The following is a 42359-nucleotide window of genomic DNA, read 5'->3' as shown; positions in this document are numbered from 1 at the left end:
AATATAGAGATTAGTTTTTGATAATCTGCCTTTTACGGGAAAATTTATTCATTCAATAAATCAGGCCTTCTTGCCTGGGTTCTTTCTAGGGCTTTTTGAGCCCTCCAATCTTCAATTTTTTGTTGATGGCCGCTAAGTAATACCTCGGGAACCTTCATACCCTTATACTCTGCCGGCCTGGTATATACAGGTGGAGCCAGTAGATTATCCTGAAACGAATCCGTTAAAGCGGAGGTCTCATCTGACAACACCCCCGGTATTAGGCGAATAATGGCATCAGACAATACTGCAGCAGCCAACTCACCACCAGACAACACGTAGTCTCCAATGCTAACTTCTCGCGTAATAAAAGCCTCTCTAACCCGCTCGTCTACCCCCTTATAATGCCCACAAAGTATAATAAGGTTCTTTTTTAGTGAAAGCTGGTTGGCCATGCCTTGATTTAATCTGGCACCATCCGGGGTCATATAAATAATCTCATCGTAGGCCCTTTCGCTCTTCAGTTGAGAGATACAGCGGTCAATGGGCTCTATCATCATCACCATGCCCGCACCTCCACCATAGGCGTAGTCATCGAGCTGCTTTTGCTTATTGGTAGCCCATTGGCGTAAGTCATGAACCACCACTTCTACCAAGCCCTTTTCCTGAGCACGCTGTAAGATAGAGTGCGAAAAAGGACTGTCTAACAGTCTTGGCAAGCAAGTGATAATATCAATTCTCATCAGTTGGGTTGGTGTATACCTCTACCAGTCCTTCCGGTACGGTCAGGTGAATTTCCTTGTTCTCCCGATCTATACGGATTAGTAATTGCTTTTGATAGGGCAGTAGTATTTCTACTCCTTGCTCATTTTCTATCACAAAAATCAGCTGAGGCCCACTTTCCACAATGTTATTTATTGCGCCAAGGGGCTGTCCTTCCTGGTTAACTACTATAAAGCCTTCAATTTCGTGCAGGTAAAACTCATTGGCTCCTGCAGCAGGTAAAAAACTAAGAGGAAGATACAACTCCAGCCCTCTAAGCTCCTCTGCTTGCTCTAATGAAACGATGTCTTCAAACGCTACTATGGCTTTGGTAGGCCCCACCTGAAGGCTTTCAATAAAAAAAGGAACCAGCTGTTGTCCTTTGCGAACAAAAACTGATTCCAAATTTCGGTAGTCTGAAGGAGAATCCACATCTAAAAACAACTGCAGCTCTCCTTTTAAACCATGCGGTTTGATGATATAACCCAACTGAAAGCAATCATCAAGCGTCATGGCCGGACTTATTCCTTAGACTCGCCTTCTTCAGCAGCAGGCTCCTCGGCCGATGCTTCTACTTCTGCCTCAGCTTCTTCGGTAGCCTCTTCTTCTGCCTTGGCAGCAGCTTCTGCTTCTGCTTTCTTAGCCGCCAACGCTTCTGCTCTTGCAGCATTTACTTTGGCTTCAGCTTCCAGCTTAGCTTTTCTGGCTGCTTCTTTCTCCTGAGCAAGCTTGTCTGATTTGCCTTGGATTTTAGCGTCCTTCTCAGCCAACCAAGCTTCAAATTTCTTATCAGCTTCTTCCTGAGTAAGCGCTCCTTTAATAACACCTATTTGAAGGTGCTTTTTCAACATCAACCCTCTGTATGAAAGCATAGCCTTCACAGTATCGGTTGGTTGAGCTCCGTTCATCAACCACTGGAACGCCTTGTCGTTATCCAAGTTGATTGATGCCGGGTTAGTATTCGGATCATACGTTCCGATTTTCTCAATAAAGCGACCATCTCGTGGTGCTCTAGCATCGGCAATGACTACATCGTACATTGCTCTTTTCTTACGGCCTCTTCTGGCCAATCTGATTTTTACTGCCATTTTACATTTATGGTTTACGAGGATCACGTCCTCACTTCTTCATTGGGAACACGTCCCGAAAAAGGACTGCAAAGATAAGGGCTTTTTAAATAAAAACACACCGCTCTTGAAAATTATGAACAAAGCTCACTCAAAACGTAAGTTAACAACTCAATATCAATCGAATTCGTAAAACCGTTTATACGGTTTTTAATAGCTAAACGAATAGAGTACCTTTGTCGCATTCAGAGGTAATTTCCTGCACATGGATAAATTTTCATACATCAGTAATGCCGACCCCAAGGCAATAGAATCGTTGTATCAGCAGTATGCACAAGACCCTTCGAGTGTCGATGAGGGCTGGAAGAAGTTTTTCGAAGGTTTCGAGTTTGCTCAAGAGGCATTTCCTATGCTCCCGGGCAGCGAAAAAGCCGCTAAAAGCTCAACACCGTCTGGCATTGTGTCAGACAAGGAGGTAAATGTTCGCAACCTGATACACGCCTACAGAACCCGTGCTCACCTACGCTCAAAGACCAACCCGGTAAGGGAGCGAAAAGATAGGAAGCCTATTCTCGACCTTCAAGACTTTGGCCTATCCGATGCTGATCTGGATACAGAGTTCAATTGTGGTGAAGAAATTGGTATTGGCCGAGCTCCCCTTCGAAAGATTATCGAATCGTTAAAGTACATCTACGAAGGAACCGTTGGGTTTGAATACATGTATGTTCGCGACCCCGAAAAGCTGAAGTGGCTTCGTGAAAAAATTGAAAAAGACGCATTAAACTTTAAGCCATCGAAAGAACAGCGAAAGCGAATTCTGAAAAAGCTAAATGAAGCGGTGGTATTCGAAAACTTCCTTCACACAAAATATCTCGGCCAAAAAAGATTTTCGTTGGAAGGTGGCGAAACTACCATAGCCGCCTTAGATGCCATTATTAACAAAGGAGCCGAACTGGGTGTGCAGGAAGTGATGATTGGAATGGCTCACCGCGGGCGGCTAAACGTTTTGGCCAATATTATGGGCAAAACCTACGAACAAATCTTCAATGAGTTTGAAGGGAATGCCACACCAGACCTAACCATGGGCGATGGTGACGTAAAATATCACATGGGATTCTCCAGCCAGGTAAATACCCCAAGCGGAAACACCATAGAGATAAAACTAGCCCCCAACCCTTCGCACCTGGAAGCTGTAAACCCGGTTGTGGAAGGTTTTGTGCGCGCTAAAGGCGATGCTGAATACAGCCGCGATCGTTCCAAAGTATTGCCTGTATTAATTCATGGCGATGCGGCTGTTGCCGGCCAGGGCATTGTGTACGAAGTAGTGCAGATGAGCCAGTTAGATGGCTACAAAACCGGTGGTACCATTCACTTTGTAATTAACAACCAGGTTGGGTTTACAACCGACTTTGACGATGCCCGCTCAAGCATTTACTGTACAGATGTAGCTAAAATTATAGATGCCCCGGTTCTCCATGTAAATGGTGACGATCCTGAAGCAGTGGTTTTCTGCGTACAGTTTGCCACGGAATACCGACAAAAGTTTGGCGATGACATTTTTGTGGATATGGTTTGCTACCGCAGACATGGACACAATGAAAGTGACGAGCCCAAATTCACCCAGCCTTCGCTATACAATGTGATAAGCAAACACCCCAACCCGCGAGAGGTCTACAATAAGAAACTTATAGAAATGGGTGAGGTAGAAGCAGAACTAGCAAAAACCATGGATGCGGAGTTTAGGGAACTGCTTCAAGACAGACTTAATATGGTAAAGCAAAAACCTTTACCCTATGTATACCAACCGCTGGAGGAAGAATGGAGAAACCTTAGGAGATCCAAACCGGAAGATTTCGATCTTTCACCGGAAACCGGAGCTTCAGAGGCTAAGATCAATAAGGTTGCCGAAGCACTCACCAAGTTGCCAAAAGGCTTTAAGCCCATTAAGCAAATTGAAAAACAGCTGAAGCAACGTAAAGACATGTTCTTCAAAGATAAACAGGTAAACTGGGCCGGAGGAGAACTATTGGCTTACGGTACTTTAATGCTCGATGGCAAGCCTGTAAGGCTTACGGGACAAGATGTTCAGCGTGGCACCTTCTCTCACAGACATGCCGTTTTGCACGATGCCAACACCAATGAAGCCTACAACAGCCTTAATCATCTGGAAGGATCCGAGCAGCAGTTTGAAATATATAATTCACTACTCTCAGAGTTTGGTGTTATGGGCTTTGAGTTTGGTTATGCCATGGCCAACCCAAATGCGTTAACCATTTGGGAAGCCCAATTTGGCGATTTTGCTAATGGGGCTCAGGTAATGATCGATCAGTTCATTTCTTGCTCAGAGTCTAAATGGCAACGCATGAACGGACTGGTGCTTCTGTTGCCGCATGGCTATGAAGGTCAGGGACCTGAACACTCTAATGCTCGCCCCGAGCGCTATTTGCAGCTTTGTGCAGAGTATAACATGATAGTGGCCAACATTACCACTCCTTCCAATTTCTTCCACGCTTTAAGACGACAACTTACCTGGGACTTTAGAAAACCATTGGTGGTTATGTCTCCCAAGTCTTTGTTGAGACATCCTAAAGCTATCTCCCCATTAGAAGAGTTTAGCACAGGAAGGTTCAAAGAAGTAATTGGCGACCCTGAAGTAAAAGCTGCATCTGCCCGAAAAGTTGTGCTTTGTAGCGGAAAAGTCTATTACGATCTGCTGGAAAGAAGGGAAAAAGATAAAACCAAAGATGTAGCGCTTATTCGAATAGAACAACTGCATCCATTCCCAAAAACTCAGGTAGAAGAACTGTTGAACCAGTACAACAAAGCCAAGGAGTTTGTGTGGTTGCAAGAAGAGCCCGAGAACATGGGCTATTGGAACTACATTCAACGCATTTACCCGGAAAGAAGCTTTAAGCTTATTTCTCGCAAGGCCAGTGCTTCACCAGCAACCGGCTTTGCCAAAGTACACGCACAAGAACAAGAACAAATTTTAGACAAAGCTTTCGCATAAAATATTAGCATCATGAGTTTGGAAATAAAAATTCCTGCCGTTGGCGAATCGATCACAGAAGTAACCATTGCACAATGGTTTAAAAAGGATGGAGACTTTGTAGAAATGGACGAAGTCATCTGCGAACTGGAATCAGACAAAGCTACTTTCGAACTGAATGCGGAAGCAGCGGGTAAACTAACCATCAAAGCCGAAGAAGGAGCTACCCTTGAAATCGGAGAGGTGGTTTGCCTGATTGACACAGAAGCCCAGGGAAATAGCAGCAGCTCTTCTAAAGAAGAGACCTCTGGTTCATCTTCTCAGGCTCAGGATTCTTCCGCAGGACCAAAATCTACCGGAGAAATAAAGGAAATGACGGTACCAACCGTTGGAGAATCCATTACAGAAGTAACCATCTCCAGTTGGCTTAAGAGTGATGGAGACTATGTGGAGCTTGATGAAGTAATTGCTGAAGTTGATTCAGACAAAGCCACTTTTGAGCTTCCGGCCGAAGCCAATGGTATTTTAAGAATAGTTGCAGAGGAAGGCTCTACACTGGAAATTGGCGCACTCATTTGCAAAATAGAAGTAACTGAAGGGGGAGCTCCGGCTAGTTCTTCCGGAAATAAAGACAGCCAGGAAAACAGTTCAGCAAATCAATCTGGAGCACCTTCTAAAGAAAGTTATGCCACTGGTCATGCTTCTCCGGCAGCTGCCAAGATTATTGCCGAAAGAGGCCTCGATGCCTCTCAAATTAAAGGCACCGGTAAAGACGGCCGTATTACCAAAGAAGACGCAGAAAACGCCAAAGCTCCTTCCAAAGAAGCTCCGAAGCAACCAAGCACAGCCGGTACTTCTACCAGCATTGCCCATAGCACTGAAGGAAGAGGAGAAAGAAGGGAAAAAATGTCTTCGCTAAGAAAGACGGTTTCCAGAAGGCTGGTTTCTGTGAAAAACGAAACCGCTATGCTCACCACCTTCAACGAGGTGAACATGAAGCCCATTATGGATTTGAGAAAGCAATACAAGGAGAAGTTCAAGGAAAAGTATGAGGTAAACCTTGGCTTTATGTCTTTCTTCACCAAAGCCGTTACGATGGCCCTGAAAGAATGGCCTGCCGTAAACGCTCAAATTAATGGCGATGAAATAGTTTACCACGACTACGTAGACGTTTCCATTGCCGTATCGGCTCCAAAAGGATTGATGGTTCCTGTTATAAGAAATGCAGAAACCTTAAGCTTTGACCAGATAGAAAAAGAAGTGGTAAGATTAGCTACCAAAGCCCGTGACAATAAGCTTACTATCGATGAAATGACCGGAGGAACCTTTACCATTACCAATGGAGGAATCTTTGGCTCTATGCTATCTACTCCAATCATTAATGCTCCTCAGTCGGCCATACTTGGTATGCACAACATTGTGGAGCGGCCCATGGCGGTTAATGGCGAGGTAAAAATCCTACCTATTATGTATGTAGCTCTTTCTTATGATCACAGAATCATTGATGGTCGTGAGTCAGTGAGCTTCCTTGTAAGAGTGAAGGAATTGTTGGAAGACCCAACCAGACTGTTGCTCGGTGTTTAGCCTGGATTATCTGATACCCGGGCCGGCCGGCAGATAGAAATCCATGAACACATACACAAAAACATGGAGTGGCTGTTTAGAAAAAGTAACAACCCTAACGGTTGAAGTTTATACCCTGAACGGGCACATTCGTGAAAATGAAAGGATTAGGCTAACGAGTCAAATCAAAAGAGCTGCCTTGTCAGTTTCGTTGAAGATTGCAAAAGGTGCTGGTGATAGTTCAGGTGAAGAACTCGACCAGCTTAATGGATTAGCCCAGAATTCTACTTTAGAGTAGAAACAGAACTAATCATAGCCGAGAGGCTCAGGTTTCTAACGGGAGACGCAACGTAAGTTCTCCAAAGAACTAATGAGCTTGTTCGAACGACAAAAGTCTCAAAAACAAACCCATCTAAGTACCATGTACTTAGAACTAAATACGACAATATGAAATACGATGTAACAGTTATTGGTTCAGGCCCTGGTGGATATGTAGCAGCAATCCGATGCGCTCAGCTAGGCATGAAAACTGCCATCATAGAAAAATACGATACGCTTGGTGGAACCTGCCTGAATGTAGGCTGTATACCCTCCAAAGCTCTACTCGATTCTTCCGAGCATTACCACAACGCTGCCCACACCTTTAAGACACACGGTATTGAGTTAGACAATCTAAAGGTAAATCTCGATCAAATGATTGAGCGCAAAAGAGGGGTGGTAAAGGACAATGTGAATGGCATTTCTTTTTTAATGAAGAAAAACAAAATAGACGTGCACCACGGCCTGGGTTCGTTCATAGACAAAACGCATATTAAAGTTACCGATAAGGAAGGCAAAGAAACCACTGTGGAAACTGATAAGGTAATTATTGCCACCGGTTCTAAACCCGCCTCTCTTCCCTTTATAGAAATTGACAAGAAAAGAATCATTACCTCTACCGAAGCCCTTGAACTCAAAGAAGTGCCAAAACACATGATTGTGATTGGTGGTGGAGTAATTGGTATGGAGCTGGGCTCAGTTTATGGCAGACTAGGAGCTGAAGTTTCTGTGGTTGAGTTTATGGATGAGATCATTCCTTCTATGGACAGCACTATGGGAAAAGAACTAAAGAAGTCGCTGAAGAAGCTAGGCTTCAACTTCTATTTGGGTCATAAAGTAACTGAGGTAAAGAGCACCGCCAAAACGGTAACGGTAAAGGCCGAGAACAAAAAGGGTGAAACTGTAGAAATTAAAGGCGACTATTGCCTGGTTTCTATAGGCCGAAAGCCTTACACTGAAGGTTTAGGACTGGAAAATGTGGGGATCAAAACAGACGACAGAGGCAGAATAGAAGTAGACGAGCACCTCAAAACTTCTGCCGATAACATTTATGCTATTGGCGATGTAATTAAAGGGGCTATGCTCGCTCACAAGGCTGAAGAAGAAGGTTCGTTTGTAGCAGAAGTAATGGCCGGGCAAAAGCCACACATTAACTACAACCTGATTCCAGGGGTGGTATATACCTGGCCTGAAGTAGCCGCTGTAGGCTACACCGAAGAGCAGCTCAAAGAGAAAGGCATTGCGTACAAAACAGGATCATTCCCTTTCAAGGCATCGGGCAGAGCCAGGGCCTCTATGGATACTGATGGACTTGTGAAAGTGCTGGCCGACAAAAACACCGATGAGATTCTTGGTGTTCATATGATTGGCCCAAGAACAGCCGATATGATTGCAGAAGCCGTAGTGGCCATGGAATACAGAGCCAGTGCAGAAGACATTGGCCGCATGTCTCATGCGCATCCAACTTACACCGAAGCGTTTAAAGAGGCCTGTTTGGCAGCCACCGACAACAGAGCGCTGCATATTTAAGGCCACATAAAACCAACTTACTTCATAGAGGAGGCTGTAGTAACGGTCTCCTCTTTTGTTTTGCGCAATACAAGAGGGTATTGAGAGCCTATTCCCAGGTCTAATCCTTCAGTATTCATGAGCACCAAAGTAGTGCGTTGGTAAGAAGTGAACTGCGCCATAACCTTACGGCTCACATTACCATCAGTCAAATGAATAGCCAGGCCCAATGCTCCAACGGGTTGAATATTCTGAACCATTTTAGTTCCCGATGGCGTCTGCAAGGCCATGCCTTCTTCTACCTGTTTAAACCCAACCATAAACTGGTCGTTAGGAGCCTTCTCAGGAGCCCAACGACCCAAAAGTGCCTGGCTGTGCTGTGCCAGTGCCTCTTCTTGCTTTTTATCGGCAAAGAGATATGTCTCGTTAGCGCATGAAAATGCGGCAACAAGTAAGGTTAAAAGAGCGATAATTTTTTTCATAGTTCTGGTCTTTCCAAAACTTATTACAAAGGCCCTTCCACATTTTGCCCAATGAGTTCTTCTGCACAATCTTGGTAATCACCTTAAGCTCAAGAAAACCCAGTCGACTGATTATTAGATAGTTAACGCCAGATATTTCAAAACAAAAAAAAGAGTATGCCTATCAGACATACTCTTTTTTCAGCTTCCTAAAAACCCAATATGGACTAAATTCCCAATATGAGATTACAGGTTAAATAAATGTTGATTCAAGACTTTAAGTGCATGTTCTTTATTAGTACTATCAGTCAGTAATGAAATATTGTGTCTGCTGCCCCCATAAGAAATCATTCGGATAGGGGTATCCTTTAGGGCATCGAATATATTGCTCACTATACCCTTCTGTTCGGCCACAAAATTACCCACAATGCAAATTATAGTTTGGCCTTTGTCAACTTCCACCTGTCCAAACTGACTTAGCTCTGCCACAATCTTGTCTAAAAACTCATCGTGATCTATAGTTACCGAAACGGCCACCTCAGAGGTGGTGATCATATCTATAGGTGTTTTGTATTTCTCGAATATCTCGAAAATTCTACGCAGAAAACCATAGGCCAGAAGCATTCGGGTAGACTTCACTTTTATAGCAGTAATACCATCCTTAGCCGCCACAGCTTTGACATCGGCCGAAATGGTGGAGGTGCTGATCACTGTTCCTTTGGCCTCGGGCTGCATGGTGTTGAGCAGCTTGACCGGGATTCCATATTTTTGAGCAGGCCAGATCGATGCCGGATGCAATATTTTGGCTCCAAAGTAAGCCAGCTCAGCCGCTTCATCGAACGACAGTTCCGCTATGGGATAGGTCTTATCTACCACGCGAGGGTCGTTATTATGCATGCCATCAATATCCGTCCAAATCTGCACCTCATCGGCACGAATAGCCGCCCCTACTAACGAGGCTGTATAGTCACTTCCTCCACGCTGAAGGTTATCTATTTCTCCCTTGTGGTTTTTGCATATATAGCCCTGAGTAATGAACAGGCCACAGTTGGCAAACTGGTCGATCTTTGCCTGCAGGTGCTTGGAGATATACTCCAAATCAGGCTCATGGTCCTCATTGGTTCGCATAAACTCCAAGGCCGGTAAAAGCTGCACCTCAATATTTCGCTCTTGTAACAATAGGGTGAAAAGCTTGGTAGACATTAGCTCACCCTGGGCAAGAATATCTCTGCTCAGGGCTTCATTGAACGATATTTTGAGCGTTATTTTTAGAAATTCAAAGTGTTCGTGAATTACCTCCTCTGCCTCTGCCCGTTTCTCTGCGGTACTAAGAAGTTGCTGAATAAACTGGTTGTAGTGTAGCCTTAGTGAATTGATCTTCTCCAAAGCCTCCTCTCGCCTATCGGCCGCCAAAGACTCGCCTATACTCACCAGACTATTGGTAGTGCCTGAAAGTGCCGATAGCACCACTACCTTACGCTCTGAGTCTCTCGTTATAAGATCGGCCACTGCATGCATGCGCTCCGGCCTGCCCACAGAAGTTCCTCCAAATTTGTATACCTGCATGGTTTTTCGAAAACAATTAGAAGCCCAACATTTTAATTGCGGTTATGGCCGCTTCATCGCCCTTGTTGCCATATTTACCTCCTGCTCTGTCGAGCGCTTGTTTCTTAGTGTTGGGGGTGAGTACACCAAAAATTACCGGCTTATTATACTTGAGCGACACATTGGTAATGCCATGGGCCACGGCATCGCATATAAAATCGAAATGTTTCGTTTCTCCCTGAATGACACAGCCAATACAGATTACTGCATCAACTGAGTTATCTTGAGCCATCCATTGTGCGCCCAGTGTCAGCTCAAAGCTTCCGGGAACATTTTTTCTGATAATGTTCTGTTTAGAGGCTCCGTGCTGTATCAACGTACTGTAAGCTCCATGGTAGAGCGCTTCTGTAATTTCTTCGTTCCACTCAGACACCACAATGGCAAACTTACGTTCGCCAATGGGCTTTATGTTTGTGCTGCTGTATTCGCTAAGGTTTTTTTCGTTAGATGCCATTTTCTTATGAATAAAAAAAGGTAAGACATGTGCCTTACCTTTCTCGTTAATTTTTTGTTTTTATTAACGCCCGGCAAGGACTTCCAAACGTGATTTCTGCTTTCGTGCTTCCATTACTTCGGGAGCATTTTTATACTCCTTTACAATCTTATCTAAGGCGGCTATAGCGGCCTTAAGATCAGAGGCCTTTTCATGGGCCAGTGAAGCCTTTAATAAGTATGCCGGAGAAAAATACGAATCGTCTACTGTGTTAGCGGCTTTCTCGTAGCTATCGGCAGCTTTTGTAAAATTGCCTAACTCCATGTAGGCATCGCCAATAAGGCTGTATGCCCTGCCCTGAACCAAAATTTCAGAAGTAGAGAATCCTTTTAAGTATTCGAGAGCTTTTTCAAAATCTCTTTGCTTCAGGTAGCTGGCACCGGCATAGAAGTGAGCCAAGTTAGCTACCTCTGTTCCGCTGTAAATATCCATAATGTCTAAAAAGCCCAGGTTTCTACCATCGCCAAGAAGTGCTAGCTCCAGGCTATCGCTCTCGTAGTAATACTGTGCCTGAAAAATTTCGTTTTGAGCATCGATATTGCGCTGCTGTGTGCGGTAATTCCAAAGGAAGATACCACTAGCCAATACAATAACTGCCAAACCAACGATTGCCCCCACAAAACCCACCGGGCCTACTTCTTTCTTGAACTTTTCAATAGTGCCTTCGGGCTTGTTAGTGCTTTTTCCTTCTGATGAAGTTTTCTCCGCCATCTCTCTCAAAAATTAGGTCGCAAATATAAAGAAATTGTTGTAAAACAAAGGGTTAAAACCTATTCAGTGATGAACGGGTAATCTTCCTGAACGTAAACATCTTTGTAAGCTTCTGAAGGATCTGGATAAGGAGACTCCTCTCCAAACTTCACACACTCTTCTACCTGAGCCTTTATTTTAGTGTCTATTTCTTTGAGCTCCTTTTCGGTGGCCCACTTGTTTTCAAGAATCTTAGACTTCACATATTCTATGGGGTCACGATCCTTGTATTCGTTCAGCTCCTCTTTGGTTCTGTACTTAGCCGGATCCGACATTGAATGCCCTTTGTATCGGTAGGTTCTAAACTCCAACAAAGTTGGTCCATCACCTCTTCTGGCTCTATCGGCAGCCTCTTCCACGGCCACGTGAACATTTTCCGGATTCATGGCATCTACCGGAGCAGATGGCATGTCGTAGGCCTCACCCAGGGTGTAGAGTTCTGTTACGTTCGATGTGCGTTGCACAGAAGTACCCATAGCATATCCGTTGTTTTCAATAACAAAAATCACGGGCAACTTCCAGGTCATGGCCATATTGAGTGCTTCATGAAAAGCTCCCTGACGCACGGCACCGTCACCCATCATACAGATACACAGGTTATCGGTTTTGTTATACTTCTCGGCAAAAGCAATACCAGCTCCAAGCGGCACCTGGCCACCTACTATTCCGTGTCCACCAAAGAATCCTTTCTCTCTGTCGAACATGTGCATAGATCCGCCCTTACCTTTGGAAATTCCGGTGGCTTTGGCCATAAGTTCGGCCATAACCTTCTTTGGGTCAGAACCCAGAGCCAAAGGCTGGCCATGGTCTCTGTACGCGGTAATCCACTTATCGCCTTCCTTTAGAGCAGTAACTGCTCCGCTCGAACAAGCTTCCTGCCCAATATATAAATGACAAAAACCTCTAATTTTCTGCTGGCCGTAAAGCATTCCCGCTTTCTCCTCGAACCTTCTCTGCAAAAGCATGTTTTCGTACCAAAACATGTAAGTCTCTTTCGAAAACTTAGACTCTTTTTTTGCTTTAGCTTTAGTGCTACCTTTTGCTGCTGCCATGTATTGTTTTTTAAAAGGTTGAAACCTTTAATTCTCAATCGTTTAAATAGGAGTGCGAAAATAAGACAAAAACGTTCAACTTTGAAATTAAATCGGCTTTCGGTTAGAAAATGCATCTTCAATCCATTCGACTCATTCAGTATAAAAACTATAAAGAAGCTCATGTGGCCTTTTCCAGCCAGATAAACTGTTTTCTGGGAGAAAACGGTAGTGGCAAAACCAATTTGCTGGATGCCATTTTCTATCTGTCTTTTACCAAAAGTGCCGACCAAGCCCAAGACCTGCAGTGTATTTTGCACGAGGCAGACTTCTTTTCTATAAAGGGCACTTTTTCTCAAAACCAAAAAGAACGGTCAGTGCTTTGTGCCTATCAGGCAGGCAAAAAAAAGAGCATCAAGCTGGATAACAAACCCTACAAACGGGCTAGTGAACACATTGGCAAGTTCCCTACAGTGCTTATTGCTCCAAACGATACCGATGTAATCAGAGGTACTAGCGAAGACAGACGAAAATTTTTCGATGCCATTATTTCGCAGGTCAATCAAGGCTATCTAAACAACCTTATCGCCTACAACCACGCGCTGAAACAAAGAAATAGTTTGCTGAAACAGTTTGCCGAGCAAGACCGCTTCGATGCCGACTTACTGGAGCCTTTTACCAGGCAGTTGCTCGATTTAGGTCAAAAGGTGTATGAGGTACGTAAGGAGTTTATAGCGGTATTTAAGCCATTATTGGTAGAGCACTATGCCATGTTGAGCGGACAACGGGAGACCATAGAAATAGACTATGAGTCTGATTTTTCGGAGGGAATTGAAGAGAAGTTCCGTCATTCGCAGAAAAAGGACCTTATTCTTAAAAGAACAAACAGGGGCACACACAAAGATGAATTTGTTTTTCTAATGGACGGAAAGCCAGTAAAGAAATTTGGGTCTCAGGGACAGCAGAAATCATATCTGATAGCGCTTAAACTAGCCAACTTCGATTTCCTTAAAAATGAACTGGGCGTAAAGCCCATTCTCTTGCTCGATGATATATTCGATAAGCTAGACGACCTACGCATTGAAAAGCTAATTCAGATGGTAGCCTCAGATGCTTTCGGGCAAATTTTCGTTACCGATGCACGACCAGAACGCTCTATCTCCATTTTTGAGAAGATAGATCAGCAGCATAAGTATTTCTCGGTCTCAGAGGGCTCAGTTGAGGAAAGAACTATTTGATCACCTTCAGTTCACTGGATTTTGTACGGGCATTGAACTCTGGAGCGTACATGTTTTCCAAAATGGCCAATCCTTGGGAGAAGGTTCCCGCATTATTTACAACCAAATCATAGGTAATTAGATGCTTGCCTTTGGGTAGCCTGTCTATAAAGAAATGCACGCTGGCATCGGAGACACTCTGATATGCCCAAGTCTCACCAATGTTTTTATAGCCAGAGAGAACATCTACTGGTTCCAAGGCTGCAGATCGGCTATCTTTTAGATGAACAAATTCCATTTCTCTATCTACTGACAGATACAATTGAACTCTAACTTTATCTCCAAGCCCTAACGTTGTAGCACCGTCAATCTTTGATTGATCTCCATTTTGCTGAATGAGATATAGTTCTCTTTCTATTTTCAGAGCTCCTCCTTGTTTTTCAACTTCATCAACGTCTTGCAAAAACTGATAATGCAAGGCTCCCCAGGCCGGATTTCCAACTGGATTATCAATGGTAATAGAACCCATTGCTGGCTTAATTTCATCGCTTGCCCATGAACGTTCCAAGAACAATTTGGAGCCTGATTCATCGAAAGAGACTGGTTTTCCGGACATACTGACTGAAATGCTACTGCTACTTTCAAAGTCAGTCTTCTGGTTTTGAAGCAATGCATAAATGGCCAAGGTTGTTGCTTTTGTAGTTGACCATGAATTCACTCTTTTATTTTGAAGAAGCCACTTCTGCAAACCTTGAGTTTTTTCGGAGTCAGTTCCGATGGTCTCGAAGGCCTCGATGATCAAGGCCTGAGTTTCTATTGGAGCTTTATACCAGCCATAGTCCGATTCATTTTCCAGCCAATACATTCCTTTTTCGTCAGAAACGGTAGATGTTTCTTCCAGCGAAGTCAAAATCTTTTCGGCTGATTCAGTATCTCCAAATCTATTGAAAGCCAGTGCAAGCATGGCTTTCAGCTGGAGACTTTGAGTCACCCACTGCTTCTTTGCTTCAGCCAAGAAGTAAGCCATTGCTTCATCAAGTTCCTTCGACATTTCAACCTCGGTGAAGAAGCTTCTGGCATAAAGGTAATTGATGGTAGAGTTGCTAATCTGAGTGGCACCTTCCTTATCTTCAATTTGGTTGAAAGCTTTCAAAGCCTCATTATCCAAATAATTGAGAGCCTTAAAAAGCAGGTCATTTACATCTAAGGTTTCTGGAGAAACCCCAAGCCTTTTCATTTGTCCAAAACCTGAAACGATATGAAGCGTGATGGTATGATTGGCCATTCGGCTTCCGCTGAACCACCCGAAGCCTCCATCATTTAGCTGCATTTGCTTGAGCTTTTCAATAGCAATAACCAAGTGAGCGTTAAGACTGTCGATTTTAAGAAGTTCAGCCATTCTTCGTTTTCGTTCTTCTTCGCTCTGGGCATTTTTAACCCATGGAGTTTCCTGAAGGCTGATTTGCTTATAGACCTCGTTTCTGAATAATGGAGTTTCAGTCAGTCCAGATTCAGCCCAACTACTCACTTGCTCGGACAGACTTGGGTTGTCTTTCAACAATTTGCTCCCCAAAGCATTGGCAAAGATTCTAGCGAAGGTCTGCTCGCTGCATTCATAAGGAAATTCAATCAGGTAAGGCAAAGATTGAAGCGCATTCCAAACCGGGTTTTTGGTGAGTTCCAGTTTAAGTGAAACATCGGTTGTTTCTTCTTTCTTATTGAGAAGTGCCGGAAGCTGGAAACTTTGAACCGTATCTACCGCCACCCAAAGAGGTAGACTTTCTGTGACCAGTACTTTCTTCGGTAAAACAGGAAGGTAGTTTTCTTCACCATCGCTAAAGCCATCTCCTGTTGCCACAACCTTGTACTGAAGGGCATTTATATTTTCAGGAACGGCAATCTGCCAGAAAACTTCGGCACTGTTTTTAGCTCCTACCAATTGTCGCTGAACCGATTTACTTCCTGATACAAACAAATTAAGTATTTCCTCATTTTCCGGGTTGACCATATTAAGCTGGGCAGAAGCCTGAATAGGCTTTTCACTGGTATTTACCACTTTGGTACTCACCACTAGAGTATCTCCGACCCTGACAAACCGGGGCATATTGGGCACCACCATTAAGCTTTTGCTAGTCTGGACCGTAGAGATCAATTGGTTATAAGCCAAGTTTTTTGTGTGGGCGAGCATCTGGAATTTCCATCGTGTTAAAGATTCCGGGGTGGAAAATGAGAAGTTGATATTACCTTTTTTATCAGTTCTAAGGTGTGGAAAGAAGAATGCTGTTTCTCTAAAGTCTGTTCTGGTTCGGACATTGGCCAGTAATTCCTTTTCTTTAGCTACTCCGGCTTTTGTGGAAATGAGGATTACTCCATTGGCAGCTCTTGAGCCGTAAAGAGCAGTGGCTGAAGCATCGTTTAGCGTAGAAATATTTGCCACATCATCTGAAGAAACCTGGTCTAATGTAGTTATGACTCCATCCACAACTATAAGAGGCTGATTGTTTCCGTCTAATGAAGTCACACTTCGCAAGTTCAAAGCAGCATTACTTGGAGTCCAACTAACACCCGTGATCTGACCTTGGAGCGCGTCCGGCATTGCTTCTTCAGCAACTTCTTCAAATTCCATAGAGAGTAAAATTTCTTCATCTTCCACTTCTATAACCAATGACAACATGTTCTTTTTCGACTCTTGGTCATAACCAAGTACCACTACTTCTCCCAATTCCTGAAAGTCTGGTGACATGCTTATTTCATAGAAATTGTTCTCGTCAACTTTAAATTTCAGGGTTTCATAGCCTAAAAAGCTAACTATGACTTCATTGTCTTTTGAGGCTGCAAGGCTGAATTTTCCATCTTCATTGCTGAGGGTACCCTGGGCTGTGCCAGTAATTCTGAAAGAGGCTCCTGGCAGTGGCTCGCCAAGTTCATCACGCACAATTCCTGCTATCTCCCCAACAGGAATTCCATCCAACTTCTTGGCTTTAATGGAAGCGGGAACATTGGCTAAAAAAGTTGATAAATACTCAGAATGGGTTCTTCTGGCGTTAACAAAACTATAGCCAAAAGACTGAAAGGTTGGTAGGCTTCTCTGCTTGAAATCTGCCCTGAAAAATGGAATGACATTGCGTATGGAGGACAAATTATTTTGAGGAAAAGTAGAGTAGTGATTATAAGTATTAAACATTCTCTGTGAGGAAGGATTAAATCTCCAGTCGTTGGAGGCGAATTGGTCTAATGAGACATCATACATGGAGGCCAATACTTCGGCTTCAGCAGCTTTGCCCTTTGTTCCTTTTATGTTGAAACTCCAGGTTTCTTCGCTGCCGGGTTCGAGTAAACTTCTGAATGTTTTTGTTTCAATATCCAGCTCTGCTTTTGGTTGAGGAACTCTGATGGCCAGTGTTCCGGTTTCGGAATGATTGGCTCCGATAGCCAGATAATGCACTTCGAAACCGCCTAAATCATCTTCTTCTATAGGTATTTCCAGGGCTTCGGTTCGCTCATTCAGTCTAAAGATGTACTCTGTGTTTTGAGCATTGATTTTTTTAGGTTGAAGTAAAATGGTTAAATCCTTCAGACTTGAAGAAATAGTCAGTTTTGCGGTTTCGCCTACTTTATATTCCGGTTTATCGGCCAAAACTGATATGAACTGAGGGTACAAAACCTGAGCTGTGCTTTCCTTCAAAGTGAAGTTAGCGGTAGCTGGTTCGGCTAGTTTTCTATCGGCATGGAACCTGATTATGTAAGAACCAGCCTGCCATTGAGTAATTCCCTGTATCTCTACTTCGGTTTGATTTATTCCTACCTCTGTTTCATAAACCAAAGTTTCTGTAGGCTTGGTCGAATTTTCAGCGTAAGGTTCATTCGGAAAGTACTTTTCAAATTCCTCTTCGGTCAGAATGGGTAAGTCTGGTGCCGACCACTGCCTGTCAAAAAGATAGTGTTTAGCATCCAGACGATACACCTGCAATGTTCCTGATTCTTTAAAATCACCTCCATTCAAATTACTGGCCGAAACGTTGACCTTAAGTACTCTTTCTTTCTTCAAAACCTCTCGCTTGGCAAATACGCTTGAGGTGGCTTTGTGCAAACCAACCTTAACCTGTTTGCTGGACTCCCGCGTTTCTCCATTGATGTCGGTAACTGAAACTTCAACCTGATATTCGTAAACCGGCAGTTGTTCCTCGCTTAAACCTTCTTTTAGGTGGGTAGGGAATTTAATTTCAAACTCTCCGTTTTGTCCGATTTGACTCTCTGTGGATACTAAAACCTGTTCATCTTCAACCCAATTACGCTGCCAGTAGTAGGGGTTTTCATCACTGATTTTGGTACGATATCCTTTTTGGGTAACAGTATATTTCAACTGTGCATTGGCCAGGCTATTTCCTGCAAGTGCTTTGGCACTACCTGATACGGTTACCGAATCTCCGAGTATATAGGCAGAATCTATCGGATCCATGACCAACTCAAACCTTGGCCTCTTGTAGTTTTCTACGCTAAATGAGGTACTGGTAGAGTAAAACTCATCTGTTTGATCTTCGAAAAAGACGCTAGGTGCATCACCTTCTTCCACCACTATCTCGAATTCCCCGGTCAGTATATTCTTGGGCAGTTTGAGAGAGTCGCTGAATGAACCAAATTCATTGGTTTTTAGATATTTTTCATAGACCTCATCGTAGTTGACATCATATATCGTAACCAGCACTTCTTCATTGGTAACCACGCCTTGTTCACTGCCCTTGCTCTTGGTTAAGATGCCTTTGAAGTAGACGGTTTGTCCTGGCCGATAGATGGCTCTATCCGTGAAAACATCTGCCTGAACCATATAATAATCCTCATCGTCACTTCCGGACCAACGATTTGCAGAGAGGTGAATATCCCGGAAGTAGGTGGTGTCTGATTGGTCAATCACCAATGCCCCAAGTCCATATTGATAGCCTTTGCTTTTGACATAAAACCTACCGTTGCTGTCGGAAGTGAAAGTATGAAGAAATAGATCAGCTACTCTGAAAGGCGAGTTTCCATCGAAGAATTGAATCTTTGCTCCGGAAATTGCTTCGCCATTCTCTCTGTTGACCAGGGCGAAATGATTGAAAACATCATTTCCGAGGTCGGCCAACATTAATTCTGAAACTTGAAAATGGGCGAAGCCTAATAATTCCTGAGGCTCTTGAGAAGAATAAAACGCTATGGTGTACTGGCCTTTTTGAAGGGGCTCAATCAACAGTTCAGTTGAATGAATATTGAAATCATCCTGCTGCGGAAGCCCCTGATTCCATGATCTGACAGGCTCTATTTTGTCTAAAGCCTCAGACATATCCGGTTTTACATAAATGTTATTCAGACTCAACCATTGTCGAGTGGTGGGCTTGTAAATTCTGATATTAATCTCCTTAATATTGGCGTAAGACACCAGCACTCGCGAATGAGTTTCGGGCATAATGAATGACTGAATTTGGCCGTCAATACTTGGTTGTTCAATAAGCTGAATAAGTGATTTGGCCTGTGCAGCTTCCAGATTTTTCTCTCCCGAGTTAATGATTTCGGAAGCCAATTGGTGTGCTTCTACCTTGGCATTTTCAAATTGATTGGACTGTTGATAGCCATAGTCATTCGATAGACTATTCAGTTTAAACGCAAGGGCAAGCTTCAAAGGTGACTGCTGTATATCCGGATTGTCCAATAAATGTCTGTAAGCTTGTATTAAGTTTTGATCTTTATTTTTCAGGTTCAGATTGCTGAGTGCTTTGAGTCTGTGTAGCTCCCAAAAGGTTATCAATTCTTTCGAGCCACTGTTCCTGGCCTTTTCTCCCATTTGTTGAAGAATGACCAGTCCATGTTTTCGGTTATAGCCATTGTCGGAGGAGAAGTCTTGTTGTGAAAAATCTTCCCAGTTCCATATCCCATTTTCATTTTTCCATTGAATTAGACTCTGATAGGGTTGAAAGAAATAAAACTCAATGGCTTTTGTGGCCATCCAATCGTTTAACGCTAAGCCTTGGTAAGAACTGAGAGAGTCTTTTTCGAACAAAATTCTAATGCTCTGATCGTCTAAATGTAGGTTCTCATTAGTGTCAAGAGCCTTGGAGAACAATGTGTGTATTTCTTTCAAAAATCTTTGCTGTCCCCAAAAATTGAAGTCAGAGGTGTCGTTTTCCTCAATTTCCCGGTTGCGAATTTGGTAGGCATTGGATTGATAGTATTCAAATAGGGAATTTGCTTTGAGAAAATGGTAGATCGACTGAAACGGTGCCTTTGCTGATTCGGCTCTTTCGGCCAAAACACTAAGTACTGATTCCTGCGCATTCTCTTCTAGTAACAGTCGGTACTTGCTTTGATAAATGGTGGCTCGAAGTTTCTGGATTCCGTTGCTTTCAGCGGCTGCACGGGTATAAATGGAATTAACTTTCGCCAAAGCGGACTTACTTTGGCCTTTTAGTTCGAGCTTATATACTTCTCTCCACTGTTCATCATATTCAGACTGCTGAGCTGTAGCCGGAGAAATCAGCAAGAAAAAGAGAATGGCTATGATAAGAGATTGGTGTCTCATGCTTTAGTGTATGTATCGTTTAACAAGAAACAAATGAACCACCATCATACCTAACTTCTGTCAACAGAAAATTCATCGAACAAATTCAGTAAGTTCTTACGTATAAGTAACCTGTATCAAAAACCCAAACTTTATGAAAATTGCCAAAACCCTTACCTATACCTTTTTCGCTCTGTTGATTACAACCGGCTCTGCAATGGCGGATCACGGAGGCTACGACTGGCTTAAGCAGCGATTGGAAGCCAGTAAGGCATATACCCTCGCTGTTTTGGAGGCTATGCCGGAAGAGAGCTACAACTTTAAGCCCAACGATGAACAACGAACTTTTGCGGCTCAAGCTTATCATATTGCCTACAGCATAGACTATTTTCACAGAGCTTTTGCCAATGGGGGGCAAGCGCAATGGGCTCCAGGCGATGAAAACAGTAAATCTAAAAAAGAACTCATTGAGTGGACCAAAACCAAATTTGATGAAATGAATGCCTTCATTTTAGCCCAGGAAAATAATGACCAGCTCACAGCCGGACTCATCTCTTATCTCGATCATAATGCCCATCACAGAGGACAGATTGTAACCTATTTGAGAATGAAAGGCATCAATCCACCGCAGTACCGTTGACCAAGCTGCCTTGCGGACGCCTCCGCTAAATTGAGGGAGAATTGATAAAGTCGAGCCACCTGACAAAGGTGGTTTTTTTGTGTCTTTTAAGAAACAAATTTCATAATTGTAGAAATTGATGCTAAGTTTGTTCTACAAATACGAAAATTGAAAAGATGAAAGGAACGCAGCTAGGTGAATTTGAAGAGTTAGTTCTTTTAATTGTCGGGGTGCTTTATCCCGAAGCCTACGGCTTGAGTATTCGGGAAGAAATCGTTAACCAGACCAAGCGAAAAGTTGCTATTGGTGCCGTGCATTCTGCCCTAAGCCGGTTGGAGGATAAAGGCTTTTTAAAGTCTGAATTAGCCGAAGCCACCCATGAGAGAGGAGGCCGTAGAAAGCGCATTTTTACCATTACCGCAGAAGGTAAAAAGGCTCTCCAGAAAAACCATGAGCTCAGAAACTCGCTGTTCAATCAGATACCAAATATGGCCTTAAAACTAGCCAAGCTTGTCTAACAACAAACCACTTTATAGCCCTCCAACCCTTGGAAGCCAGTTGCTTCGTTGGTTTTGCAAAGATCGTCTTCTGGAAGAAATAGAAGGAGACCTCCTTGAGTACTATCAAATAGAGCGCGAAGCAAAACCAAAGTGGAAAGCTAACCTGCTCTACTGGTTTCATCTCTTTCATTTTTTACGCCCCTTTGCTCTAAAAAAAATTGGTCAAAACTCAAACATAATTATCATGTACAGAAGCTATTTCAAATTTGCCTGGCGCGGAATGATGCGCCATAAAATGCAGACAAGTTTCCACTTGCTGGGCCTAGTATTGGCCTTTACCGTTTGCGGACTCATTTACCTGCATTTAAAATTCGAGACCTCGTATGACTCTCACCATAAAGATGCAGACGACATTTATCGCATTGCCTGGATGAATGAAAATCCACAAACCCGTACGCCTCACCCCATGGCTCAGGCACTGGTTAGTGAGTTTCCAGAGGTTGTAAAAGCAGTGACTTTTTCCCCAATCTATGGTCCGGGTTTAACCAAAGACGTCATTCTCATTACACATGATGCCTCTAACGTGACTCATGAAATCACAGACGGATATTTTGCAGACACCACCTTTTTCGATGTGTTTACTTATGAGCCGATATATGGAAACCCAAAACAAGCGCTTCAGAATGAATGGGCAGTTGTTCTCTCGGAGTCTACAGCTAAGCGGTTTTTTGGTGATGAAGACCCCGTTGGTCAAAGACTATCTTTCAACGGAATGGTAGATCTTTTGGAAGTAGCTGCTGTGGTTAAAGATGCGCCTAAAGCATCTCATTTTCGCTTTAACTTTATGCTTTCCTACGTTACTTTAAAGTCACTTCCTTTTAACGACCCCTGGCTTTCATGGGACGATTTCGGGCATTTTAACTATGTGAAACTTAGCCCGGGAACAAACCCAGAAGTGGTAGAGTCTAAAATCCCCAATTGGATTCCGAAGTACCTCAATTGGTCAGAGGACAATATTGAAAGTTTAAAGGCCGGAGAAATTGGTTTCAAGCTTCAACCCATTCAAGACATTCATTTGCACTCCAATATTCGATGGGAACTTGAACCAAATGGTAGTTATAGTTATCTGATTATTTACGGAGTTAGCGCTCTTTTCATACTGCTCATTTCTATCATCAACTTTGTGAATCTGAACACAGCAAGGGCTGCTCAACGCCTAAAAGAAGTTGGGGTGAAAAAGACCCTTGGCGCATTCAGGTCTCAAATCTTTACCCAGTTCAGTATAGAGGCTTTGGTAACTACTTTTCTGGCGCTGATACTTTCGGTTTTTGTAATGAATTGGTTGGAAACGCCATTTAATAATTTGGTGAATGGAAGCATTGCTATCGAAAACTTATGGCAGACCGAAACGGTAACCTTTATGGTGCTTACAGCAATTTTTACGGCAATTGTTTCGGCTCTTTATCCCTCAGTTTATCTCAATTCTTTCGAAGCAGGAAGTATTCTTCGTGGACTGAAGCTGAGCAAGCTTGGTGGTTCGAACCTCAGAAATGGTTTGCTTGGAGTTCAGCTTGTGGCTACAGTGATTCTTATTAGTGGTAGCCTGATCATTCGTAATCAGATTCAGTTTCTTAAAGATAAAGACCTCGGTTTCGATCAGGATAATTTAATGGTGCTTACCATTGTGGGGCAAACCTACAGTCAGAAAATAAGAACGTTAAAATCGGAGTTAGAGTCTATTTCGGGAATAGGCGAGACATCCGTGGTGTCAAACGTTCCAGGAGGGCAGTTCAACCAGCATCCATTGTACATGGAGGAGAATCCGCAATTGAGAGTTGATGCCTCTGAAATGTTCGTAGATAAAGATGTTGCCAGCACACTGAATCTGGAAATGGTAGAGGGCCGAATGCTCGATGATGTGTTTGCCGCAGATTCTGCAGGTACTGCATTTGTACTCAACGAAACAGCCGTTCGGGAATTGAACGTGCAGGATCCGGTTGGCAAACAGCTTTTTTGGGTGAATAATGAAGAGCTGGTAAAAGGCACTGTTGTAGGTGTGGTTAAAGATTTCCATTATAACTCTCTTCATGTTCCGGTTAGGCCGATCATTATGATGATGAACCAGAATGCCTACAACCATTTAATCGCCAAATTCGACCCAAATAGCTTGCCTCAGATCATGGAGCAGGTTGAAGAAAAATTCACTGAGATTGTTCCCGAGGTCGACTTCAGTTATAGGTTTTTAGATAGCCAAATTGAAGAGCTTTACCAGGAAGAAGCTCGCACTTTTAGGCTGACAGTAATACTTTCTGCCATTTCCATATTCCTGGCCTGCGGAGGATTGCTAGGCGTAATATCCATTGTAATCCGCCAAAGGGTAAAGGAAATTAGCATTAGAAAGGTACTTGGTGCATCGGCCAAAAACATTCTATGGCTCATAAACCTAAAATACCTTCTTATAGCTGCCATAGCTCTCTTAGTAGCCATACCTGCCTCCGTGATTTTCATGCGCAATTGGCTCAGTAACTTTACCTACCAGGCGGGCATAAGCCCTTTGGTGTATGGCGTCACTTCTGTAGGAATATTAATGCTCATTGGTTTGACCATAAGCCTCATTTCCATTAAAACCATTAAAGCTAACCCAGCCAACAACCTAAGGAGCGAATAACTCTCAATAGAGGATGCCTCAAAACTCGTCATCTCAACTTGTCTACCAACTGGTAAGTTCAGGGGTGACGCTCACCTAGCTTTTGAGACAGCCTCTTGCTTTTTATTGAAAGGCAAAAAAGTCAATTTCTATGCCAACCGGCAGGCAATCTTGATCAAACCTTTAACAGCAACAGGTCCTAAATCGAGGTAATAAAAACTACATTTAGGAAATTTTAATTTTTTACTCTCATCAAAAAAACTACATTTAGGAATTAATTTCAATTATGAAGAAATATCAACTGGGTGAATTTGAGGAATACGTACTTCTAACAGTGGGCGTATTGCATGGCGATGCCTACGGGGTTTCAATTAAAGAGGAAATAGAAAAACGCCTGAAAAGAAAGGTTTCTATAGGAGCCCTTCAGTCTGCACTAAGACGAATGGAAGAGAAGGGGTTCATAGTTTCGGAGCTGGGAGAAACAACCAAAGCCAGAGGAGGAAAGCGTAAGCGCTACTTCAAAATCACAGCTTTTGGCAAAAAGGCACTGGACTACAACATGCAAACCCGAATGGAGCTTTACAAGGAGATTCAGAACGTGGCGCTTCAATACAAACTATGCTAAAAAGCCTCGGTGAGAAAATATTCAGGCTGTACTGTCACCCCGATTTTGCAGAAGACATTCTGGGAGATCTGGAAGAGTATTATGAGCACAACTTAAACGTAAAAGGACAGGCCTATGCCAACCGAAAGTTTCTTATAGATGTGCTGCTTCTTTTCAGAGTGTCACTACTCAGAAGCAATTGGTTAACTCAAAATATAATCTATACAACAATGGTCAAAAACAACATCAAAGTGGCTTATCGGAGCATGATGCGCCACAAATTCTATTCAATGCTCAATCTGCTGGGTTTAGCGGTGAGCATGGCCGCATGCATTTTTATAGCCATGTATGTAAAGCATGAGCTAAGCTACGACAAGCATTTTCCTAACTCAGAACGCATATTTAGAGTAGCCAACTACCTGAAGTTTGCCGATAATGAATTTAACCTGCCAACAGCTCCCGATCCTTTCGCCAAGACGGTTCAGGAAGAGTTTCCTGAAGTAGTAAGGGCAGGTAGAACACGGGGCAACACCAGCATGTTGATTCGGGTGGGAGATCAGTATTTTCAACAGCCACGCATTACCTGGGCCGACCAGGAGTTCATGGACATATTTAGGTTTAGCCTTATTAGTGGAGACAAAGCACATTTGCTGGACGAGCCCAACACCGTGGTGTTGGAAGAATCTACCGCCCGCAAGTTTTTTGGCAATGAAGATCCCATTGGCCAAACCATTCGGGTAGACAATACCACCGACATGAAGGTAACGGGAGTGATTGCCGATATACCGGAAAACACCCATTTCGACTATGATATGTTCATTTCTATGCTCAACCGGGAAGACGCCCGCCAGAACTTCTGGCTAAGCAATAATTTTGTAACCTATGTGGAGCTGCAAAACCCCGATCAGCAAGCTGCCTTCGATGGCAAAATGCTGGATTTCCTCATTAAACACATGGGGCAGCAAGTACAGCAATTTATGGGGGCCGACATGCAGGAAGGTCTGGATGCCGGAGCCATGGACATTCGCTATTACCTACAGCCGCTCAAAGACATACACCTGTACTCCTCACTCGATTTTGAGTTGGGCGAAACGGGCACCATTCAAAATGTGTATTTCTTCAGCATAATAGGTGCATTTATTCTACTAATTGCCTGCATCAATTTCATGAACATGGCCACTGCCCGGGCGGCCATAAGAGCCAAAGAAGTAGGGGTTAGAAAAGTGCTTGGCTCCATGAGGCACCAACTCATTGGCCAGTTTATCACTGAAGCAATACTAAATGTATCGCTGGCCATGGTATTTGGCATTCTGCTGGTTTATGCTTTCCTACCCGCGTTCAATGAACTCACCGAGAAGTCTATGGAAAACCCCATTTTTGGCACCGGTGGTCTGTGGCCCTACCTTTTATTAGCCACCTTTGTAGTAGGCCTGCTGGCCGGTTCTTACCCGGCCTTCATACTTTCTTCTTTTAGCCCGGTAAAGGTACTTAAGGGTCAAATCACCAAAGGAAAAGCCTCAAAATGGCTAAGAAACACTTTGGTAATTGTTCAGTTTGCTATTTCCATTTTCCTCATTGTCGGTTCATTGATGGTATACCAACAGTTGAGCTTTCTGCAAAACAAGCAACTGGGCTTTAATAAAGATCAAATTCTCATTGTACACGAAACTCAACTTCTGGGAGAACAACTCAACGCTTTCAAAACAGAGTTGGAACGCAACCCAATGGTTGAAGGGGCTAGCGTGAGCGGTTACATTCCTGCAACGGATGCACTCAATGACTTTCCTTTTTTGCGCGAAGAAGCTTCTTCGCCAGACGAAGCTGTTTCTACCCAAAATTGGTATGTAGACGAAGACTATGCACGGGTTTTTGATATAGAGTTGGTAGCCGGTAGGTTTTTCGACAAAGACCTTGCTTCAGACTCTTCGGCCGTTATTGTCAACGAAACAGCCCTTAAACGCTTTGGATACACCGAAAATCCAATCGGCAAGCGGATTAAAACACTGGAAGGTGTGGTCAACAATCGATCCGAGACTTTTACCATTATTGGTGTAATGAAGGATTTTCACTTTAGAAACATGACCACCAACATTACCCCTCATGCCTTGTTTTTGGGCAAAAGCAACAGCGCATTGAGTATTCGCTTTGCACCCGAAGCTGCCGCTGAGGTAGTCGATTACACTCAAAACACCTGGGACAACTTTGCCGGTGGGCAGCCCTTCGAATATTCCTTTCTGGATCAGATTTTTAAAAATCAGTTTAGAAGCCAGCAACGAGTGAAAACAATCTTTATGGTTTTTGCCATTTTAGCCATAACCATTGCTTGTTTGGGTCTTTTTGGTTTGGCAGCTTTTGTAACCGAGCAACGTCAAAAAGAGATTGGTATACGCAAAGTACTAGGTGCCTCTACCTTTACCCTACTCACCCTGCTGTTCAATAATTTTACCTGGCTTATTTTACTGTCGGCTGCTCTGGCCATTCCACTGGCCTGGTGGTATATGGAAGATTGGCTGAGTGCGTATCCGTTTAGAATAGCCATAGATCCGCTTATTTTTCTGGCAGGAACAGCAGGAGTGCTGATTATTTCATGGCTAACGGTTGGCTACCAGTCGTTAAAAGCGGCTCGTAGAAACCCGGTAGACAATTTGCGATATGAGTAGATAGGAACAATCCAGAAATTGTCTCCTTAAAACTGCAACCATTTGGGTTTTTTGAGGTCTGTGTAATGAATTCAGGCAGAAATCGTCTTCCGACTGAATTCATTTTTTGGTCAAAAAACTCAAACCATGCTACAAACAATCATTAAAACTGCTCTGCGCATTTTCTGGAAGGAACGTGCCTATGCTTTTCTCAATGTTCTTGGACTAACGGTTGGCATAACAGCCAGCATGCTGCTATTCCTCTATGTGCAAAGCGAACGATCGGTAGATCAGTTTCATCAGGACATAGATCGCATCTATCAGGTAATGGAAAACCAGGATTACTCGGGGACAATTTTCACCACCTCGGCCAATCCCGGACCGCTAAAAGATGCTCTGAAGGCGGAAATGCCTGAGGTAGAATATTTTAGCCAACTCACCTGGGAGCAGGAGCGCCTGTTTTTACACAACGGACAGAGTTTTAAGGAGCGAGGCCGGGTGGCCAGTGAAGATTTCTTCCATATTTTCAGCAACGAATTTATAGAAGGAACACGCGAAAACTCGTTGACCGAACCTTCGGTACTTTACCTTTCGAAAAGTCTCAAAGAAAGAATTTTTGGGCCAGAACCTGCTATTGGGCAAACCCTGACGGTAAATGGTTGGGGTGAATACAAAGTGGGAGGAGTATATGAGGATGCTCCCCTGAACGCTTCCTTAAAATTCGACTTTGTAATGCCTTACGCTCCGTGGGGAGAACGAAATGCCTGGTTGCAAGACTGGGGCAACAATGGCATTCGCGGAGTGGTAAAACTCCAGGCCGGTGTAGATTACCAGGAGTTTAATAAGAAAATAAAAGGCTACGTAAAGGAGAAAAATGAGGGTTCGGTGGTAGACCTTTTTCTTTTTCCTCTCAAAGACATGTACCTGAAAGGAAGCTTTGAAAATGGCAAGGCTTCAGGTGGTCGCATTGTGTATGTAAGGCTGTTTAGTATTGTAGCGGTTTTCATTCTGGTAATTGCATGCATAAACTTTATGAACCTGGCCACCGCCCGTTCTACCAAACGAGCCAAAGAGGTAGGGGTAAAAAAAGTGGTGGGTTCATCGCGCAGACAACTGGTCTTTCAGTTCATTGGCGAATCGGTGCTCATGTCCATTATTTCGGCAATCCTTTCCGGCCTGCTTGTGGCCCTGCTTGTGCCTTCGCTCAACGAGCTTATTAATGGTCATTTAAGCTTCAATTTTGAGAACATCAACCAATTGGCACTGCTACTGGGTCTTGGTTTGGTAGTGGGCGTACTAGCGGGCAGCTACCCGGCAGTCTTCCTGTCGGGCTTCAAACCGGTTAGTGTGTTAAAAGGAAGTTTCAAAACTTCAGGTTGGTCTAACGGACTGCGCAAAGGGTTAGTCATTGTTCAGTTTGTCATTAGCACCTTTCTAATTATCTCCACACTGGTTATTCATGAGCAAATGGAGTTTGTGAAGAATAAAAACCTGGGCTACAACAAGGAAAACATTGTTTACTTACCAATTGAGGGCGACCTTGCCAGTGAAGAAAGCGCTCGCCTGTTTATGGCACGGGTGCTAGACAACCCTAACTTCAGCAACATTACCGTTTCTAGCAATACGCCCATCAATATTGGCTCTTCTACCTCCGGAGGATATCGATGGGAAGGCAAAACGGAGGAAAACGAAACCTTGTTCAACGTTTTGCAGGTAGGCCATAGCTTTATTGAAACCCTGAATATGGAAATTATTGAGGGAAGAAGTTTTGACCCTAACCTGGCTACCGATTCGCTGCACGTAATTATTAATGAGCAGACCGCAAAGGCCATGAATGTAGAAAACCCACTTAATTATCCCATTACTTTCTGGGGCAGAACGGGTAAGGTAATTGGTATTGTAAAGGACTTTCACTTTAGCTCTCTTCACCAAAGCATTGACCCGATAGTTATTTCTCTAAGACCGGAAAATGCCAGCTATTTCATTGCCAAAATGGATGGGGGCAATACTCAGGCAGGAATAGAATACCTGGAAAACCTGGCCAAAGAGATGAACCCCAACTATCCGTTTACTTATAATTTTCTGGATGAGAGCTATGAGAATTTATACCGTGGAGAAACAACCATTGGGTTGTTGGCCAACTATTTCTCAGGCATAGCTATTTTTATTTCTTTATTAGGTCTTTTTGGGCTTGCCAGCTTTGCAGCCGAGCAGCGCATAAAAGAGATAGGCATACGTAAAGTACTTGGAGCCAGCCTTGGCAACCTGATGCTTATTATGTCTAAGAGTTTTTTGGTGCTGGTAGGCATTGGTTTTGTCATTGCAGCGCCTTTATCCAATTGGTTCATGAACGACTGGCTTAATGGCTTTGAATACAGAATTGCTATTGGAACCATGGTTTTTGTGTTGGCAGGAGCAGCCGCACTTTTCATTACTGTGCTCACGGTGAGTTACCATGCACTAAAGGCCGCAAGCACCAACCCGGTTAAGAGCTTACGCTACGAATAGCCACGCATGCAAAGATTCGGTACTTAGGCAGAGACCGAATCTTTGCTTACCATATGCGCTAAGATTATTTGAGCATGAACTCGTGTGTTTTCAATAAACAATTTGCTGGTTTGTAAGCCGGCATTAATAACCCCCGCCACATATACTCCCGGTAATGGGGTCTCCAGCGTTTCAGGGTTGTGCAAAGGCGTTTTGTCCTCATCATCGGATATGGGTAGCCCAAGTTGCTCAAACAGCTTAAAATTAGGCATGTAGCCTGTCATAGCCAGCACAAAGTCATTGGCTATAATACGCTCTCCTTCAGGAGTGTCCAGTACTACCTCCGAAGGCCGTATCTCCACAATTCTCGAATTGAAATACGCCTTTATACTACCTTCCTTAATTCGGTTCTCTATGTTGGGTCTGATCCAATATTTTACTTTAGGATATATTTCTTGCTCTCGAATTACCATTGTTACCTCTGCACCTTTGTAGTAGGTTTCTAAGGCTACATCGCAAGCCGAGTTGGCGGCTCCTACAACCACAACTTTCTGATCTACATAGGGGTGTGGATCATCATAGAAGTGTTTTACTTTTTTAAGTTCTTCTCCTGGCACATTGAGCAGGCGTGGGGTATCATAAAAACCGGTGGCCACCACCACATGGCGGCCCTCGTAATCTCCTTTAGATGTATGCAAAAGATAGTTTGCTCCATTGCGCTTCATGCTCAGCACCTCCGTATACAATTGTATTCGGAGCCCCCAACTTTCCTGTACTCTTCTAAAATATTCCAGAGCCTCTCTGCGGGTGGGTTTATCGTTGTGAGCAATAAAAGGAACTCCACCTATCTCCAATAAATTAGAGGTAGAAAAGAAGGTCATGTTGGTAGGAAAATTATAAATGGAATTGACCAGTACACCCTTTTCTAACACAATGTATGAGAGCCCGGCCTTTTTTGCCTCTATAGCACACGCCATTCCTATTGGCCCTCCTCCTATAATAATCAGATCGTATGTCAACCTACTGTACTTTTTTGATACACTAACTTAAATGGATTTACTCAGAAGTGCCGCTGGTGCTTGTGATTTTGAGCATAGCAACCACCGACCGAAAGGAGGCTTCTCAGCTCCTTCCATTCATCTTAACTTAAATGAAATAGTGTATGAAAAGTTCTCCTCCCCGCAATTAATTGTGAATTCGATTGCTTTTATGATGAAAGAGCAAGACAAAGGCAGCACTAATAATGACAATATTTTTTACAATGTATTGTCCTTCTATGGTCAATTGAAACGGAAAGGAACGAAAGGTAACTTCGGGCAATACGGCCATTGGCATAATGGTACAAAGCATGTGAAAGAGCAATAGCCAAAAAGTAAACCTGAATTCGCGCGTAAACACCAGCATAACGCCTAAAGCTACCTCTAAGAGTGCCAGGCTGGGAAGTATCATGGCGTCAGGCAGTAGTCTCAAGGTTAAAATGTCTACCGTTTCAGAAGCCAGGCTTTCAGCAGGGCTAAGGCCGGGAAAGAACTTCAGGCCTCCAAACCACAAAAAAAGCACCCCAATGCAAATTCTGAGAATCTTAAACTGATTGCGCTCTAAAAAAACCGATACTACACGTGCCATATTCCAAAAATTGGCTTCTAATATAGATAAAATGACTAATCAGAAAAGTGATTCTGATCAATCTAATACCGAAAGTGTGATATCGATGACCTCCTGAAGTTCTCTATTGGAGATTTGCGTTTTACAAACCACTCGAATACCGCTAATTACACTAAAAATAAACCGCGCCAATGACTCGGGAGAGTGGGCCGAAGAGAATTGGCCACTGGCCTGACCTTCTTTAATGAGTTCGGCAAGAACCTGCTCTACCGTCCGTCTGTTTTCTTCCACCATGGCCTGCACTTCTTTATCCATAGTCGCCAGTTCGGTGGTTGAATTCACCACAAAACAGCCCTTTCTGTCTGCATCGGCAATCATGTCATTGACCAAGTGCTTAAGAAAGTTTTCTATGATTTGCCGGGCGGGCTTTTCAGATCTGATTTCTTCTAAAAACCAGGAAGAAGCATATTGGCGGTAGCGTTTCAGTGCCGCAAGGTACAGACGATGTTTATCGCCCCAGGTATCGTACATACTGGCTCTATTGATGCCGAGCTCGTCTACCAAATCCTGAATAGAGGTGGCATGATAACCTTTGCGCCAAAAGAGTTGTAGTGCCTTATCCAACACCTCCTGCTCATCAAAATTCTTCTTCCTGGCCATAACGATCTCATTTTCAAATCGATCGTTCCAAAAATAACTAAAATTATCAGATGGTGGCTATCCCGCCATCCACCAAAATCTCTTCTCCGGCTATAAAGGAGGAGTCTGAAGAGGCCAGAAACAATACGGTATTGGCCACCTCATCGGCATTTCCAAATCGCTTCAGCGGTACACGGTTGGCAAAATCTTCTGCCATTAACCTAAGCTGTTCTTCAGTCATTCCCATTTTGTTGTAAATGGGTGTTTCCACCGGACCGGGGCTCACTGTGTTCACCCGAATATGGCGTGGAGCAAGCTCAGCCGACAAGGTACGGGCAAAACTTCTGACAGCCCCTTTGGTGGCCGAGTATACCGAGCTATTTTCGAAACCTTTGTGAATAACCGCTGAGGCATTAAGCACGATGGTTCCTCCATTGTTCATTAGAGGCAATAGCTTTTTAATGGTGAAGAAAAGGCCTTTTACATTGGTGTTGAAGTGAGCATCGAAAAAAGCCTCATCTACTTGCTCTATCGGTGCAAACCAAGCTATACCTGCATTGGCAAAAAGAACGTCTATTTGGCCATAGCTTGCCTTTAACTTACCCGCAAGTGTATCGATGGCCGCAAGGTCTGAAGTATCGGACTGCACAATTTGAAGGTTGTCATCATCAATCTCTCTTTGTGCTTTTTCCAGTGTTTCCAATGTTCGGCCGGTAATGACAACGCGGGCTCCCTCTCTTAAAAATAGTTTAGCTGTTGCCAGCCCAATCCCTGTACTGCCACCTGTAATGACGGCTACTTTATTTTTTAATTTGCTCATGTTGGTTAATTAGAATGAATGTTCCAAAATTTTAATTACAAATTCAGAACAATCGTTCCAATAAAGAGTTCCAAACGAAGCCGTCTAATGAAACATTTTCAAAAATTCTGCTTTAGGCAGACGCCCAATGGGGAGAATCGAAGTTAGAACTTAACTTTTACTGTACTAATCTGGTCTCCGCGTTTATATTGAACGGTGGTCTCATCACCCGGAGTAAAGGCGCTGAGCGCGCGCATGTAGCTCATCATATCCACTATGGTAGAATCGCCCATTTTTATTACCACATCACCCTTTTGCATGCCAGCCATGGCGGCAGGCTTTCCATCGGTAACACCATCTAACCTCATGCCCTCTCCATCATACAGGTAGTCCGGAACTACACCAAGGGTTACAGTAAAACGTGGTGAGTCTCCACTATTGTCCTGGGTTTTAGTAAACTCAAGCTTCTCTTTGTAATCTAACTCACCAATAAGGCGCTCTATGAAACGAATCACCTTTACCATACCTTCATAATTTATTTTATCGGCATCGTCCGAAGGCTTGTGGTAGTCTTCATGCTGACCGGTGAAGAAGTGCAATACGGGAATATCTTGCAGGTAAAAAGAGGTATGGTCTGATGGCCCAACCCCTGACTCTGAGGTAACCAGCTTCAGCGAGTCATAATTAATTTTATTGAGTACATCTTTCCATACTGGGCTGGTGCCAACACCATTAATGGCCAGGCTTTTTTCTTTATTCAAGCGCCCAACCATATCCATGTTAATCATAAAATTGAGGCTGTCCACCGCCACCGTTGCATTTTTAGAGAAGTAATTGGAACCCCAAAGCCCATTTTCCTCTCCGGAGAAGGCAATGAACAAATAGTTATAGTCTGACTTCTTCTCTTTCAGAATTCTTGCCAATTGAATGAGTGCCGCTGTTCCGCTGGCGTTATCATCGGCTCCATTATGAATGGCCGGTTCTCCCCTATACAAGGAACCCTCACTGCCATAGCCAAGGTGATCGTAATGTGCTCCCAGCACAATAGTAAATGGTTTTCCGTTGTCAATGAAACCTACTACATTTCTACCTGCAATGCCTTCACCGTTGGTTCCAATTACGGCCTGTTCATGTGGATTTACGGGCTTGTTTACCCGAAAAACCTGAAAGTACTTGTCGGTACCCTTTGGCTCAAGCCCTATTTCTTTGAACTTATCAGCAATGTATCGGGCGGCTAACACCTCACCATCTGTGCCAATAGCACGCCCTTCCAGGTCATCGCTGGCCAAATACTCCACATCCTGTTTGAGTCCGGTTAAAAGTTCTTTATCAGTGGTAAAATCGGTGCAGGCTACAGCGATCAGGGCTATCACCAACACGAACAGTGGCATCTTCATGGCATCGGTTTTAAGGCCAAAGATAATAATGATTATCTTCGCGGCATTATCGAAAATTTCAATTTAATGAAACGTTTCTCCTTCCTGATAGTCGCCTTGGCTATTCTCTCTTGTGGCGGTAAAGAATCTAACCAGTCTTCTACTAGCGAGGCCCGATCGGCCACCGACTCTCTTCTTCTTCACCCCGAAGAGATGAAATACCTTAAGAACATAAGGCAGATTACTTTTGGTGGCAACAATGCCGAGGCTTATTGGAGTTTTGATGACAGGTTCCTGGTTTTCCAAAGTGACTATAAAGAATGGGGAGTGAACTGCGACCAGATTTTTGTGACCGACTGGCGCAACGATGATCTAAAAAACAACAAACCGACAATGGTAAGTACGGGACTCGGCAGAACTACCTGCTCATACTTTCTACCGGGCAATGAAACCATTGTCTATGGCTCAACCCACTTAGGTGATGAAGCTTGTCCTCCTACACCTGAGCGCAGAGCCGATGGTAAATATGTTTGGCCTATTTATCCGAGCTTTGACATTTTCACTGCTGACCTTGATGGCAATATTATCAGTCAGTTGACCAACGAGCCGGGTTATGATGCTGAAGCAACTGTTTCTCCTAAGGGGGATAAGATTGTCTTTACCTCAATGCGAACAGGCGATCTGGAGCTTTTTACTATGAATATAGATGGTTCGGATGTAAAGCAAATTACCAACGAGTTGGGCTATGACGGGGGTGCATTTTTCTCTCCTGATGGCTCGAAGCTGATTTTTCGCTCTTCCAGGCCAAAAACTGAAGAAGAAATAAAGGAATATAAAGACCTGTTAGCACAAGGGCTTGTAATGCCAACGGATATGGAGCTTTACATTTGCAATGCGGATGGAAGCGACCTAAGGAAACTCACAGATCTTGGCCAGGCCAATTGGGCACCGTTTTTTCATCCTTCAGGGGAGAAAATCATTTTTGCCAGTAATCACACGGCTACAAGAGGCTTCCCTTTTAACCTGTACATGATCAATATTGATGGAACTGGATTGACCCGAATCACTCATGACGAGACTTTCGATGCTTTCCCAGTCTTCTCCAATGACGGCAAATACATTGTGTTCTCATCTAACAGAAACAATGGTGGCACAAGAGATACCAACCTGTTTGTAGCTGAGTGGATTGGGGGGTGATCCTAGTTCAGTGTTCAATGTTTCAAGTTCAAAGTGACTTCAAACATAAAACTACTTCTCAACCACCATCATAACCAATCTGAAACCAGTATAAGCAGTTGGCTTGGAGAACTCCTGTCTTGAACTTATCATAGCCCAATAGGGTGTTTGAAGATAACTTCCTCCTTTAGCCACTGTTGAATTTTTTCCTTCACTATAAATTGAGGTTGTCATTTCACTCACATTGCCGCTCATGTTGTATAAGCCATAGCGATTTGGCATAAATTGATTTACCGGGCTCGTGTAGCTGGTGGGGTTGACTTTGTCAATCTGTTCCTGAGCAAGGCTAAATTGAATTGAACCATCTTCTTGAACTTGGCTGATTATATTGGTGTCGCTTACTCTTAAAATATTGGCGAGAATATCTCCTTTAGAGTTTCTAATGTAAGGTCCTCCCCAGGGAAAAGGAGCAACATCATTACCTGCTCGAGCTGCCCATTCCCATTCTTGTTCAGTTGGCAAGCGGAAAAGGACTTTCTTGAACTCACGTTTCGGTTGGTTATTATATGCTACAGTAAGCCACTCAGCATAGGCTTTGGCATCACTTAAGTCTACACCAACAATTGGATAATTGTCAAAAGCTGTATGCTCATAGTAGTACATGAGGTTGGATTCATCGAGGTTTTTCCGAAAGCTCCAGACACTTACTTCTGGTTCATGTTTAGTGTTCTTTTCTCCACCATCTCCATAAAACCTCCTGTAGTCTACTACTCTTGTCTCAAACTTTGCCATATAAAACCCAGCCTCACCTGCATGTCCAGGAATGTGCGCCCAGTGTTTCTCGGAAAGTATATCAGGAATTTCAGGAGCTTTATTTTGAGCGAATGATGGTGTTGAGATTAGCAGTATTGCCAGCAAAAGTGTGTTAGCTTTGTTCATTGTTTTTAAGTTGAAGTTTAAGATGAACAATAAACGAATCAAATACTTCTTTCTTGCCTCTGTGCTCATTCAGATGTTTGTGATAACCTCACTGGCCACAGGATCGCCCCTATTGACCATGCCGGTAGTGGAAGGAGGTAGTTTGCCTTGGGGCAACTTAATGACTGCCGTTATGTTCGTGCTGTTTCCTCTCAACTTTCTCATCATTAGAAGTACCAGGAAAGTTCATCCTATTCCACTAAAAGTATTTCGAATCTGTGTTCTAGCAAGCTTAGTTCTAGGAGCTCTTTGGATTCCCGTAACCTATCTGCTTTCAGGCAACTGGTCGGCCAGCTTCAGCGGACAGGATAATGCCTCTGAATTTTGGTGGGCATATACTTATGCCACACCCATTCTGCCATTTGCAGGATATTTTTTGATGCGCATTCTGACCATCTTTTTTAAGCCTTCTTCCACCATCAATTAGCACACCATGCGAGTTGCGCATTAAAAAAATTTATTTCCCGCATTCAAAGTTCAAACTTTTTATTTCCTTTGTTCCCTCAATGCAGAACGCAGCTAACATAGTAACCCCACCCGGTGTGTCTCCTGTTTCAAGAGGAGAGAGGGCTGTTTGCACTATCAGGCAAGATAGGCGCTAGTCGCCACTGCTTCCTTTTGTCGCCTACGTGGTGACTCTTTAACCTATATTTCTTAGTTTAATCATTTTGAATTTCAACCCAAGTCTGTTTACAGGCTTAGTTTTGATACCCAACCCGCAAATGGAATTAAAATTTACCGTAAGACCGGCCACCTCCAACGATGTGCACTATGCACAAACTATAGTCGATGAAATTGCTTCATCGGCTGCCAAAAGAGGCACGGGAATAGCCAGGCGCACTCCTGAATATGTGTCCAAAAAAATGGATGAAGGCAAAGCCGTCATTGCCTATGCCCAAGATGGTACATGGGCAGGTTTCTGCTACATAGAGGTGTGGAGCCATGGCCAGTTTGTGGCCAACTCGGGCCTAATTGTCAATCCTGAGTTTCGTGGCCATGGGCTCGCAAAGCGGATCAAGCAGGAGGTATTTAAGCTCTCCCGCAAAAAATACCCGGAAGCAAAGATATTTGGTCTAACTACTGGAGCAGCCGTGCTTAAAATCAACTCCGAATTAGGATATAAGCCCGTGATCTACGAAGAGCTTACACAAGATGAAGACTTCTGGGCAGGCTGTAAGACCTGTGTGAACTTTGACATTCTCACCGCAAAAAACAGAAAGAACTGCATTTGTACAGCCATGCTTTATAATCCGGCCTGGGAGAAAAATATTAAACCCAAAAGGACCGTCTGGACCGAGAGAGAGCTAGACAAAGACCTTAAGCTCTTTGAGCGCTGGATTAAATTTAAAAAGAGTGTATTGCTGAAGATAGACGAACGGAAAAAGAAAAAAGAAAATGGAAAATAACAAAGTGGTACTGGCATTCAGTGGTGGTTTAGACACATCATTTTGTGTAAAATACCTGGCCGAAGATAGAGGGATGGAAGTGCACTCTGTGGTAGTAAACACCGGTGGATTCGATGAGGCTGAAATCAAAAGAATTGAAGATAGAGCGAAAAGCTTAGGCGTAAAATCGCACAAAACCATAGATGAGACAGACAACTACTATCAGAAAGTAGTACGCTTTCTCATCTTCGGCAATATTCTAAAAAATGGTTCTTATCCGCTTTCGGTAAGTGCTGAGCGCGTTTCACAGGCAGTAGCCATTGCCCAGTATGCCAAGGAAGTTGGTGCCAAGGCCATTGCTCATGGTAGCACAGGTGCCGGAAACGATCAAGTTCGTTTCGATATGATCTTCCAAACCTTTATGCCTGAAGCGGAGATCATCACACCTATTCGTGACCTTCGTCTTTCAAGAGAAGCCGAGATTGAATACCTACAGTCCAAAGGAGTAGACTTCGACTTTACCAAGTCTGTTTATTCCATCAATAAAGGCCTTTGGGGTACGTCTGTTGGAGGAAAAGAAACGCTGAAATCCAATGGCAACCTGCCGGAATCTGCTTTCCCTACTCAAGTAACAAAGACAGCGGCAGAGGAATTAAAACTGACTTTCGAAAAGGGTGAAATCAAAGCCATTAACGACAAAGTCTATGACAAGCCTGCCCAGGCCATTTTAGCCCTGGAGAGAATTGCCGGTCCTTTCGGAATAGGAAGAGACATTCACGTGGGAGATACTATCATCGGTATCAAAGGCCGCGTTGGTTTTGAGGCAGCAGCCAGTGTGTTGCTCATCAAGTCTCACCAAGCATTGGAGAAACACGTGCTCAGCAAGTGGCAGATTTACTGGAAAGATCAGGTTTCTGCATTCTATGGCAACTGGCTGCACGAAGGCCAGTTCCTTGACCCAGTGATGCGCGATCTTGAGGCGATGCTGAAAAGCACGCAGCGCAATGTTACAGGCGATGTATTCCTGACATTATTCCCTTACAGATATCAGATCAATGGTATTGAATCAGTTCACGACCTAATGTCTGCCAAATTCGGCCACTATGGAGAAATGAACAAATCATGGACAGGTGACGATGTAAGAGGCTTTGCCAAGATATTCGGTAATCAAAATGCCATTTACCATCAGGTGAACGAAGAAGAGATATGATTAAGGTAGGAATTATAGGAGGTGCTGGATACACTGGCGGAGAATTGATCCGTCTTCTACTCAACCACCCGGAAGCTGAAATCAGCTTTGTTCAAAGCCGAAGTCAGGCAGGTAAAAAGCTTTATTCTTCACACAGCGATCTGTTGGGCGAAACCGAACTGGAGTTCGTACCAGAATGGCACAGCGAAGTAGACGTTTTGTTCCTCTGCATGGGCCATGGCGACTCTAAGAAGTTCATGGAGGCGAATCATGTGGACGATTCTGTGAAGATCATTGACCTCGCTCATGACTACAGATTGGATGACAGCAAAGTTTATGGTTTACCAGAGCTCAATAGAGAGGCCACCAAATCGGCTAATTTTGTAGCCAACCCAGGTTGTTTTGCCACAGCCATTGAATTGGCTTTGCTTCCACTGGCTCATAATGGCATGTTGAAGGAAGTGCACGTTTCAGGAACCACCGGCTCTACCGGTGCGGGAGTGATGCCATCTGATTCGACTCACTTCAGCTGGAGAAACAACAACATTTCTACCTATAAGGAATTTCAGCATCAGCATTTGGCGGAAATCCGAAAGTCTTTGATGCAGTATCAACCTTGGTTTGAAAACAACATCAACTTTGTTCCTTATCGTGGAAACTTCACCCGAGGTATTCTGATCTCAGCTTATCAGTACTGCGAATGGCCTTTGGAGGAAGCCATTAGAGTGTATAAGGAATATTATGAGGGGCACCCTTTTACTTGGGTGACCGATAGTCCTTTAGATGTAAAGCAAGTGGTGAATACCAATAAATGCTTTATCCATTTACAGATGCACAATGGTTATCTGATGGTTCAGTCTGCCATTGACAACTTGTTAAAGGGAGCTTCTGGCCAGGCCGTACAAAATATGAATCTGATGTTCGGGTTAGAAGAAACCACTGGGCTGAAATTGAAGGCGAGTGCTTTTTAGAGCCCCGGCCTTCACAACAACAACTATAACACGTCATTCCCCTGAAAAGGGGAATCCCTATCGGGCTTAGGCTACATAAATAGGAGATTCCCGCCTGCGCGGGAATGACAGCAAAGAGATAGAAAATGAAATTATTCGATGTATATCCCCTCTACGATATTGAGCCTGTAAAAGCGCTGGGGTCAAAACTTTGGGATAAAGAAGGAACTGAATACCTGGACCTTTATGGAGGTCATGCGGTGATTTCAATTGGCCATACACACCCACATTATGTGAAGAGACTGACCGATCAGTTGAACGCTCTTGGCTTCTATTCCAATGCAGTGCAGAATTCGGTTCAGCAGGAATTGGCAGACAAGTTAGGACAGATTTCCGGTTGCGGAGAGTATCAGTTATTCCTTTGCAGCACTGGTGCCGAAGCGAATGAAAATGCACTGAAACTGGCTTCCTTCCACACCGGAAGAAAGAAAGTCATTGCGATGAAACAGGCTTTCCATGGCCGTACTTCAGGTGCGGTTGCCGCTACTGACAATCCAAAAATTGTAGCGCCATTCAATGCCGATCATCAGGTGGTTTTTGTACCGATGAATGACATTGAGGCACTTAAAGCTGAGCTTGATGATCAGACAGCTGCTGTCATTATCGAAGGTATGCAAGGAGTTGCGGGCATCTATGTACCAAGCAATGATTATCTGCAGCAGGTTTCAGCGCTTTGTAAGGAAGCTGGCGCCTTGTTGATCATGGATGAGGTGCAATCCGGAGCAGGTCGTTCCGGTAAGTTCTTCGCATATCAGCACAGCGGTATACAGCCTGATGTAATCTCTTTAGCTAAAGGAATTGGTAATGGATTTCCAGTAGCTATGATTTTGATTGCCCCTCACATTCAGCCTTGGCATGGCATGTTAGGAACTACTTTTGGCGGAAATCATTTGGCCTGTGCCGCATCATTGGCTGTACTTGAAGTAATAGAACAGGAAAACCTAATGGCGAATGCAGCCGAATTGGGAGAATGGTTGATAGCCGAACTCAAGTCTATTCCACAAATTAAAGAAGTGCGTGGAATGGGGCTTATGCTTGGTCTGGGCTTCGATTTCTCGGTGGCTGAGCTAAGAAAGAATCTGCTTTTCAGCCATAAAATATTTACCGGCTCGGCTGGCGATAAAAATACAATGAGATTATTGCCGTCACTAGCCGTTACCAAGGAAGAGTTAAACCAATTCCTTGAAGCATTAAAAATTGAGTTGAATAAATAAAACAACCACTTCGCCAAATGGGCAGAGGCTGTCTCAAAAGTTCTTGCTTTGTCATTCCCAGCTTGACTGGGAATCTCAATCGACCTTCGAGTCAACATGTGGAGATTCCCTCCCGATGTGTCGGGACGTTGTCGGGAATGACAGAAGTTTTTGAGACTGGCTGTCCGAAGGACTGAGGGGTAGCATAAAAATGAAAAACTTCACTTCTGTCAAAGATGTCAAAGACCCAGGCGGTCTGGTAAAAAAGGCTCTGGAAATCAAGGCCAACCCTTTCACTCCTGATTTTGCCAGGGGAAAAAGGGCTGGACTGATATTTCTCAATCCAAGTTTGAGAACGCGTCTGAGCTCTCAGGTAGCTGTTCAGAACCTTGGTGCCGAAGCCATTGTGCTCGACATTGGAAAAGATGGATGGGCACTCGAATTCGAAGATGGAGTGAAAATGAACGGTAACAAAGCTGAGCACATTAAGGAGGCAGCTGGCGTAATGGGTCAGTATTTCGATGTGTTAGGTGTTCGAACCTTCCCTGAGCTAAAAGACAGAAATACCGATTATTCAGAGCAGCTGTTGAATGCTTTCATCAAGTATTCCGGCCTTCCTGTAGTGAGCCTTGAAAGCGCTACCAGACACCCACTGCAAAGTCTGGCAGATTGGATGACCATAGAAGAACACTGGAAGAAAGCTGAAAAACCAAAGGTGGTCATGACCTGGGCACCGCATGTGAAAGCATTGCCTCAGGCGGTTCCAAACTCATTTGTGGAATGGATGCGAGAGGCACCTGTAGACCTGACCATCACTCACCCCGAAGGATATGAGCTGGCAGAAGAGTTTGCCGGAGGAGTACATGTGGAATATAACCAAATGAAAGCTCTTGAAGGGGCGGATTTTGTATATGTGAAGAACTGGTCATCATACAAGCAGTATGGACAAATCCTCAGTCAGGATGAAAGCTGGAGTTTTGGCAATGAGCAATTGGCCGTGACGAACAACGCCAAAGTGATGCACTGTTTACCGGTGAGAAGAGGATTAGTGATTAAGGATGAAATTTTGGATGGCCCGAATGCCATTCACTTGCAGCAGGCCAAGAATAGGGTTTACAGCGCTCAGGCGGTGTTTGCGGAGTTGCTTAAATAAAAAAATAGGGTTACTTACTTAAGTCGCAAGAAGTATAATTCTGAACCTTGCCTCCATTTGTGTCTTCACAAATGGCTGTTAAAAGAC

At 43.8% G+C, this 42359-nt stretch carries 33 protein-coding genes; 18 read left to right on the top strand and 15 right to left on the bottom strand.

Translation table 11 applies throughout. The features are described from left to right. Positions 1 to 44: 44 nt before the first annotated feature. Genes trmD through B3763_RS07655 form a run of 3 tightly spaced genes read right to left on the bottom strand, consistent with a single transcriptional unit; the run spans position 45 to position 1829 of the window. Positions 45 to 722, bottom strand: coding sequence for a tRNA (guanosine(37)-N1)-methyltransferase TrmD (gene trmD / locus B3763_RS07665; RefSeq protein ID WP_189629067.1), 678 nt, complete (start codon positions 720 to 722; stop codon positions 45 to 47). After that, positions 712 to 1254 carry a ribosome maturation factor RimM gene (gene rimM, locus B3763_RS07660; protein ID WP_286745382.1) on the bottom strand — a complete coding sequence of 181 codons (543 nt, stop codon included), beginning with the start codon at positions 1252 to 1254 and terminating at the stop codon, positions 712 to 714. The genes trmD and rimM overlap by 11 nt, the downstream gene beginning before the upstream one ends. Positions 1255 to 1262: 8 nt before the next feature. After that, entirely contained in the window at positions 1263 to 1829 is a 567-nt protein-coding gene (locus tag B3763_RS07655) for a 30S ribosomal protein S16 (protein ID WP_189629065.1), read from the bottom strand. Positions 1830 to 2073: 244 nt separating this feature from the next. Here B3763_RS07655 and B3763_RS07650 point away from each other — a divergent pair, with 244 nt between their 5' ends. The 4 genes from B3763_RS07650 to lpdA all read left to right on the top strand — a co-directional run bounded on the left by B3763_RS07650 (position 2074) and on the right by lpdA (position 8208). Then, positions 2074 to 4818 carry a 2-oxoglutarate dehydrogenase E1 component gene (locus B3763_RS07650; RefSeq protein ID WP_286745379.1) on the top strand — a complete coding sequence of 915 codons (2745 nt, stop codon included), beginning with the start codon at positions 2074 to 2076 and terminating at the stop codon, positions 4816 to 4818. 12 nt (positions 4819 to 4830) lie between these two features. Continuing rightward, on the top strand, positions 4831 to 6381 hold the full coding sequence (gene odhB, locus B3763_RS07645; RefSeq protein ID WP_286745376.1) for a 2-oxoglutarate dehydrogenase complex dihydrolipoyllysine-residue succinyltransferase: 1551 nt from the start codon (positions 4831 to 4833) through the stop codon (positions 6379 to 6381). Positions 6382 to 6424: 43 nt separating this feature from the next. Continuing rightward, the gene (locus tag B3763_RS07640) at positions 6425 to 6658 is read left to right on the top strand and encodes a four helix bundle protein (protein ID WP_286745370.1); all 234 of its coding nucleotides are present in this window, start codon (positions 6425 to 6427) and stop codon (positions 6656 to 6658) included. A gap of 149 nt (positions 6659 to 6807) precedes the next feature. Further along, positions 6808 to 8208: a dihydrolipoyl dehydrogenase gene (lpdA, locus tag B3763_RS07635; RefSeq protein ID WP_286745368.1), complete on the top strand. Its 1401-nt coding sequence runs from the start codon at positions 6808 to 6810 to the stop codon at positions 8206 to 8208. Between the two features lie 17 nt (positions 8209 to 8225). Here lpdA and B3763_RS07630 read toward each other — a convergent pair whose 3' ends face one another. The 5 genes from B3763_RS07630 to pdhA all read right to left on the bottom strand — a co-directional run bounded on the left by B3763_RS07630 (position 8226) and on the right by pdhA (position 12548). Beyond that, positions 8226 to 8669, bottom strand: coding sequence for a hypothetical protein (locus tag B3763_RS07630; RefSeq protein WP_189629060.1), 444 nt, complete (start codon positions 8667 to 8669; stop codon positions 8226 to 8228). 225 nt (positions 8670 to 8894) lie between these two features. Continuing rightward, complete coding sequence (locus tag B3763_RS07625) at positions 8895 to 10214, bottom strand: aspartate kinase (RefSeq protein WP_286745365.1); 1320 nt, start codon at positions 10212 to 10214, stop codon at positions 8895 to 8897. A gap of 16 nt (positions 10215 to 10230) precedes the next feature. Further along, a complete protein-coding gene (gene ribH / locus B3763_RS07620) occupies positions 10231 to 10707 on the bottom strand; it encodes a 6,7-dimethyl-8-ribityllumazine synthase (protein ID WP_286745363.1) in 477 nt (158 codons plus the stop codon). Between the two features lie 63 nt (positions 10708 to 10770). Further along, complete coding sequence (locus tag B3763_RS07615; protein ID WP_189629057.1) at positions 10771 to 11457, bottom strand: tetratricopeptide repeat protein; 687 nt, start codon at positions 11455 to 11457, stop codon at positions 10771 to 10773. 59 nt (positions 11458 to 11516) lie between these two features. Then, positions 11517 to 12548 carry a pyruvate dehydrogenase (acetyl-transferring) E1 component subunit alpha gene (gene pdhA / locus B3763_RS07610; RefSeq protein ID WP_189629056.1) on the bottom strand — a complete coding sequence of 344 codons (1032 nt, stop codon included), beginning with the start codon at positions 12546 to 12548 and terminating at the stop codon, positions 11517 to 11519. 110 nt (positions 12549 to 12658) lie between these two features. On the opposite strand from pdhA, the gene recF reads away from it, so the two are divergent. Further along, entirely contained in the window at positions 12659 to 13765 is a 1107-nt protein-coding gene (gene recF / locus B3763_RS07605; RefSeq protein WP_286745357.1) for a DNA replication/repair protein RecF, read from the top strand. Here recF and B3763_RS07600 read toward each other — a convergent pair. Beyond that, positions 13758 to 20294: an MG2 domain-containing protein gene (locus B3763_RS07600; RefSeq protein WP_286745354.1), complete on the bottom strand. Its 6537-nt coding sequence runs from the start codon at positions 20292 to 20294 to the stop codon at positions 13758 to 13760. The genes recF and B3763_RS07600 overlap by 8 nt on opposite strands. A gap of 133 nt (positions 20295 to 20427) precedes the next feature. Here B3763_RS07600 and B3763_RS07595 point away from each other — a divergent pair, with 133 nt between their 5' ends. From B3763_RS07595 to B3763_RS07570, 6 genes are all read left to right on the top strand, one after another. Next, the gene (locus B3763_RS07595; protein WP_286745352.1) at positions 20428 to 20913 is read left to right on the top strand and encodes a DinB family protein; all 486 of its coding nucleotides are present in this window, start codon (positions 20428 to 20430) and stop codon (positions 20911 to 20913) included. A 155-nt stretch (positions 20914 to 21068) separates the two neighbouring features. Continuing rightward, complete coding sequence (locus B3763_RS07590; protein ID WP_286745351.1) at positions 21069 to 21410, top strand: PadR family transcriptional regulator; 342 nt, start codon at positions 21069 to 21071, stop codon at positions 21408 to 21410. After that, entirely contained in the window at positions 21403 to 24060 is a 2658-nt protein-coding gene (locus B3763_RS07585) for an ABC transporter permease (RefSeq protein WP_286745348.1), read from the top strand. The genes B3763_RS07590 and B3763_RS07585 overlap by 8 nt, the downstream gene beginning before the upstream one ends. 265 nt (positions 24061 to 24325) lie before the next feature. Beyond that, on the top strand, positions 24326 to 24664 hold the full coding sequence (locus B3763_RS07580; RefSeq protein ID WP_189629051.1) for a PadR family transcriptional regulator: 339 nt from the start codon (positions 24326 to 24328) through the stop codon (positions 24662 to 24664). Further along, complete coding sequence (locus tag B3763_RS07575; RefSeq protein WP_286745343.1) at positions 24658 to 27303, top strand: ABC transporter permease; 2646 nt, start codon at positions 24658 to 24660, stop codon at positions 27301 to 27303. Before B3763_RS07580 ends, B3763_RS07575 begins: the two co-directional genes overlap by 7 nt. A 126-nt stretch (positions 27304 to 27429) precedes the next feature. Beyond that, positions 27430 to 29790 carry an ABC transporter permease gene (locus B3763_RS07570; protein ID WP_286745341.1) on the top strand — a complete coding sequence of 787 codons (2361 nt, stop codon included), beginning with the start codon at positions 27430 to 27432 and terminating at the stop codon, positions 29788 to 29790. 23 nt (positions 29791 to 29813) lie between these two features. On the opposite strand, the gene B3763_RS07565 is transcribed toward B3763_RS07570, so the two are convergent. The 5 genes from B3763_RS07565 to B3763_RS07545 form a co-directional block, all read right to left on the bottom strand. Continuing rightward, on the bottom strand, positions 29814 to 30788 hold the full coding sequence (locus B3763_RS07565; protein ID WP_286745340.1) for a YpdA family putative bacillithiol disulfide reductase: 975 nt from the start codon (positions 30786 to 30788) through the stop codon (positions 29814 to 29816). A gap of 166 nt (positions 30789 to 30954) precedes the next feature. Further along, the gene (locus tag B3763_RS07560) at positions 30955 to 31395 is read right to left on the bottom strand and encodes a hypothetical protein (RefSeq protein WP_189629047.1); all 441 of its coding nucleotides are present in this window, start codon (positions 31393 to 31395) and stop codon (positions 30955 to 30957) included. Between the two features lie 57 nt (positions 31396 to 31452). Next, positions 31453 to 32034: a TetR/AcrR family transcriptional regulator gene (locus tag B3763_RS07555; protein ID WP_286745336.1), complete on the bottom strand. Its 582-nt coding sequence runs from the start codon at positions 32032 to 32034 to the stop codon at positions 31453 to 31455. Positions 32035 to 32080: 46 nt separating this feature from the next. After that, positions 32081 to 32833: an SDR family oxidoreductase gene (locus B3763_RS07550; RefSeq protein WP_286745333.1), complete on the bottom strand. Its 753-nt coding sequence runs from the start codon at positions 32831 to 32833 to the stop codon at positions 32081 to 32083. 143 nt (positions 32834 to 32976) lie between these two features. Beyond that, on the bottom strand, positions 32977 to 34209 hold the full coding sequence (locus B3763_RS07545; protein WP_286745330.1) for a M28 family peptidase: 1233 nt from the start codon (positions 34207 to 34209) through the stop codon (positions 32977 to 32979). Positions 34210 to 34275: 66 nt separating this feature from the next. On the opposite strand from B3763_RS07545, the gene B3763_RS07540 reads away from it, so the two are divergent. Then, entirely contained in the window at positions 34276 to 35385 is a 1110-nt protein-coding gene (locus B3763_RS07540) for a TolB family protein (protein WP_286745327.1), read from the top strand. A gap of 51 nt (positions 35386 to 35436) precedes the next feature. On the opposite strand, the gene B3763_RS07535 is transcribed toward B3763_RS07540, so the two are convergent. Further along, positions 35437 to 36345, bottom strand: a complete 909-nt coding sequence (locus tag B3763_RS07535) for a formylglycine-generating enzyme family protein (protein ID WP_286745326.1) — start codon at positions 36343 to 36345, stop codon at positions 35437 to 35439. On the opposite strand from B3763_RS07535, the gene B3763_RS07530 reads away from it, so the two are divergent. The 6 genes from B3763_RS07530 to B3763_RS07505 all read left to right on the top strand — a co-directional run bounded on the left by B3763_RS07530 (position 36326) and on the right by B3763_RS07505 (position 42272). Then, complete coding sequence (locus B3763_RS07530) at positions 36326 to 36769, top strand: hypothetical protein (protein ID WP_286745325.1); 444 nt, start codon at positions 36326 to 36328, stop codon at positions 36767 to 36769. The genes B3763_RS07535 and B3763_RS07530 overlap by 20 nt on opposite strands. A 295-nt stretch (positions 36770 to 37064) precedes the next feature. Continuing rightward, a complete protein-coding gene (locus tag B3763_RS07525) occupies positions 37065 to 37748 on the top strand; it encodes a GNAT family N-acetyltransferase (protein ID WP_286745324.1) in 684 nt (227 codons plus the stop codon). After that, complete coding sequence (gene argG / locus B3763_RS07520) at positions 37738 to 38937, top strand: argininosuccinate synthase (RefSeq protein ID WP_286745323.1); 1200 nt, start codon at positions 37738 to 37740, stop codon at positions 38935 to 38937. Before B3763_RS07525 ends, argG begins: the two co-directional genes overlap by 11 nt. Continuing rightward, positions 38934 to 39887 carry an N-acetyl-gamma-glutamyl-phosphate reductase gene (gene argC, locus B3763_RS07515; protein WP_286745322.1) on the top strand — a complete coding sequence of 318 codons (954 nt, stop codon included), beginning with the start codon at positions 38934 to 38936 and terminating at the stop codon, positions 39885 to 39887. The genes argG and argC overlap by 4 nt, the downstream gene beginning before the upstream one ends. A gap of 125 nt (positions 39888 to 40012) precedes the next feature. After that, entirely contained in the window at positions 40013 to 41140 is a 1128-nt protein-coding gene (locus tag B3763_RS07510; protein WP_189629029.1) for an aspartate aminotransferase family protein, read from the top strand. 190 nt (positions 41141 to 41330) lie between these two features. Then, positions 41331 to 42272 carry an N-acetylornithine carbamoyltransferase gene (locus tag B3763_RS07505; RefSeq protein ID WP_286745320.1) on the top strand — a complete coding sequence of 314 codons (942 nt, stop codon included), beginning with the start codon at positions 41331 to 41333 and terminating at the stop codon, positions 42270 to 42272. The last annotated feature ends 87 nt before the right edge of the window (positions 42273 to 42359 follow it).

Origin of the sequence: Roseivirga sp. UBA1976 (assembly GCF_002336325.1) — a bacterium.
GTDB classification, from domain to species: Bacteria; Bacteroidota; Bacteroidia; order Cytophagales; family Cyclobacteriaceae; genus Roseivirga; species Roseivirga thermotolerans.
The sequence above is the reverse complement of the archived record's forward strand: the minus strand, read 5'-3'. Positions and strand labels throughout refer to the sequence as shown.

Excerpts from the sequence above, each read along its gene's own strand:
- B3763_RS07550 (WP_286745333.1), bottom strand. The coding sequence starts at position 32,833 with ATGAGCAAATTAAAAAATAAAGTAGCCGTCATTACAGGTGGCAGTACA.
- argG (WP_286745323.1), top strand. The coding sequence starts at position 37,738 with ATGGAAAATAACAAAGTGGTACTGGCATTCAGTGGTGGTTTAGACACA.
- recF (WP_286745357.1), top strand. The coding sequence starts at position 12,659 with ATGCATCTTCAATCCATTCGACTCATTCAGTATAAAAACTATAAAGAA.
- B3763_RS07545 (WP_286745330.1), bottom strand. The coding sequence starts at position 34,209 with ATGAAGATGCCACTGTTCGTGTTGGTGATAGCCCTGATCGCTGTAGCC.
- trmD (WP_189629067.1), bottom strand. The coding sequence starts at position 722 with ATGAGAATTGATATTATCACTTGCTTGCCAAGACTGTTAGACAGTCCT.
- B3763_RS07655 (WP_189629065.1), bottom strand. The coding sequence starts at position 1,829 with ATGGCAGTAAAAATCAGATTGGCCAGAAGAGGCCGTAAGAAAAGAGCA.
- B3763_RS07530 (WP_286745325.1), top strand. The coding sequence starts at position 36,326 with ATGAACAATAAACGAATCAAATACTTCTTTCTTGCCTCTGTGCTCATT.
- B3763_RS07560 (WP_189629047.1), bottom strand. The coding sequence starts at position 31,395 with ATGGCACGTGTAGTATCGGTTTTTTTAGAGCGCAATCAGTTTAAGATT.
- B3763_RS07555 (WP_286745336.1), bottom strand. The coding sequence starts at position 32,034 with ATGGCCAGGAAGAAGAATTTTGATGAGCAGGAGGTGTTGGATAAGGCA.
- rimM (WP_286745382.1), bottom strand. The coding sequence starts at position 1,254 with ATGACGCTTGATGATTGCTTTCAGTTGGGTTATATCATCAAACCGCAT.
- B3763_RS07630 (WP_189629060.1), bottom strand. The coding sequence starts at position 8,669 with ATGAAAAAAATTATCGCTCTTTTAACCTTACTTGTTGCCGCATTTTCA.
- B3763_RS07575 (WP_286745343.1), top strand. The coding sequence starts at position 24,658 with ATGCTAAAAAGCCTCGGTGAGAAAATATTCAGGCTGTACTGTCACCCC.
- B3763_RS07625 (WP_286745365.1), bottom strand. The coding sequence starts at position 10,214 with ATGCAGGTATACAAATTTGGAGGAACTTCTGTGGGCAGGCCGGAGCGC.
- B3763_RS07580 (WP_189629051.1), top strand. The coding sequence starts at position 24,326 with ATGAAGAAATATCAACTGGGTGAATTTGAGGAATACGTACTTCTAACA.
- B3763_RS07525 (WP_286745324.1), top strand. The coding sequence starts at position 37,065 with ATGGAATTAAAATTTACCGTAAGACCGGCCACCTCCAACGATGTGCAC.
- B3763_RS07615 (WP_189629057.1), bottom strand. The coding sequence starts at position 11,457 with ATGGCGGAGAAAACTTCATCAGAAGGAAAAAGCACTAACAAGCCCGAA.
- B3763_RS07650 (WP_286745379.1), top strand. The coding sequence starts at position 2,074 with ATGGATAAATTTTCATACATCAGTAATGCCGACCCCAAGGCAATAGAA.
- B3763_RS07510 (WP_189629029.1), top strand. The coding sequence starts at position 40,013 with ATGAAATTATTCGATGTATATCCCCTCTACGATATTGAGCCTGTAAAA.
- B3763_RS07595 (WP_286745352.1), top strand. The coding sequence starts at position 20,428 with ATGAAAATTGCCAAAACCCTTACCTATACCTTTTTCGCTCTGTTGATT.
- pdhA (WP_189629056.1), bottom strand. The coding sequence starts at position 12,548 with ATGGCAGCAGCAAAAGGTAGCACTAAAGCTAAAGCAAAAAAAGAGTCT.
- argC (WP_286745322.1), top strand. The coding sequence starts at position 38,934 with ATGATTAAGGTAGGAATTATAGGAGGTGCTGGATACACTGGCGGAGAA.
- ribH (WP_286745363.1), bottom strand. The coding sequence starts at position 10,707 with ATGGCATCTAACGAAAAAAACCTTAGCGAATACAGCAGCACAAACATA.
- B3763_RS07540 (WP_286745327.1), top strand. The coding sequence starts at position 34,276 with ATGAAACGTTTCTCCTTCCTGATAGTCGCCTTGGCTATTCTCTCTTGT.
- odhB (WP_286745376.1), top strand. The coding sequence starts at position 4,831 with ATGAGTTTGGAAATAAAAATTCCTGCCGTTGGCGAATCGATCACAGAA.
- B3763_RS07640 (WP_286745370.1), top strand. The coding sequence starts at position 6,425 with ATGAACACATACACAAAAACATGGAGTGGCTGTTTAGAAAAAGTAACA.
- B3763_RS07600 (WP_286745354.1), bottom strand. The coding sequence starts at position 20,294 with ATGAGACACCAATCTCTTATCATAGCCATTCTCTTTTTCTTGCTGATT.
- lpdA (WP_286745368.1), top strand. The coding sequence starts at position 6,808 with ATGAAATACGATGTAACAGTTATTGGTTCAGGCCCTGGTGGATATGTA.
- B3763_RS07590 (WP_286745351.1), top strand. The coding sequence starts at position 21,069 with ATGAAAGGAACGCAGCTAGGTGAATTTGAAGAGTTAGTTCTTTTAATT.
- B3763_RS07505 (WP_286745320.1), top strand. The coding sequence starts at position 41,331 with ATGAAAAACTTCACTTCTGTCAAAGATGTCAAAGACCCAGGCGGTCTG.
- B3763_RS07570 (WP_286745341.1), top strand. The coding sequence starts at position 27,430 with ATGCTACAAACAATCATTAAAACTGCTCTGCGCATTTTCTGGAAGGAA.